The organism is Micromonospora sp. NPDC047557 (assembly GCF_043205095.1).
Classification (GTDB): Bacteria; Actinomycetota; Actinomycetes; order Mycobacteriales; family Micromonosporaceae; genus Micromonospora.
In genome coordinates this window covers 110804-168063 of the sequence record NZ_JBIDDK010000015.1, presented here as the reverse complement: position 1 = coordinate 168063, position 57260 = coordinate 110804, and the positions used below count along the sequence as shown (strand labels likewise).

The 57260-nt window shown below is 71.8% G+C and carries 51 protein-coding genes and 1 tRNA gene (2 of these 52 running past the window's edge); 14 read left to right on the top strand and 38 right to left on the bottom strand.

Features of this window, described 5'->3' with window-relative positions; translation table 11 throughout:
• Window positions 1–977 carry the beginning of a protein meaA gene (locus tag ACGGAQ_RS27810; protein ID WP_393054173.1) on the bottom strand. It extends 1030 nt beyond the left edge of the window, so 977 of the gene's 2007 nt are visible here — the first part of the coding sequence; its start codon is at window positions 975–977; its stop codon lies off the left edge, out of view.
• A gap of 151 nt (window positions 978–1128) precedes the next feature.
• Between ACGGAQ_RS27810 and ACGGAQ_RS27805 the strand changes: the two genes are divergently transcribed.
• Together ACGGAQ_RS27805 and ACGGAQ_RS27800 are read left to right on the top strand one after the other, a co-directional pair.
• On the top strand, window positions 1129–1980 hold the full coding sequence (locus tag ACGGAQ_RS27805; protein WP_393054170.1) for an ABC transporter ATP-binding protein: 852 nt from the start codon (window positions 1129–1131) through the stop codon (window positions 1978–1980).
• Window positions 1977–2822: an ABC transporter permease gene (locus tag ACGGAQ_RS27800; RefSeq protein WP_393054167.1), complete on the top strand. Its 846-nt coding sequence runs from the start codon at window positions 1977–1979 to the stop codon at window positions 2820–2822. The genes ACGGAQ_RS27805 and ACGGAQ_RS27800 overlap by 4 nt, the downstream gene beginning before the upstream one ends.
• 40 nt (window positions 2823–2862) lie before the next feature.
• Here ACGGAQ_RS27800 and ACGGAQ_RS27795 read toward each other — a convergent pair whose 3' ends face one another.
• Window positions 2863–3711, bottom strand: coding sequence for a 3-hydroxyacyl-CoA dehydrogenase family protein (locus tag ACGGAQ_RS27795; protein WP_363940602.1), 849 nt, complete (start codon window positions 3709–3711; stop codon window positions 2863–2865).
• Between the two features lie 241 nt (window positions 3712–3952).
• Here ACGGAQ_RS27795 and ACGGAQ_RS27790 point away from each other — a divergent pair, with 241 nt between their 5' ends.
• Entirely contained in the window at window positions 3953–4555 is a 603-nt protein-coding gene (locus ACGGAQ_RS27790; protein ID WP_393054164.1) for a hypothetical protein, read from the top strand.
• Here the strand turns inward: ACGGAQ_RS27790 and ACGGAQ_RS27785 are convergent.
• Window positions 4546–5991 (bottom strand): serine/threonine-protein kinase, encoded by a 1446-nt coding sequence (locus tag ACGGAQ_RS27785; RefSeq protein WP_393054161.1) that lies wholly within the window; start codon window positions 5989–5991, stop codon window positions 4546–4548. The genes ACGGAQ_RS27790 and ACGGAQ_RS27785 overlap by 10 nt on opposite strands.
• 44 nt (window positions 5992–6035) lie before the next feature.
• Between ACGGAQ_RS27785 and ACGGAQ_RS27780 the strand changes: the two genes are divergently transcribed.
• Entirely contained in the window at window positions 6036–6584 is a 549-nt protein-coding gene (locus ACGGAQ_RS27780) for an RNA polymerase sigma factor (protein ID WP_393054158.1), read from the top strand.
• Between the two features lie 62 nt (window positions 6585–6646).
• Here ACGGAQ_RS27780 and murA read toward each other — a convergent pair whose 3' ends face one another.
• On the bottom strand, window positions 6647–8089 hold the full coding sequence (gene murA, locus ACGGAQ_RS27775; protein ID WP_393054155.1) for a UDP-N-acetylglucosamine 1-carboxyvinyltransferase: 1443 nt from the start codon (window positions 8087–8089) through the stop codon (window positions 6647–6649).
• On the opposite strand from murA, the gene ACGGAQ_RS27770 reads away from it, so the two are divergent.
• Window positions 8088–8660, top strand: a complete 573-nt coding sequence (locus tag ACGGAQ_RS27770; protein ID WP_393054153.1) for a cob(I)yrinic acid a,c-diamide adenosyltransferase — start codon at window positions 8088–8090, stop codon at window positions 8658–8660. The two genes, murA and ACGGAQ_RS27770, sit on opposite strands and share 2 nt — an antisense overlap.
• Window positions 8661–8767: 107 nt before the next feature.
• Here ACGGAQ_RS27770 and ACGGAQ_RS27765 read toward each other — a convergent pair whose 3' ends face one another.
• From ACGGAQ_RS27765 to ACGGAQ_RS27755, 3 genes are all read right to left on the bottom strand, one after another.
• The gene (locus tag ACGGAQ_RS27765) at window positions 8768–9493 is read right to left on the bottom strand and encodes a DedA family protein (protein WP_393054150.1); all 726 of its coding nucleotides are present in this window, start codon (window positions 9491–9493) and stop codon (window positions 8768–8770) included.
• A 313-nt stretch (window positions 9494–9806) separates the two neighbouring features.
• Window positions 9807–10505, bottom strand: a complete 699-nt coding sequence (locus ACGGAQ_RS27760; RefSeq protein ID WP_393054147.1) for a response regulator — start codon at window positions 10503–10505, stop codon at window positions 9807–9809.
• Window positions 10502–11680, bottom strand: a complete 1179-nt coding sequence (locus tag ACGGAQ_RS27755; RefSeq protein ID WP_393054144.1) for a sensor histidine kinase — start codon at window positions 11678–11680, stop codon at window positions 10502–10504. The genes ACGGAQ_RS27760 and ACGGAQ_RS27755 overlap by 4 nt, the downstream gene beginning before the upstream one ends.
• Window positions 11681–11810: 130 nt before the next feature.
• Here ACGGAQ_RS27755 and ACGGAQ_RS27750 point away from each other — a divergent pair, with 130 nt between their 5' ends.
• Entirely contained in the window at window positions 11811–12407 is a 597-nt protein-coding gene (locus ACGGAQ_RS27750) for a class I SAM-dependent methyltransferase (RefSeq protein WP_393054141.1), read from the top strand.
• 88 nt (window positions 12408–12495) lie between these two features.
• Here ACGGAQ_RS27750 and ACGGAQ_RS27745 read toward each other — a convergent pair whose 3' ends face one another.
• The 13 genes from ACGGAQ_RS27745 to glyA form a co-directional block, all read right to left on the bottom strand.
• On the bottom strand, window positions 12496–12951 hold the full coding sequence (locus tag ACGGAQ_RS27745) for a DUF2550 domain-containing protein (RefSeq protein ID WP_393054139.1): 456 nt from the start codon (window positions 12949–12951) through the stop codon (window positions 12496–12498).
• A gap of 12 nt (window positions 12952–12963) precedes the next feature.
• Window positions 12964–13245, bottom strand: coding sequence for a F0F1 ATP synthase subunit epsilon (locus ACGGAQ_RS27740; protein WP_393054136.1), 282 nt, complete (start codon window positions 13243–13245; stop codon window positions 12964–12966).
• Window positions 13246–13334: 89 nt separating this feature from the next.
• Window positions 13335–14477: an LCP family protein gene (locus ACGGAQ_RS27735; protein ID WP_393054133.1), complete on the bottom strand. Its 1143-nt coding sequence runs from the start codon at window positions 14475–14477 to the stop codon at window positions 13335–13337.
• A 223-nt stretch (window positions 14478–14700) separates the two neighbouring features.
• Entirely contained in the window at window positions 14701–16137 is a 1437-nt protein-coding gene (atpD, locus tag ACGGAQ_RS27730) for a F0F1 ATP synthase subunit beta (protein WP_393054130.1), read from the bottom strand.
• Window positions 16137–17066, bottom strand: coding sequence for a F0F1 ATP synthase subunit gamma (locus tag ACGGAQ_RS27725; protein WP_393054127.1), 930 nt, complete (start codon window positions 17064–17066; stop codon window positions 16137–16139). Before ACGGAQ_RS27725 ends, atpD begins: the two co-directional genes overlap by 1 nt.
• 4 nt (window positions 17067–17070) lie before the next feature.
• Window positions 17071–18723 carry a F0F1 ATP synthase subunit alpha gene (gene atpA / locus ACGGAQ_RS27720; protein WP_393054124.1) on the bottom strand — a complete coding sequence of 551 codons (1653 nt, stop codon included), beginning with the start codon at window positions 18721–18723 and terminating at the stop codon, window positions 17071–17073.
• Between the two features lie 118 nt (window positions 18724–18841).
• Complete coding sequence (locus tag ACGGAQ_RS27715) at window positions 18842–19663, bottom strand: F0F1 ATP synthase subunit delta (RefSeq protein ID WP_393054122.1); 822 nt, start codon at window positions 19661–19663, stop codon at window positions 18842–18844.
• Window positions 19663–20202 (bottom strand): F0F1 ATP synthase subunit B, encoded by a 540-nt coding sequence (locus tag ACGGAQ_RS27710; protein ID WP_393054120.1) that lies wholly within the window; start codon window positions 20200–20202, stop codon window positions 19663–19665. Before ACGGAQ_RS27710 ends, ACGGAQ_RS27715 begins: the two co-directional genes overlap by 1 nt.
• 28 nt (window positions 20203–20230) lie before the next feature.
• The gene (locus tag ACGGAQ_RS27705; RefSeq protein WP_007464523.1) at window positions 20231–20458 is read right to left on the bottom strand and encodes an ATP synthase F0 subunit C; all 228 of its coding nucleotides are present in this window, start codon (window positions 20456–20458) and stop codon (window positions 20231–20233) included.
• Window positions 20459–20521: 63 nt separating this feature from the next.
• Entirely contained in the window at window positions 20522–21319 is a 798-nt protein-coding gene (gene atpB, locus ACGGAQ_RS27700) for a F0F1 ATP synthase subunit A (protein ID WP_393054117.1), read from the bottom strand.
• Between the two features lie 11 nt (window positions 21320–21330).
• Window positions 21331–21567 carry an AtpZ/AtpI family protein gene (locus ACGGAQ_RS27695; protein ID WP_266245732.1) on the bottom strand — a complete coding sequence of 79 codons (237 nt, stop codon included), beginning with the start codon at window positions 21565–21567 and terminating at the stop codon, window positions 21331–21333.
• 193 nt (window positions 21568–21760) lie between these two features.
• Entirely contained in the window at window positions 21761–22186 is a 426-nt protein-coding gene (locus ACGGAQ_RS27690) for a hypothetical protein (protein ID WP_393054113.1), read from the bottom strand.
• The gene (gene glyA / locus ACGGAQ_RS27685; RefSeq protein WP_393054110.1) at window positions 22179–23468 is read right to left on the bottom strand and encodes a serine hydroxymethyltransferase; all 1290 of its coding nucleotides are present in this window, start codon (window positions 23466–23468) and stop codon (window positions 22179–22181) included. The genes ACGGAQ_RS27690 and glyA overlap by 8 nt, the downstream gene beginning before the upstream one ends.
• Before the next feature lie 200 nt (window positions 23469–23668).
• Here glyA and ACGGAQ_RS27680 point away from each other — a divergent pair, with 200 nt between their 5' ends.
• The gene (locus ACGGAQ_RS27680; protein ID WP_393054107.1) at window positions 23669–25132 is read left to right on the top strand and encodes an SDR family oxidoreductase; all 1464 of its coding nucleotides are present in this window, start codon (window positions 23669–23671) and stop codon (window positions 25130–25132) included.
• 19 nt (window positions 25133–25151) lie between these two features.
• On the opposite strand, the gene ACGGAQ_RS27675 is transcribed toward ACGGAQ_RS27680, so the two are convergent.
• The 4 genes from ACGGAQ_RS27675 to prmC all read right to left on the bottom strand — a co-directional run bounded on the left by ACGGAQ_RS27675 (window position 25152) and on the right by prmC (window position 29579).
• Window positions 25152–27266 carry a transglycosylase domain-containing protein gene (locus tag ACGGAQ_RS27675; protein ID WP_393054104.1) on the bottom strand — a complete coding sequence of 705 codons (2115 nt, stop codon included), beginning with the start codon at window positions 27264–27266 and terminating at the stop codon, window positions 25152–25154.
• Window positions 27267–27372: 106 nt separating this feature from the next.
• Window positions 27373–27984, bottom strand: a complete 612-nt coding sequence (locus ACGGAQ_RS27670) for a phosphotyrosine protein phosphatase (RefSeq protein WP_354861489.1) — start codon at window positions 27982–27984, stop codon at window positions 27373–27375.
• Complete coding sequence (locus tag ACGGAQ_RS27665) at window positions 27985–28632, bottom strand: L-threonylcarbamoyladenylate synthase (RefSeq protein ID WP_234588740.1); 648 nt, start codon at window positions 28630–28632, stop codon at window positions 27985–27987.
• Window positions 28632–29579, bottom strand: a complete 948-nt coding sequence (gene prmC / locus ACGGAQ_RS27660; protein WP_393054101.1) for a peptide chain release factor N(5)-glutamine methyltransferase — start codon at window positions 29577–29579, stop codon at window positions 28632–28634. The genes ACGGAQ_RS27665 and prmC overlap by 1 nt, the downstream gene beginning before the upstream one ends.
• 72 nt (window positions 29580–29651) lie before the next feature.
• Here prmC and ACGGAQ_RS27655 point away from each other — a divergent pair, with 72 nt between their 5' ends.
• Window positions 29652–31199, top strand: coding sequence for a diguanylate cyclase domain-containing protein (locus ACGGAQ_RS27655; protein ID WP_393054098.1), 1548 nt, complete (start codon window positions 29652–29654; stop codon window positions 31197–31199).
• Between the two features lie 65 nt (window positions 31200–31264).
• On the opposite strand, the gene prfA is transcribed toward ACGGAQ_RS27655, so the two are convergent.
• Together prfA and rpmE are read right to left on the bottom strand one after the other, a co-directional pair.
• Window positions 31265–32353 (bottom strand): peptide chain release factor 1, encoded by a 1089-nt coding sequence (gene prfA, locus ACGGAQ_RS27650; RefSeq protein ID WP_393054095.1) that lies wholly within the window; start codon window positions 32351–32353, stop codon window positions 31265–31267.
• A 126-nt stretch (window positions 32354–32479) separates the two neighbouring features.
• Window positions 32480–32704, bottom strand: coding sequence for a 50S ribosomal protein L31 (gene rpmE / locus ACGGAQ_RS27645; RefSeq protein WP_007464546.1), 225 nt, complete (start codon window positions 32702–32704; stop codon window positions 32480–32482).
• 278 nt (window positions 32705–32982) lie between these two features.
• Here rpmE and ACGGAQ_RS27640 point away from each other — a divergent pair, with 278 nt between their 5' ends.
• Window positions 32983–33879: an AAA family ATPase gene (locus ACGGAQ_RS27640; protein ID WP_393054092.1), complete on the top strand. Its 897-nt coding sequence runs from the start codon at window positions 32983–32985 to the stop codon at window positions 33877–33879.
• Window positions 33880–33922: 43 nt separating this feature from the next.
• Here the strand turns inward: ACGGAQ_RS27640 and ACGGAQ_RS27635 are convergent, their stop codons facing one another.
• The 10 genes from ACGGAQ_RS27635 to argS form a co-directional block, all read right to left on the bottom strand.
• Window positions 33923–37426 (bottom strand): phosphodiester glycosidase family protein, encoded by a 3504-nt coding sequence (locus ACGGAQ_RS27635; RefSeq protein ID WP_393054089.1) that lies wholly within the window; start codon window positions 37424–37426, stop codon window positions 33923–33925.
• Window positions 37427–37745: 319 nt separating this feature from the next.
• On the bottom strand, window positions 37746–39908 hold the full coding sequence (gene rho / locus ACGGAQ_RS27630) for a transcription termination factor Rho (protein ID WP_393054086.1): 2163 nt from the start codon (window positions 39906–39908) through the stop codon (window positions 37746–37748).
• A gap of 295 nt (window positions 39909–40203) precedes the next feature.
• On the bottom strand, window positions 40204–41148 hold the full coding sequence (gene thrB, locus ACGGAQ_RS27625) for a homoserine kinase (RefSeq protein WP_393054084.1): 945 nt from the start codon (window positions 41146–41148) through the stop codon (window positions 40204–40206).
• 232 nt (window positions 41149–41380) lie between these two features.
• Window positions 41381–42625 (bottom strand): MFS transporter, encoded by a 1245-nt coding sequence (locus tag ACGGAQ_RS27620; protein WP_393054081.1) that lies wholly within the window; start codon window positions 42623–42625, stop codon window positions 41381–41383.
• Between the two features lie 11 nt (window positions 42626–42636).
• Window positions 42637–43452: a polysaccharide deacetylase family protein gene (locus ACGGAQ_RS27615; protein WP_393054078.1), complete on the bottom strand. Its 816-nt coding sequence runs from the start codon at window positions 43450–43452 to the stop codon at window positions 42637–42639.
• A 159-nt stretch (window positions 43453–43611) separates the two neighbouring features.
• Entirely contained in the window at window positions 43612–46911 is a 3300-nt protein-coding gene (locus ACGGAQ_RS27610) for an efflux RND transporter permease subunit (RefSeq protein WP_393054075.1), read from the bottom strand.
• 117 nt (window positions 46912–47028) lie between these two features.
• Window positions 47029–48078, bottom strand: a complete 1050-nt coding sequence (thrC, locus tag ACGGAQ_RS27605; RefSeq protein ID WP_393054072.1) for a threonine synthase — start codon at window positions 48076–48078, stop codon at window positions 47029–47031.
• A gap of 135 nt (window positions 48079–48213) precedes the next feature.
• The gene (locus tag ACGGAQ_RS27600; RefSeq protein ID WP_393054199.1) at window positions 48214–49524 is read right to left on the bottom strand and encodes a homoserine dehydrogenase; all 1311 of its coding nucleotides are present in this window, start codon (window positions 49522–49524) and stop codon (window positions 48214–48216) included.
• A gap of 8 nt (window positions 49525–49532) precedes the next feature.
• Complete coding sequence (gene lysA, locus ACGGAQ_RS27595; protein ID WP_393054069.1) at window positions 49533–50918, bottom strand: diaminopimelate decarboxylase; 1386 nt, start codon at window positions 50916–50918, stop codon at window positions 49533–49535.
• A 4-nt stretch (window positions 50919–50922) separates the two neighbouring features.
• Entirely contained in the window at window positions 50923–52587 is a 1665-nt protein-coding gene (gene argS / locus ACGGAQ_RS27590) for an arginine--tRNA ligase (protein WP_393054067.1), read from the bottom strand.
• A 97-nt stretch (window positions 52588–52684) separates the two neighbouring features.
• Between argS and ACGGAQ_RS27585 the strand changes: the two genes are divergently transcribed.
• The 5 genes from ACGGAQ_RS27585 (at window position 52685) to ACGGAQ_RS27565 (ending at window position 56312) form a co-directional block, all read left to right on the top strand.
• Window positions 52685–53482, top strand: a complete 798-nt coding sequence (locus tag ACGGAQ_RS27585; protein ID WP_393054064.1) for a DUF3105 domain-containing protein — start codon at window positions 52685–52687, stop codon at window positions 53480–53482.
• Window positions 53483–53490: 8 nt separating this feature from the next.
• Window positions 53491–54156: a DUF305 domain-containing protein gene (locus ACGGAQ_RS27580; protein WP_393054061.1), complete on the top strand. Its 666-nt coding sequence runs from the start codon at window positions 53491–53493 to the stop codon at window positions 54154–54156.
• 485 nt (window positions 54157–54641) lie between these two features.
• On the top strand, window positions 54642–55334 hold the full coding sequence (locus tag ACGGAQ_RS27575) for a winged helix-turn-helix domain-containing protein (protein WP_266245768.1): 693 nt from the start codon (window positions 54642–54644) through the stop codon (window positions 55332–55334).
• Between the two features lie 92 nt (window positions 55335–55426).
• Window positions 55427–55498: transfer RNA gene (locus ACGGAQ_RS27570), tRNA-Arg, on the top strand.
• Window positions 55499–55601: 103 nt separating this feature from the next.
• Window positions 55602–56312: a helix-turn-helix domain-containing protein gene (locus ACGGAQ_RS27565; protein WP_393054058.1), complete on the top strand. Its 711-nt coding sequence runs from the start codon at window positions 55602–55604 to the stop codon at window positions 56310–56312.
• Here the strand turns inward: ACGGAQ_RS27565 and ACGGAQ_RS27560 are convergent.
• The gene (locus tag ACGGAQ_RS27560; protein WP_393054055.1) at window positions 56294–56872 is read right to left on the bottom strand and encodes a dihydrofolate reductase family protein; all 579 of its coding nucleotides are present in this window, start codon (window positions 56870–56872) and stop codon (window positions 56294–56296) included. The genes ACGGAQ_RS27565 and ACGGAQ_RS27560 overlap by 19 nt on opposite strands.
• Window positions 56873–56982: 110 nt before the next feature.
• A protein-coding gene (locus tag ACGGAQ_RS27555; protein ID WP_393054052.1) for an ATP-binding cassette domain-containing protein crosses the window boundary here: on the bottom strand, window positions 56983–57260 show its final stretch. 2104 nt of this gene lie beyond the right edge of the window; only the last 278 of its 2382 coding nucleotides appear in the window; its start codon lies off the right edge, out of view; its stop codon occupies window positions 56983–56985.

Genomic DNA, 57260 nt, shown 5'->3' with positions numbered 1-57260 from the left:
CGCAGCGACCACTGCTGGTCCCAGGGGCGGGGCAGGCCGAGCGCCTCGTTCCAGGCGGGCAGTTGCACGGCGCGGGCGCGGGCGTCGCGGGACATCGTCACGCCGAGCATCTCCAGCACGATGCGCTGGATGTTGTTCTCCGGCTGCGCCTCGGTGAGGCCGAGCGAGTTGACCTGCACCCCGTAGCGGAACCGTCGCTGCCGGGCCTCGGTCACCCCGTACCGGTCCCGGGTGATCTCGTCCCAGAGCACGCCGAACGCGCGCATCTTGGCGATCTCCTCGACGAAGCGCACCCCGGCGTTGACGAAGAACGAGATCCGCTGGACCACGTCACCCATCCGCTCGGCGGGCACCTGACCGGAGTCGCGGACCGCGTCGAGGACCGCGACGGCGGTGGCCAGGGCGAAACCAACCTCCTGTACGGGCGTGGCGCCGGCTTCCTGGAGGTGGTACGAGCAGATGTTGACCGGGTTCCACCGGGGCATCTCCCGCAGCGTGTACGCCACCACGTCGGCGGTGAGCCGCAGGGAGGCCGCCGGCGGGAAGATGTACGTCCCCCGGGACAGGTACTCCTTGATGATGTCGTTCTGGGTGGTGCCGGCGCAGCGGGCCAGCTCCGCGTCCTGTTCGAGGCCGACGGTGCCGTAGAGGGCCAGCAGCCACATCGCCGGGGCGTTGATGGTCATCGAAGTGTTCATCTCGGCGAGCGGGATGCCGTCGAAGAGCGCCCGCATGTCCCCGAGGTGGGCCACCGGCACGCCGACCCGGCCGACCTCACCGGTGGCGAGTTCGTGGTCCGGGTCGTACCCCGTCTGGGTGGGCAGGTCGAAGGCGACCGACAGGCCGGTCTGCCCTTTGGCGAGGTTGCGGCGGAAGAGCGCGTTGGTGGCGGCGGCCGAGGAGTGGCCGGCGTACGTGCGCATCACCCACGGGCGGTCCCGCTCGGGCAACCGGCTCGCAGATGGGGTCTCATCCATGGCCGGAGTCTAAGTTACCGTTCAGTAAAACGGGTTGTGGAAAACCACACAGGTCCATGTCGCGGACGACCGGGTCCGAAGCGCTCGCGGTGGCGCTGACCGCCACACCCCGGGCAGCAGGCCGGACGGGTCAGGACGCACACTGGACAGCATGGATGACGAGCTGGCCATCTCCGTCCGAGGGCTGCGCAAGGCGTACGGCGACAACGTGGCGGTGGCGGGCGTGGATCTCGACGTCCACCGCGGTGAGGTGTTCGCGTTGCTCGGCCCGAACGGCGCCGGCAAGACCACCACGGTCGAGATCCTGGAGGGCTACCGCCGGCGCGATGCCGGCGAGGTGGCCGTGCTCGGCGCGGACCCTGCCCATCCCGACGCCGGCTGGCGCTCCCGGGTCGGCATCGTGCTGCAGGGCACCGGCGAGTTCGACGAGCTGACCGTGGCCGAGGTGGTCCGACACTTCTCCGGCTTCTATCCGGACGCGGACGACCCGGACAAGGTCATCGAGCGGGTCGGGCTGGCCGGGAAGGCGAAGGCTCGTACGCACACCCTCTCCGGCGGGCAGAAGCGCCGCCTGGATGTGGCGCTGGGCATCATCGGCCGCCCCGAACTGCTCTTTCTCGACGAGCCGACCACCGGTTTCGACCCGGAGGCCCGCCGCGAGTTCTGGGAGCTGATCCGCGACCTCGCCGCGGCCGGCACCACGATCGTGCTCACCACCCACTATCTGGACGAGGCGGAGGCGCTCGCCGACCGGGTCGGTGTGATCGCTGGCGGCCAACTGGTCGAGGTGGCCGCCCCGAACCGGCTGGGCAACCGGCAGGAGGCTCTGGTCACGGTCTCCTGGCGTACCCCGGAAGGGACGGTGGAGCTTGCGCAGACCGCGACGCCGACGGCCCTCGTGGCCGACCTGGCCGCGCGCTACGGCGGTGAGGTTCCCGGGCTCACGGTGACCCGGCCGACCCTGGAGGACGTCTACCTCACGATGATCGGACACTCGCGATGACGACTACGACGAAGCCAGCCACGCCGGTCGCCGCGACCAAGGGCCGCCGGCTGGGCGCGGGCGCGCTGGCCCTGCGCCAGGGCCGGCTGGAGATCACGCAGTTCCTGCGCAGTCGGGAGTCCGTGGTCTTCACGATGGGCTTCCCCATCATCATGATCCTGATCTTCGCGTCGATCTTCCACGGGACGATCGGTGGCGGGGTCAAGTTCACCCAGTACTTCATCACCGGCATGATCGCGACCGGCCTGATGACGGTGAGCTTCCAGAACCTCGGCATCTGGATCCCGATCGAGCGGGACCGGGGGGTGCTCAAGCGCTACCGGGGCACGCCGATGCCGAAGTGGGTCTGGTTCGCCGGCAAGGTAATCATGGTGGTGGCGATCGGCATCGCCGAGACGGCGCTGCTGCTGGCGGTCGCGGTGGCGCTGTTCGACCTCAATCTGCCCGGCACCGCCGGCAGGTGGTTCACCTTCGGCTGGGTCTCCGTGCTCGGCGTCACCGCCTGCACCCTGTGCGGTATCGCCATCTCGTCGCTGGCCCGCACGGCCCGCAGCGGCTCGGCGGTGGTCACCCCGGTCGCCCTGGTGCTCCAGTTCATCTCCGGGGTGTTCTTCGTCTTCACCGACCTGCCCACCTGGATGCAGCAGGTGGCGGCGCTGTTCCCGCTCAAGTGGATGTGCCAGGGGCTGCGCGCGGTCTTCCTGCCCGAGAGCTTCGGCGCCCAGGAGCCGGGCGGGTCGTTCGAGCTGGGCCGGGTGGCACTGGTGCTCGCCCTGTGGTGCGTGATCGGCCTGGTGCTCTGCCTGACCACCTTCCGCTGGACCACCAAGCGCGACGGCTGAGCGGTCGACCGGGGCGGGCAACCGCCCCGGTCGTCGCGACTCAGTACGTGTAGAAACCCTTGCCGGTCTTGCGGCCCAGGTCGCCGGCGGTGACCATGCGCTGGAGCAGCTCCGGCGGGAAGAACTTCTCGTCCGCCGTGTCGGTGTAGATGTTCTTCGAGGCGTGCAGCAGCACGTCCACGCCGGTCAGGTCGGTGGTGGCCAGCGGGCCCATGGCGTGCCCGAAGCCCAACCGGCAGGCGGTGTCCAGATCCTCCGCCGACACCACGCCGGACTCGACCAGCTTGACCGCCTCCACCACCAGGGCGGAGATCAGCCGCGTGGTGACGAAGCCGGCGATGTCCCGGTTGACCACCACCACCGTCTTGCCGATCTCCTCGGCGAAGGCCCGCACGGTGGCCAGCGTCTCGTCGCTGGTCTTGTAGCCGCGCACCAGCTCACAGAGCTGCATCATCGGCACCGGCGAGAAGAAGTGGGTGCCGACGACGGCCTCGGGCCGCTCGGTGACCGCGGCGATCTGGGTGACCGGAATGGCCGACGTGTTGGTGGCGAGCACCGCGTCGGACTTGCAGATCTTGTCCAGCGCGCGGAACACCTCGTGCTTGATCTCCAGCCGCTCGAAGACCGCCTCGACCACGATGTCCGCGTCCGCCGCCGCCTCCAGGTCGGTGGTCGGCGTGATCCGCGCCAGCGTCGCCTCGACGTCCGACGCCTCGATCTTGCCCTTCTCGGCGAACTTCTCCAGCGACTTCCGGATGCCGCCGAGCCCCCGGGTGGTAGCCGCGTCGTCCAGGTCGCGCAGCGTCACCTGCCAGCCCGCCTGCGCCGCCACCTGGGCGATGCCGGAGCCCATCAGCCCGGCCCCGACGACCGCGAGTCGACCCGCCATCTGCTTCTCCCTCGCTGCGATTGAGTGCCTGCCTGCACCCTAGTCTGCGAGCCTGAACGATGACTAAGGGCTCCGGAGGAGCGGTGTCGGGGCGCCAGCCGCTCATGTGACGGATGCACGACTCGCCAGAGCGAACAAACTCCCGAGTGGGTGCATCGAACCCTACGACAACCCAACAGACGGAAACAGCCAGGAGCTCATGATGCGCGCGACGTCCATTGTCGGAACCCTCACCTGCCTCATGCTCGTAGCGGCGTGCTCGTCACCCGCACACCAGAGCGGCAACGCCGCCCCGGCCGGCTCGCCCGAGTCGACGGCCAGCGCGGCCCGCACCGGCACTCCCACGCCCACCCCCTCCCCGTCGTCCACGCAGTCCGCGCCGCCCACGCCGTCCGCGCGACCGTCCGACGGCCCGACCCGCACCGCGTCGCTCGTCCTGGGTCCGGAGGGCATCGGCGCCCTGAAGCTCGGCATGACCCGCCAGCAGGCCACCAGGACGGGACAGCTGCGGGCCTTCACGAGCAACGGGGGCGGCTGCACGCCGGCGCGTCTGCGGGCCGCCCCGAGCGAGGAGGGGACCGTCCTTCTCTCGCCGACGCTGGGAATCGCCACCATCGACGCGTACGAGGGAATCAGGACGCCCGAAGGAGCACGCATCGGCATGTCGAGCGCCGACATGCTGCGGATCTACCCGGACTGGACGAGGGCCGACGGAGACGCGACGAACGGTCGCGGTTTCGCGAAGACCCCCGGCAACAGCAAGGCCGTCTACCGCATCGCCTCAAGAAACGGCAAGGTCACCCAGCTGACTCTCCAGTACGCGAACCAGGACTGCTACGAGTAGACGGACCCGAAACGGCCGGCCTGCGGCGCCAGCGCGCTGGACAACCGCAGGCCGGCCAGGATCTCGTCGGTCAGGTCCTCATCGCCGACCTGCTTGATCTGCAGGTAGACGCCACAGCCGCGCTGCGGCACGGCCAACACCACCTCGCTGAACGACACCGAAGCGCCACACGATGTCCACCGTCGTACCAACGCGCTGTCGCCCCCCACGTTCACGGTCCGGTCGGGCTGCCGGACGCAGGAGGGGTGGCTGGGTAACGCCGGTTCCGGGTCGCCGGCGAGCAGGGCCCTGCTCGCGCCGACGAACACACCGGGCATCCCACTCGCGGGATCCGGCCAGACAGCGAGATTCGGGGCGACCACGAGACCTGGCGCCTGGCCGGCGGGAAGTCGCAGTAGGGAAGGATCCCAGCCGGCGTCCTTCACCTGGCCAGCCCAGCTCGCCGGCACCGCGACCGAAAGAGCACCGTAGGCATCGTCCACGCGGACCCACCCGGACCGTGCCGGCAGCGTGGAACTGGAACCCGTGGTAGCCAGCAGCGCGGTCAGTGCGACCCCGACGCCGACGACCCGCCCCACCTGCCGCACGAACCGGCCACGGCCCGCGTCCCGCTCCAACGACGCGATGACCCGGTGCAGCTCCTCGAGCATCACGGCAGCGGACGCCCAGCGTTGCCGCGGGTCGGGATGCAGCGCGCGGCGCACCAGGTCGTCCACTTCGGAGGGAATTCCGGGCCGAAGCTCAGATGGCCGGAGCAGGGCGCGCCCGGCCCGGCCCGAACGGCTAACGGTGGATCGTGCCGGCTCGGGCGGGCGGCCGGTCACCATGTGGTAGGTCGTCGCGCCGATCGCGTACACGTCGGCGCGGACGTCCAGACCACCACCGGCGGTGGCCTGCTCAGGTGGCATGTAGCCGGGTGTGCCAGCCGCGATGGTGAAGCCGGACGCGTTGGCGAGCGCCTTGGCCAGACCGAGGTCGGCGACGAGCACCCGATCCCGTTCCGCAGCCGGCTGGAACAACACATTGGACGGTTTGAGATCCCGGTGCAGCACGCCGGCCTCGTGCAGCACCGTGACGGCGCTGGCGATGTCGGCCGCGATGAGCAGGGCCTCCCGTACCGGCAGCGGCCCCGAGACGAGCCGATCGGCGAGGGTGCCGCCAGCCGCGTACGGCATCACCAGGTACGGCCGTCCATCCGGCAGCTCGCCGACGTCGAGCACACGCACGAGCAGACTGGAATCCGTCCGCCGCATGATCCGCGCTTCCTGCTCGAACCGCTCCCGCAGGTCAGCGTGGTACGACCAGTTGTCCGCCAGCACCTTGATCGCTACGGAAGCGTCCAGAGCATCGTCGGCGCCGAGCCACACGGTGGCGAACGCTCCGGAACCGATACGCCGTACAACGCGGTATCGGCCGATCTTGCCGGGTACTGACACGCCCGTATTATGGCCGACAAAATGCTGAGGAACGGGGCCTGAGCTTGTCAGACGATCTTGTTATCGAGGATCTCGCCGGTCGTGCCGCCAAGGGCGACGCCGCCGCGCTGGACATGTTGCTGGCCAGGATCGGCCCGCAGGTCATGCGGCAGTGCCTGCGCCTCCTCCCCTGCCGGCAGGATGCCGAAGAGGCGTGCCAGGATGCCCTCCTCCAGGTCGCCCGCAAGATCGACAGCTTCGCGGGCCGATCGAAGTTCTCCACCTGGCTGCACATCGTCACGGCCAACTGCGCCCGTCAGACGTACCGCAGCCTCAAGCGCCGGGCCGACGAGCAGTCCACGCCGCAGCTTCCGCTCGACGCCGCCGACCCGCGCACCACAAGCGTGATCGCGGGCTCCCGACTCGACCTGCTCGACGCGCTGGAACGACTGGAGGCGCACCGACCCGAACTGGTCGCTCCGCTGGTGCTGCGTGACCTTTGCCAGTTGACCTACGACCAGATCGCCGAGCATCTCGCCATTCCGGTCGGCACCCTGAAGTCACGTATCCACGACGCACGACGGCACGTGCGTGCCTCGCTGCAGGCCACCTGACACTGCGAGACCCACAGCGTTCGCGGGTGCCGATCCGATGGAGTGGGATGCCGGCCAGGGCGTCAGATCTCCAGCGACGGCTCGTCCGGCGCGGTGCCCCGCTCCACCGCCACACCGAGCGCGCGCAGGTCGGCCACGAAATCCGGGTACCCCCGGTCGACGTGGTGCACGTGGGAGACCTCCGTGGGCCCGTCCGCGCAGAGGCCGGCGATGATCAGCCCGGCGCCGGCGCGGATGTCGGTGGCCCGTACCGGCGCTCCGGACAGCCGCTCCCGCCCCCGGACCACCGCGTGGTGCCCGTCGGTCTTGATGTCCGCGCCGAGCCGCATCATCTCGTTGGCGAACATGAACCGGCCGTCGAAGATGTTCTCCGTGATCAGGGAGGCGCCGTCGCTGACCGCGGCCAGCCCGATCGCCATGGGCAGCAGGTCGGTGGCGAAGCCGGGGTACGGCAGCGTCACCACGTCCACCGCCCGGGGGCGGTCGTCCATGCGTACCCGGAAGCCGTCACCGTGCGTCTCGACCAGGCCGCCGGCCGCGACGACCTTGTCCAGCGCGACCTCCAGGTAGGCCGGGTCCAGCCCGGTCACCGTCAAGTCGCCGCGCGTCATCGCGGCGCCGAAGGCCCAGGTGCCGGCGACGATCCGGTCCCCCACTGTGGCGTGCCGCACCGGACGCAGGCCGGCCACGCCGGTGATCCGCAGGGTGGACGTGCCGGCGCCGGAGATCCGCGCGCCCATCTGGTTGAGCATCGTGCAGATGTCGACGATCTCCGGCTCCCGGGCCGCGTTGTCGATCGTCGTGGTGCCCTGGGCCAGCACGGCCGCCATCACCAGGTTCTCGGTCGCGCCCACGCTGGGGAAGTCCAGCACGATGTCCGCGCCGCGCAGCCCGTGCGGGGCCTCGGCGATCACGAAGCCGTGCTCGCCGGAGATCTCCGCGCCCATCCGGGTCAGCCCGGAGATGTGCATGTCCAGGCCGCGCGAACCGATCGCGTCGCCGCCGGGGTGGGCCACCCGCACGTACCCCCGACGGGCCAGCAGGGGGCCCAGCACGCAGATCGACGCGCGCAGCCGTCGGACCAGGTCGTAGTCGGCCTCCGCGCCGGGCTGCGCGGGTACGTCGATGGTCACCGAGCGGGACCGGGCGACCCCGCCGCGGGCCACCATGGGGTCGACCGGGTCGTCCGCGTCGAACCGGACGTCGCAGCCCAGCCGCCGCAGCACCTCCCCCATGATCGCGATGTCGGTGATCCGGGGAACATTGGTGATCACACTGCGGCCGGGGGCGAGCAGCGCGGCGGCCATCAACTTCAGGGCCGAGTTCTTGGCGCCGACGACGTGCACGGTGCCCGCCAGCCGGGCGGCACCGCAGACCCGGATGACGTCGACGTCGTTGACCGCCGGATCGCCGGCGTCGCCGGGACCCACCACCGCGGGCCAGCCGGCTGTCGCGTCCGGCCGTGCGGGGATCGTCAGGTCCGGTATCCGTAGGCTGTGCGTCATGGCCGTCCACCTCACGCGCATCTACACCAAGGCCGGCGACGCCGGCATGACCAGGCTGAGCAACAACGAGCAGGTCCCGAAGACCGATCCACGCATCGCCGCGTACGCGGATGTCGACGAGTGCAACGCGGCGATCGGTGTCGCGCTCGCTCTCGGCCATCTCGACGAGGAACTGCGGGGCGTGCTGGCCTCGGTGCAGAACGACCTGTTCGACGTCGGCGCCGACCTGTCCACCCCGGCCGAGCCGGAACCGAAGTACCCGCCACTGCGGGTGACCGAGGAGTACGTCGAGCGCCTGGAAGGCTGGTGCGACGAGTACAACGCACGCCTGAGCAAGCTCGACTCCTTCATCCTCCCCGGCGGCACCGCGGGCGCGGCGCTGCTGCACGTGGCGCGGACCATCGCCCGGCGTGCCGAGCGGGCGGCGTGGGCGCTGGTCAGCCACGATCCGGACCGGACCAGCCCGCTCCCGGCAAAGTATCTCAACCGGCTCTCCGATCTGCTCTTTATCCTGTCAAGAACGGCAAATCCGGCGGGAGATGTGCTATGGGTGCCGGGCGGCAAGCGCTGAACGTCGACGCTGTCCAGGTGTGGGTTCCCGCTCTCGCCGCCGTCACGCGTCGTCGGGGCTGACTCCTCGGCGGGGTGGGCTGGCCGGCCGAGGTGGGGCATGACCGGTCAGGAGCGGTCCAGGGCGCCACGCCGGGTGGGTGCGGTACGACCGGCCCCGGGCCGACGGGAGGCGGGAGCGGGCCGGCCAGGCCGCCGGCCGCCGGGCACCGGGCCCCGGCAGGACCGTCGGGCGGCCCGACCACGCCGGGCGCGCGCCCGGCACCCCACCACCGCCACGGCGGCCGCGACCAGCAACAGGCCGCCGATCACCGGCAACCCGACCGGCAGCGCGCCGAACGCCCACCCGGCCAGCACCGTGCCGGGCACCCACACCACCACGGCTGCCGCGTCGAAGAGCAGGAACCGGCCGTACGGCAGTCCGGCCATCGCCGCCACCCGGGGCACCAGCGTCCGGGCGAAAGCGGTCCACCGCCCCAGCAGCACCGCATGCCCACCCCGGCGCTCGATCAACGCCTCCGCCCGCCGCCAGCGCTCCTCGCCGACCCAGCGACCCAGCCGACCGGCACGCAGCCGCGGCCCGAGCAGCCGCCCCTCCAGGTAACCGAGCTGGTCTCCGACGAGGGCCGCCAGGGTGGTGACGGCCAGCGCGGTCGACAGGTCCAGTCGACCGGCCCGGGCCAGCAACCCGACGGTCAGCATGGCGGTCGCCGCCGGCAGCACCACGCCGACCAGCAGGCCCACCTCGGCGGCGAGGATCGCCGCGGCGGCCAGCAGCAGATATCCGGGCGGCAGGGTGCCGAGCCGATCCGGCAGGGAGTTCAGGAAGGTCACCCCGCAAGCGTGCTGCGCCGGACCGGCCCTGCCGCCCTCCCGACGGCCGCGGCCGATCCTCCCACTGGCCGCTCGACCCCCTAGACGAGTAATTCCTAACCCTTGCTGGGGCGGTGCGCGCAGCCGGCGCACGGGGGTGACCCTTGGTCACCCCCGTGAGGGCGGACGCGGTCGTAGGCGGTATACCTCAGAGTCATATTCATACCTCTGAGGTATACCGCTCAACAGCACGTCGAGATGGCGGGCAACCAAAGTGGATGACCGGCGCCCTTCGCCCCAGCCCCAGCCCCGTCAGGAGTTAGGACTTACTCGTCTAGGGCGCCGGGAGATCGGCTACGGGGTTGAAGTCGTCGTCCACCAGGCCGAGCCGGTGTGCCACCACGGCCGCCTGCACCCGGTTGCGCAGCTCCAGCTTCTCCATCACCGCCGACACGTGGGTCTTGACCGTGGTGACCCCCAGGTGCAGCAGGGCACCGATCTCCGCGTTGGACAGCCCGGCACCCACCAGTGCCAGCACCTCGCGCTCCCGGGTACTGAGCAGGCGCAGCGCCGGCTGCGGATCGCCGGTCCCGGCGCGCGCCTCCCGGTCGTGCGCGCTGATCGCCCGCTGCACGATCCGGGCGAGCACCCGGGGGGCCACCAGCGACTCCCCCCGCACGGCCCGGCGGACCGCGTCCAGCAGGTCCTCCGGCGCTCCGTCCTTGACCAGGTAGCCGATGGCCCCCGCGCCGAGTGCCCCGTAGACGTCGGCGTCGTCGGCGAAGGTGGTCAGCACCAGCACCCGGACGCCGGGCTGACGCGCCAGGATCCGTCGGGTCGCCTCGATGCCGTCCAGCCGGGGCATCCGCAGGTCCATCAGGACCACGTCCGGGTGTAGCCGCTCGCTGAGGCGTACCGCGTCGAGGCCGTCCCCCGCTTCGCCGACCACCTCGAAGTCGCCGGCCGTACGCAGCAGCAGGCCCACGCCGGCGCGTACCAGCGCCTGGTCGTCGACCACCAGCACCCGGATCACGACACCTCCCGTATTGGCAGTCGGGCCTGCAACCGCCAGCCGCCGCCGGCGGTCGGGCCGGCCGTCAGCGTGCCGCCCAGCAGGCCGACCCGTTCCCGCATGCCAACCAGTCCGAGCTTCGACGCGGGCAGCGACGGCGCGGGCCGGGGCCGCTGCGGGCCGCTGTCGAGCACTTCGACGAACAACCCGGGCGGCTCCGCCCGCACCACCACCGTGGCGATCGCGCCCGGACCGGCGTGCTTGAGGCTGTTGGTCAGCCCCTCCTGGATGACCCGGGCGGCGGTGGTACGCACCACCAGGGATGCCCGCGCCGCCCGGTGGTCCACGCTCACCTGCACGGCGAGCCCTGCCGCCCGGACCAGGCGCTGCGCCTCGTCGATGATCTGTTCCGGCTCGACCATCGGGGAGCCGTCCTCGATGGCCTCCGGGTCACGCAGCACCTCCAGCAGCTCGCGCAGCTCGTCCAGCACCCGACCGGCCGTCGACCGCAGCTCGCCGAAGGCGGCCACCGCCTCGTCCACCCGGCCGGTCTGCCGGATGGCGTACTGCGACGCCCCGGCCTGCAGGGCGATCGCCGCGACGTGGTGCGCGACGATGTCGTGCAGGTCGCGGGCGATGCCCGCCCGCTCGGCCAGCCGCGCGGCCCGGGTCTGCATCGCCTGCCGGGCCTCCGCCTCCCGGGCCCGCTCCTCGGCCACCTCGGCGGCCTTACGCAGGCCACGCAGGTAGCGGCCGGAGGCGACCGGCGTGGCCGACGTCCCGGCCAGGGTGATCAGCCGCAGCAGCCCCGCCCCGCCGGTCAGCACGCCGGGCGGGGATCCGACGAGCACCGTGTAGACCGTCGCGGAGAGGAACAGCGCGAAGGCCGCGCCGGTGGAGCGCCAGCCGGACCGGTACGCGACGAAGCCCAGGGCCAGCGCGGCGCAGAGCAGCGGGGTGCCGGTGCCGAACGGGGTCAGGTGCACCGTGACAAGCATCAGCGCGGTCTCCACCGCCAGCACCGGCCAGGGCCACCGGCGTACCGCCACCAGCGCCAGACCGGCGATGACGGCGAGCGTGGCGTGGCGTACCCGGTCGGGGAGCGGGAGCACGGTGTTCACGGTGGTGGCCAGGCCCAGCAGGGCCGCGATCAGCCCGAGCAGCAGCTCTGGCCAGCGCACCCGTCGACCCGTCACCCGGCCAACCCTACGGAAGCCGCACCGCCGGGCCGTCCTCCCACCGGCCGGGCGCCCTCCTCCGGGTGGCCGGTGCAGGGGCCACCGGAGCGATCCCGCCCGGTGGGTGGCGTCCCTAGCGTCGGTCGACGTGACCGACTCGTCGACCTTCCTCAGGCAGTTCGTCCGGCACCCGCTCACCGTCGGGGCAGTGACACCCAGCGGCGCGGGACTGGCCGCCGACATCACCGCGGCGGTGCCCGGCAGTGGCGAACCGGTGGTGGTGGAGCTCGGCCCGGGCACCGGCGCGTTCACCGGTGCGGTGCAGCGCCGGCTCGCCGGCCGGGGCCACCACCTGGCGCTGGAGATCAACCCCCGGTTCGCGGCGCGGGTGGCGCGCCGGTATCCGGAGGTGGAGGTGGTGCTGGCCGACGCCGCGGTGCTCGGTGACCTGCTGGTGGCGCGCTCCCTGCCGTACGCCGACGTGGTGGTCAGCGGCCTGCCCTGGGCGGCGTTCAGCGGGCAGCGGCAGCGCGCGGTGCTGGACGCGGTGACCGGCGTGCTCGGCCCGGGTGGCGTGTTCACCACTTTCGCCTATCGGCACGCGCTGTGCAGCCCTCCGGCGCGGCGTTTCCGCCGGTTGCTCGACCGGACGTTCGAGGAGGTGACGGTGGGCCGGACGGTGTGGGCGAACCTGCCGCCGGCGCTGGTCTACCACTGCCGGCGTCCGCTTGGGCAGGGCCGCTGACGGCGGCTTGCGACGGTGCCAGCCGGGGTTCTCGTGCGCACGGCGGCACCCGGTGGGCGGCCGGAACCGGGCGCCGTAGCGCGCCGGGTCAGGCGGCTGGCCAGTCCTGGGAGGCCAGACGCGGCGAGACCGCCCCCGGAGGGGCGGCCTCGAGCCAGGAGAGGAAACCGGTCACTGTCGACCGCGCCATGGCGATCTCCACCGGTGCGTGGTGACTCGTACAGCGGAGGATCACCCAGTCGGCTGGCATGGAGAGCCGTTCCTGCCCTTCGGGCAATCGACGGCGCTCGACCGCGAGATCCTTGCGGAAGAGGACCCGCTTCGGACGAAGCGCGAAGCTGAACATTCGATACCAGCGCAGCTCGTCACCGGCGAACCGACCGAAGCCGGGTGACCAGCCACGCCCGTCGAGCACGGTGGTGACCCGGACGCTGAGCCGGATGATGCCACCGCTGCGGGTCACGACGGCCCGCCGGACGAAGAGCACGAGAAGCGCGACGAGGATGACGGCGACGCCGATCCCGATGCCTTCGACGATCTCCATCCGCGGGGTGACTCAGCGGCTCTGCGCGGAAACCGGGGTCGCGCTCTCGGCCAGCACGGTGACGCCCTCGGCGCTCACCGAGAGGAAGCCACCGGCCACGTCGTAGGAGACCTGCTCACCGCCGGCCAGCTTGATGCGGACCTGGCCAGGCTCGGCGAGCTGGCCGAGCAGCGGCGCGTGCCCCGGCAGGACACCGAGCTCACCCTCGGTGGTCCGGGCGACGACCATCTCGGCCTCACCGGACCAGACCTTCTCCTCGACGGCGACGAGCTCGACGTGAAGCTGCTGTGCCACGCTGTCTCCTTGCTGCGGCGACGGATTGCCGAAAGTCTAGTCGTGACGCCGAGCCACCCCCAACGCGGGTGGGGAGAGCTGCGCCACGCCTACTTGGTCTTGTTCTGGAATTCGGGGTGCTCGAGCAGGAACGGGTCCAGTTGTTCATTGTGCAGGGCGGTGAAGAAGTCCGGGACGCCTGCCTGGAACTGCTCACCCTTGTAGGTCTTGCCCTCGTAGACCGGACCGCCGGGGAGCTTGATCATCTGGATGGTGTTCGGGCGGATGTTCTTCAGGGCCAGCCCGAAGTCGACCACGCTGTTGCCCCGACCGTTGAAGATCAGCGACTGACCGGCGGCGCGAAGCACCTTGTCGAGCTTGATCGGGTTGGCGACCACGTCGGCGCTGAACGCCTGGCCGACCATCGCCTTGACGAACTGCTGCTGGTGGCGCTGCCGGCCGTAGTCGGCGTCCGGCACACCGTTCTTCGGGTAGCGCTGCCGGACGTAGTCCAGGGCCTGCCACCCGCTGAGGTGGTGGTTGCCCTTCTTGTAGATCGCCTGCGGGCCGACGTAGCCCTCGCCGCGCGTGTTGCCGGGCCGGGGCTTGCCGTCCGGCTGCTTGTGCTCGGACTTCACGTCCCGCTCGACGTACATGTCGACGCCGCCCATCGCATCGACGATCTTCTGGAAGCCGGTGAAGTTGATGATCGCCCCGGCGTCGAACCGCTTGATGCCGGTCACGTTTTGCACGGTGGTGGCCAGCAACTCGAAGCCGCGCGCCGCGTCGGGATTGCCGTCGGGCACCCGGCTGCCGAACGACATCGCCGCGTTGATCTTCGTCGTCTCGCCGGGGAAGTTCGCCTTCTTGAACGCCGGAATGTCGACGTAGAGGTCACGCGGCAGCGAGAAGAGGTAGGCCCGGTCCATCGACGCGGGCACGTGCAGCACCATGATCGAGTCGGCCAGCGGCGCCGCCGTCGGCGTACGCGGGTCGATGCCGACCAGCAGGAGGTTGAGCGGACCCTTGATCTCGCTCTTCTTCTCCTTGGCGCCGGCCGCCTGGTCACCGAAGAGGTCGGCCTTGCCGACGGCGCCCTCGTAGCGGGCCATCAGCACCTCGGTGCCGACCAGCACCCCGCCGCTGAGCATGGTCAGCACCAGGCCGAACACGGTGCACACCTTGGCCCAGCGCGGCACGCCCCGCCAGATGGACGACTTGCGGCCACTCTTGCCGGCCTTACCCACGCGCATCTCCGTTCGTTACGCCCACGAAGAGGAGACGGGCGCACGTCGTCGAAAGGTTGCAGAAGTCAGCGCTCGTTCAGGTGAACGCGCGGACCGACCGTATCTCGCGCGCCGCCGGAGCGACGACCACGAGTAACGGACCGCGACGATGGTAAGGCGTGAAGATGAACAAAAGACTGCCCCGACATTGCCGGGGCAGTCTTTTGCGGTACGGATTCGACGGAGGCCGTCAGGCCTTCATCAGCTCCTCAGCCTTCTTCTCGAGGTCCTCGAGACCGCCGCACATGAAGAACGCCTGCTCGGGGAAGTGGTCGTACTCACCCTCGCTGATCTTGCGGAACGCCTCGATGGTCTCCTTGATCGGGACCGTCGAGCCCGGCACGCCGGTGAACTGCTCCGCCGCGTAGGTGTTCTGCGAGAGGAAGCGCTCGATCCGCCGGGCCCTGGCCACGGTGATCTTGTCTTCCTCGGAGAGCTCCTCGATACCGAGGATGGCGATGATGTCCTGCAGGTCGCGGTAGCGCTGCAGGATCCGCTTCACCTCGGTGGCGACCTGGAAGTGGTCCTGGCCGACGAACTCCGGGGCGAGGATCCGGGACGAGGACGCCAGCGGGTCCACGGCCGGGTAGATGCCCTTGTCGGAGATCGACCGCTCCAGGTTGGTGGTCGCGTCCAGGTGGGCGAACGTGGTGGCCGGAGCGGGGTCGGTGTAGTCGTCCGCCGGCACGTAGATCGCCTGCATGGAGGTGATGGCCTGACCCCGGACGGAGGTGATCCGCTCCTGGAGCTCGCCCATCTCGTCGGCAAGGGTCGGCTGGTAACCCACGGCGCTCGGCATACGGCCGAGCAGGGTGGACACCTCGGAACCGGCCTGCGTGAAGCGGAAGATGTTGTCGATGAAGAGCAGCACCTCCTGCTTCTTCACGTCCCGGAAGTACTCGGCCATGGTCAGCGCGGAGAGCGCCACCCGCAGCCGGGTGCCCGGCGGCTCGTCCATCTGGCCGTAGACCAGCGCGGTCTTGTCGATGACGCCGGACTCGGTCATCTCGGCGATGAGGTCGTTGCCCTCACGGGTGCGCTCACCCACGCCGGCGAAGACCGAGGTACCACCGAAGTTGCGGGCGACACGGGTGATCATCTCCTGGATGAGCACCGTCTTGCCCACGCCCGCGCCGCCGAACAGGCCGATCTTGCCGCCCTTGACGTACGGAGCGAGCAGGTCGATGACCTTGATGCCGGTCTCCAGCATCTCGGTCTTCGGCTCCAGGTCCGCGAAGGCCGGGGCCTTGCGGTGGATACCCCAGTGGTCGTCCGGGGTCAGGGTCTCGCCCTCTTTGAGGTTGAGCACCTCACCGATCGCGTTGAACACGTGGCCCTTGACCGCGTCGCCCACCGGAACGGTGATCGGCTCGCCGCGGTCGCGAACCTCCGCGCCGCGAACCAGACCGTCCGTCGGCTGCATCGAGATCGCGCGGACCAGATTGTCACCCAGGTGCTGGGCGACCTCCAGGGTCAGCGTCTTCTCACCGCCGGACAGGTCCACGGTGACGTTCAGGGCGTTGAACAGGGCCGGCATGGCGTCGCGCGGGAACTCGGCGTCGACGACCGGGCCGATGACCCGGACCACGCGACCCGTGGCCGTCTTGGTCTCTACTGGTGCAGTCATCACACTTCACTTCCCGACGCGGCCAGCGCGTTCGCGCCGCCGACGATCTCGCTGATCTCCTGGGTGATCCCGGCCTGGCGGGCCGAGTTCATCTCACGCGTGTACTTGTCGATCATGTCTTCGGCGTTGTCGGTGGCGCTCTTCATCGCCCGCCGCCGTGCCGCCGACTCGCTCGCCGCCGACTCGATCAACGCCGCGTAGATCCGCGTGTTGATGTACCTCGGCAGGAGCGCGTCGAGCAGCGCCTCCGCCTCCGGCTCGAACTCGTACGCCGGCAGCAGCCCCTCGGAGCGCGGCCGGTCCTCGACCTGCATCGGCCCGAGGATCTTGGCGACCGGGGTCTGCGTCATCAGCGAGTGGAACTCGGTGTAGACGATGTGCAGCTCGTCGACGCCGAGCACCCCGTCCGTCCCGGCGTGGCCGTCCGCGTCGTCCGCACCGGCGGTGAACGCCTTGATCAGCGTCTCACCCACCGTACGGGCGTCCTCGAACGACGGCTGCTCGCTGAAGCCGGTCCAGTTCGCCTCGATCGGACGGTCGCGGAACCGGTAGAACCCGACGCCCTTACGCCCGATGACGTAGAGCACCGGCTCCTTGCCGTCCGCCCGGAGCCGCGCGATAAGCGACTCCGCCGTCTTGATCGCGTTGGAGCTGTAGCCGCCGGCCAGGCCACGGTCGCTGGTGACCAGCAGGACGCCCGCCCGCCGCACCCGCTCACGCGGGGTGAGCAGCGGGTGGTCGATCCGTGCGTTGGACGCCAGCGCCGTGAGCACACCGGTGATGGCCTGGGCGTACGGCAGGGACGCCTGCACCCGGGCCTGGGCCTTGGCGATTCGGCTCGTCGCCACGAGCTCCATCGCCTTGGTGATCTTCTTCATCGACTTCGCCGAGCGGATTCGTTGACGAAGAACGCGTACCTGGGCCGCCATCGGATCAGCTCTCGGCCGGGCGGTCGGTCGCGCCGTCGCGGAAGCGGGTCACCGTCTCGCGGTTCTCGTCGCCCTCCAGCGGCGCGGCCGGCGCGTCGTTGACCTTGCGCTCGTCGGCCTTACCGAGGAAGACCTGCTTGAACTCGGTGATCGCGGCGTCCAGCGAGCCGATGATGTCGTCGCCCCACTGGTTGTCGGCGATCCCGGCCAGCACACCCGCGTGCTTGTGCCGCAGGTACTGGAGGAACTCCGACTCGAAGCGCCGGATGTCGCCCACCGGGATGTCGTCCAGCTTGCCCTCGGTGCCGGCCCAGACCGAGACGACCTCTTCCTCCACCGGGTACGGCGAGTAGTTCGGCTGCTTGAGCAGCTCGACCAGCCGGACACCGCGGTCCAGCTGGGCCCGGGAGGCCTTGTCCAGGTCGGAAGCGAAGGCGGCGAACGCCTCCAGCTCGCGGTACTGGGCCAGGTTGAGGCGCAGCGAACCGGCAACCTTGCGCATCGGCTTCACCTGCGCGGCGCCACCGACCCGGGAGACCGAGGTACCGACGTTGATCGCCGGACGGACGCCCTGGTTGAACAGGTCGGTCTCCAGGAAGATCTGGCCGTCGGTGATCGAGATGACGTTGGTCGGGATGAAGGCCGAGATGTCGTTGGCCTTCGTCTCGATGATCGGCAGACCGGTCATCGAGCCGCCACCCAGCTCGTCGGAGAGCTTCGCGCAGCGCTCCAGCAGGCGGGAGTGCAGGTAGAAGACGTCACCCGGGTACGCCTCGCGGCCCGGCGGGCGACGCAGCAGCAACGACACGGCCCGGTACGCCTCGGCCTGCTTGCTCAGGTCGTCGAAGACGATCAGGACGTGCTTGCCGCCGTACATCCAGTGCTGCCCGATGGACGAGCCGGTGTACGGGGCGATGTACTTGAAGCCGGCCGGGTCGGACGCCGGGGACGCCACGATGGTGGTGTACTCCATCGCGCCCGCCTCCTCCAGCTGCCCCTTGATCGAGGCGATGGTGGAGGCCTTCTGGCCGATGGCGACGTAGATGCAGCGGACCTGCTTCTTCGGGTCGCCGGTGCGCCAGTTGTCCCGCTGGTTGAGGATGGCGTCCAGCGCGACGGTGGTCTTGCCGGTCTTGCGGTCACCGATGATCAGCTGACGCTGACCCCGACCGATCGGGGTCATCGCGTCGATGGCCTTGATGCCGGTCTGCAGCGGCTCGAACACCGACTGCCGGGACATCACGTTCGGAGCCTGCAGCTCCAGCTCGCGGTAGCCCTCGTCGGCGATGTCACCGAGACCGTCGATCGGCTGGCCGAGCGCGTTGACCACGCGGCCGAGGAACGCGTCGCCAACCGGAACCGAGAGCACCCGGTCGGTGCGCTTGACGCGCTGCCCCTCCTCCAGCTTGGCGGAGTCACCGAGGACGACGACGCCGATCTCCCGGACGTCGAGGTTCAACGCCACGCCGAGCGTGCCGTCCTCGAATTCCAGCAGCTCGTTGGTCTTGGTCGAGGGAAGGCCCTCGACGTGGGCGATGCCGTCGCCGGTGTCGGCGACGGTGCCGACCTCCTCGCGGGAGACGTCGGACGAGTAGGAGGAGACGTAGCGCTCCAGGGCGCCGCGGATCTCCTCCGTCGAGATGGTCAGCTCGGCCATCCTCTGCTTCCTTAAAATTCAGGGGCCCGGGATACCTAGTACCAACCGGTCCGAATGGCGTCTGTCAATCCGGGTGCTGAGCGGCGTAGCCGCCGCACACGCTGGACGGCGGAGCCGCTCAGCGCTTCGCGAGCGCGTTGCGGGTCTCGTTGAGGCGGCGCAGGATCGTGCCGTCGTACAGGTCGGAGCCGACCCGGACGCTCACGCCACCGAGGACGGCGGGGTCGACCGTCTGCTTGACGGACACCTCTCGACCGTATATCGCGGTGAGGCTCGCACCCAGCCGACGCTCGTCGGAGTCACTCAACGGGGCCGCGACGGTCACGTACGCCACCTGCCGGTCACGCCGGTCGGCGGCCAGTTCGACCAGCCGGGTGAGCGCCCCGATGAAGGAGCGTCCCCCGAACCCGCTCAGCGCCACCTCGACGAGGCGGACGGTGACCGGGTGGGCCTTGTCGGCGAGCAGCTCACGGGCCAGGGTGGCCCGCCGCTCGACCGGGGCGGCCGGGTCGGCCAACGCGTTGCTCAGCGCCGACTGACCCGTCACGACCTGACCGAAGCGGAACAGCTCGTCCTCGACCTCGCCCAGCTCGCCGGCGGAGTCGGCGCTGGCCAGCAGCGCCTCCACCCCCAGGCGCTCGGTGCCGTCGAGCAGCTCCGACGGTGCCGACCAGCGGCCGGACACCAGCACCACGAGCAGGTCGAGCGCGTCCGCGCCGATCCGCCCACCCAGCATGTCGCCGAGCAGAGCGCCGCGGTCCGCGCCGGAACGAGCCGGCTCGGACAGCGCGCGGCGCAGCCGCGGCTCACGCCGCAGCAGGGTCGCCACGGAGAGGATGGCGTCGGCGGTGGAGGCCACCGCCGACGGCTCCGCGCCGCGGACGTACGCGTCGAGGCGCTCGGCCGCGACCTTGTACGACTCCCGGCTGGCGGCCTGCATCAGCGGGCCCCCGTGCTCTCGAGGCCGCTCAGGAACCGATCGACGGTGCCCTTGCGTCGCGCCTCGTCGGCCAGCGACTCACCGACGATCTTGCTGGCCAGGTCCACCGCGATGGTGCCGACCTCGGCCCGCAGCTCACGCACGATGGTGGCCCGCTCGGCGGCGAGCGCATCCTTGCCGGCCTGGATGACCCGGTCGGACTCTTCCCGCGCCTTGGCGAGGATGTCCTGCCGGATCCCCTCGGCGTCGGCCCGCGCGTCGTCACGGATCTTCGCGGCGTCGGTGCGGGCCTCAGCGAGCTGGGCCCGGTACTGCTCGAGCAGCTGGTTCGCCTCGGCCTGGGCGGCCTCGGCGCGCTTGATGCCGCCCTCGATCGCGTCGACCCGGGCCTGGAACGTCTGCTCCATGCGGGGGAAGACGAACTTCATCAGCACGAAGCAGAGCACGGCGAAGGCGATCGTGCCGACCACGATCTCCTGCCCGATCGGAATGATCGGGTTGTGGCCTGACTCACCACCCTCAGCGGCAAGGTTGAACATGGGTGACCTCCCGGTCGAGGGGCGGGTACTACTTGGCCCAGATGAAGCCGAAGGCGATGCCGAACAGCGCGAGCGCCTCGATGACGGCGAAGCCGATCCAGACGTACGGCAGGGTCATCCGGGACGACTCCGGCTGCCGGGCGGTCGACTGGATGTAGGCGGCGAAGACCAGGCCGACGCCGATGCCCGGGCCGATGGCCGCGAGACCGTAGCCGATGGCGGCGGTGCTGCCATTTACCGCGGCGAGAACGTCCATTAGTGGTTCCTCCTGGTTATCACGCGTGACTCTCACGCGGGACGACAACGGTTGGTGCGTGGATCAGTGCTCTTCGGCGAGCGCGCCCTGGATGTAGCTGGCGCTCAGCACCGTGAAGACGTAGGCCTGCAGGACGATGACCAGTGCCTCGAGCAGGGTCAGCGCCACGGTCATCACCCAGGAGACCACCGAGACCGGTGCCAGCCAGGCGTTGGCGTTGAGCATCGCGAAGCCGCCGAGCGTGAAGACCAGCAAGAGCATGTGGCCGGCGAACATGTTCGCGAAGAGACGGACGGCCAGCGAGAACGGCCGGATGATGAAGGTCGAGAACGCCTCGATCGGAATCAGCAGCGGCAGGATGTACCAGGGTGCCGGCGGGATCAGGGCGTGCTTGAAGTATTTGCCGAACCCGTGGTGCCGGATGCCGATGTAGTTGAACAGCACGTAGCTGATCACCGCGAGGATCGCCGGGAAGGCGATGTGCGAGTTCGGTGAGATCTGGAACAACGGGATGATCGCGAACGCGTTCGTCACCAGCACGAAGCAGAACAGCGTGGTGAAGTACGGAGCGAACCGCACACCCTGGTGACCGATCATGTCGACCGAGATGTTGTTGCGCACGAAGCCGTAGATGGACTCGGCGAACCACTGCTTCTTGGTCGGGACCAGCTTCGGGTTCCGGTAGGTAGCCAGGAAGAAGATGATCAGCACACCGACCGCGATCCAGATCATCAAGGTGAACTTGGTGATCCAGTACGAGTCGTGTGCACCCCAGGGCAGGATGCTGGGCAGGTAGAAGTCCTCCACACTGGGTGGGAATTCCGCCTGGCCCGCTGCCAGGACGTTCGCCTGTCCGAACACCGCGTCCCTTCCTAAGTAGGCGTGCCGAGTCGGCGGATGACCAGGATGACTCCCCCAGCCATGCCGAGCACGAAGCCGATCCCGGTGGCGACGCCACCGGTGTCGAGCCACTGGTCGACCAGCCAGCCGATGAAACCCCACACGAGCATGCCTCCGACGAGGTAGCTGAGCGCGGTCCAACCCTGACCGGCGCCGGACGGATAGTCGTCCGGTTCACCGGCGGGGCGGGGGGTTTGGTCATCAGCCATGACGGGGCGAACGATATCAGCCGGGAAGACGAGGCTGTGCCTCACCCCCCGCACAACCATCGTTGTGTGGGCATCTCGTGGGCGCCGTCGTCTGTGGGCACGCTACTCCCCTTCCGCCCGTCGGAAAATGACCGGAGGCCGACACATTGCGGCGCGTCCGCTGGTTGGGACGGCGGGCCGGCCGATCGCCGGGTCAGTCCCGTGGCCGGCGGGCGTACACCCTGGTCAGCCACCAGAGGTGCACTGCTGTCCACACTGCCACCCCGGCGACGATGCCGAGGCAAAGAGGAATCAACCCGGGCCAGCCGGTCGAGGCCACCGCCACCAGCACGACACCCAACAGGGTGAACTTCAGCACGTACAGACCCACGCCGAGCGGCAGCAGCAGCTGCGGGTTGACCTGGTCGGCCCGGGCCAGCACCACCGTGGTCAGCGTGTAGCTGAGCACCGTGACGCCCACCCCGACCGCCGCGCCGAACGCCGCCGTCGCGCCGCCGGTCACCGCACCGACGACTGCCGTGACCACGGCCAGCGCCAGCGACGCGCCCAGCAGCACCGGCAGGTGCCGCAACCGCCACCGCCGGTCGGCGGCGGGCTCGAGCACCCCGGGCTCAGCCACGGGGGTACGCCGGGAAGGCCGCGGCCAGCTCGGCCACCTCGGCGCCGAGCCGGGTCAGCGCGTCGGCGCCACCCGGTGCGCCCGGGTCCGTGCGCACCGCGCGGGCGATCAGGGCGGCCACCTGCCGCAGCTCCCCCTCGCGCATGCCCTGGGTGGTGACGCTCGGCGTGCCCACCCGGATGCCGGAGGCCACCAGCGGCGGCTGCGGGTCGTACGGGATGGCGTTCTTGTTGAGCGTGATCGCGGCGGCGTCGCACCGGGCCTCGGCCTCCGCGCCGGTCACCCCCAGCTCCCGCAGGTCGATCAGGGCCAGGTGGGTGTCGGTGCCGCCGGACACCGGCCGCATCCCTTCGTCGGCCAGCCCGGCCGCGAGGGCCTGGGCGTTGCTGACCACCTGGCGGGCGTACGTCTGGAACTCCGGCTGGGCGGCCTCGCGCAGCGCGACCGCCTTGGCCGCCACCGCGTGCATGAGCGGGCCGCCCTGGGTGAACGGGAAGACCGCCTTGTCGATCCGCTGGGCCAGCGACTCGCGGCAGAGGATCATGCCGCCGCGCGGGCCCCGGAGCACCTTGTGGGTGGTGGCGCAGACGACGTCGGCGTACGGCACCGGGGACGGAATGGCCCGGCCGGCGACCAGGCCGATGAAGTGCGCGGCGTCCACCATCAGGTACGCCCCGACCTCGTCGGCGATCTCCCGGAACCGGGCGAAGTCGATCAGCCGGGGGTACGCCGTCGCGCCACAGATGATCAGCTTGGGCCGGTGCGCCCGGGCCAGGTCGCGCACCTCGTCGTAGTCGATCAGCTCGGTATCGGGGCGGACCGGGTAACCGACCGGGTGGAACCACTTGCCGGAGAAGTTCACCCGGCTGCCGTGGGTGAGGTGCCCGCCGTGCGGCAGGTCCATCGCCAGCACCGTGTCCCCCGGCTGCACCAGCGCGGCGTACGCGGCCAGGTTGGCGCTCGCCCCCGAGTGCGGCTGGAGGTTGGCGTGCTCGGCGCCGAACAGCTCCTTGGCGCGGGCGATGCCGATCTCCTCGGCCCGGTCCACCTCGGCGCAGCCGCCGTAGTAGCGCCGGCCCGGGTAGCCCTCGGCGTACTTGTTGGTCAGCGTCGAGCCGAGCGCGGCGAGCACCGCCGGCGAGGTCAGGTTCTCGCTGGCGATGAGCTGCAGGCCGCCGCGCAGCCGATCCAGCTCGCCGAGGACCACCCCGGCGATCTCCGGATCAGTGGCCTTGAGCTGCGCGAAATCCGGCCCCCAGAAGGTGCTCGTCTCGGTCTCCACAGCAAACGAGTCTAGGGCCTGTTGCACAAGGGCGGCCGAGCCGAGGCGGAGTCCGGGCGGCGATCCGGCAAGGCGCGGTCACGTCCGGATACCGGTGTTGTATCCGGACGTGACCGCAACGCCGCCGGGCGTCGTCCGGGCCCGCCGCAGGCCGGCCAGTTCTTGTGCAACAGGCCCTCGGGGGCCGCAGACTGGGAGCCGTGAGATGCCTCGTCACCGGAGCCACCGGATACATCGGCGGGCGGTTGACGCCGCTGCTGCTCGCCGACGGGCACACCGTGCGCTGCCTCGCGCGCAAGGCGGTGCGGCTGCGCGACGTGCCCTGGGCCGCGGCGGCCGAGATCGTCGAGGGCGACCTGAGCCGCCCGGAGACGCTGCCCGCCGCGTTCGCCGACGTCGACGTCGCGTACTTCCTGGTGCACTCGCTGGGCCGAGCGGACTTCGAGGCCGCCGACCGGGAGGCGGCGACCAACTTCGCGACGGCCGCCCGCGCGGCAGGCGTACGCCGGATCGTGTATCTGGGCGGCCCGGAGCCGGCGGCCGACGCCGAGGTCCCCTCCCCGCACCTGCGGTCCCGGGCCGAGGTGGGTCGGATCCTGCTGGCCAGCGGGGTGCCCACGGCGGTGCTCCGCGCCGCGGTGATCATCGGGTCCGGGTCGGCGTCGTTCGAGATGCTGCGCTACCTGACCGAGCGGCTGCCCGCCATGGTCACCCCCCGGTGGGTCCGCAACCGGATCCAGCCGATCGCGGTCCGCGACGTGCTGCGCTACCTGGCCGGCTGCACCACGCTGCCGCCCGAGGTCAGTCGCGGCTTCGACATCGGCGGGCCGGACGTGCTCACCTTCCGCGACATGATGCAGCGCTACGCCCGGGTGGCCGGCCTGCGCCGGCGGATCATCGTGCCGGTCCGCCCGCTCACCCCGTCGCTGTCCTCGCACTGGGTCGGGCTGATCACCCCGGTGCCGAACACGATCGCCCGCCCACTGGTGGAGAGCCTGATCCACGAGGCCGTGGCGCACGAACACGACATCGCCCGGTACGTGCCCGACCCACCGGACGGCCTCACCGGCTTCGACGACGCGGTGGCGTTGGCACTGGCCAAGGTGCGCGACGCCCAGGTGGAGACCCGCTGGTCCACCGCGAGCGGTCCGGACGCGCCGGCCGAGCCGCTGCCCACCGACCCGGACTGGTCCGGTGGCACCGCGTACACCGACGTCCGGGAGCGCACGGTGGACGCGTCACCGGCGGCGCTCTGGCGGGTCATCGAGGGCGTCGGCGGCGAGCACGGCTGGTACTCGTTCCCCCTCGCCTGGTCGGTACGCGGCTGGCTGGACCGGCTGGTCGGCGGGGTGGGGCTGCGGCGGGGCCGGCGTGACCCGCACCGCCTCCAGGTCGGCGAGGCGCTGGACTTCTGGCGGGTGGAGGAGATCGTCCCGGGCGAGTTGCTGCGGCTGCGCGCGGAGATGCGACTGCCCGGCCGCGCCTGGCTGGAGATGCGGGCGCTGCCCGTCGACAACGGACGCAGCCGCTACCAGCAGCGCGCGGTCTTCCTGCCCCGCGGGCTGGCCGGACACGCCTACTGGGGGTCGGTGGCCCCGTTCCACGCCGTGGTCTTCGGCGGCATGGCCCGCAACATCGCCCGCAACGCCGAACAGGCTCCCTGACCACCCCACCTCGGACGGGTCAGTTGCCGGTGCGGGCTCCGGTGACCTGGAACGCGGCGCGCTCGCTGGGCGGGACGAAGTCGCGTACCGGCTGGTCGCGGAGGGCGGCGCCGAGCACCTCCCCCACCGCGGTCGCCATTCGGGCCTGCACCGCCTGACCGACCGCGTCCCGTGGGTCGTCGGGGTTGGCCGCCATCGAGGCGACCGCCAACTGCGGGGTGAAGGCCACCACCGTCTCCGTCTCGTACCGGTCGGAGCTGCCGGTCTTGCCGGCCACCGGGCGGCCCAGATGGGAACGCAGGTCGGGCGCGGTGCCGCCGTCGCACCGCCCGTACATCGACTGGTCGCCCACGGGGCAGCGGGCCGCGTCCGCCGCCGCCCGCGCCACGTCGGTGTCGAGCACCTGTCGACAGTCCGGCTTGGCGGCGTCCACCGGCCGGCCGGTGGAGTCGCTGATCGAGACCACCGGCAGCGGCGCGCACCAGGTCCCCTCGGCCGCCACCGTGGCGTACGCCGTCGCCAGGTCCAGCGGGGTCGTCGCGGCCACGCCCAAAGTGAACGGGCCCCAGTCCTTCGCGCCATAGCGGGCCAGCCGCTCGTCGGAGTCGGCCCGCAGCACGATGCCCAGCCGCTCGGCCATCTCCACCACCCGGTCGGCGCCGACCCGCTCGGTCAGCCACGCGAAGTAGGTGTTCACCGAGCGGCCGAACGCGGTCCACATGGTGTGGGGGCCGTCCATCGACGAGGGACTGGCGTTCGACGGGCACCAGCGGCCGTCGCAGCTTCCCGCCCCCGTCACCGGGAACCGGGTGAGCAGTTGGGTCGGCGCCGTGAACTTGGTCGACAGCGGCAGGCCGGACTCCAGCGCGGCCAGCATGGCGAAGAGCTTGAACGTCGAGCCACCCTGGTAGCCCTCGATGGCCCCGCCGCCGGCGACGAGCTGGTTGACCGTGTTCGGATGGTTCTTCTGCCCGACCGGGTTGGCCGCGGTGCTGTAGGTGCGGTTCACCGACATCGCCAGCACCCGGCCGGTGCCGGGCTGCACCACGGCGGTGGGCACCGCCCGCGCCTCGGTCGAGCGGTAGATCTTCAGCACCTGCTCGGTGGTGGCCCGCTGCACCGCCGGGTCCAGGGACGAGACGATGGAGAAGCCGCCCCGACGCAACGTGCGTCGCCGCTCGTCGGCACTCGACCCGAACGCCGACTGGCTGCTCCACCAGCGGGTGAACCAGTCGCAGAAGAAGCCCCAGTCGTTGTGCCCGTCGGGCACCCCCGTGCAGTCGTTCGGCGTTTCGCTGGGTCGCAGTTGCAACGGCTCGGCCTGCGCCGCCGCCGCCGCGTCGGCCGGCACCTGACCGGTCTCGACCAGCCGCTCGAGCACGTACGTCCGTCGGCCCAGGGCGCTGTCGGCGTCCCCGTTTATCGGGTCGTCGCTGTCCGGCGAGCGGACCAGCCCGGCCAGCAGCGCGGCCTGGGCCAGGGTCAACTCGGCCGGCGAGCGGGAGAAGTAGCGCTTGCTGGCCGCCCCGATCCCGTACGCCCCGGCCCCGAAGTAGGCGATGTTGAGATAGCGGGTGAGGATGTCCTCCTTGCTCAGCTCCCGCTCCAGCGCCAGCGCGTACCGCATCTCCTGGAGCTTGCGGGCGGTGGTGACCTCGGTGGCCGCCTGGCGCTGCCGCTCGGTCAGCCGGGGGTCGCTGCTGAGCACGTTGCGGACGTACTGCATGGTCAGGGTGGAGGCGCCCTGCCGGGTCTTGCCGTCACGCTTGTTCACCGTGAAGGCGCGCACCACACCGCGCAGGTCCACCCCGCTGTGCTGGTAGAACCGGACGTCCTCGGCGGCCACGATGGCCTGCCGCATCACCGGGGCGACCTCACGCAGCGGAACGTCCACCCGGTCCTCCTGGTAGAAGGAGGTGATCAGGGTGGTGCCGTCGTTGGCGTAGAGGTTGGAGCGCTGGGCGGTGGGCGGCGTGCGCAGCGTGCTGGGCAGCTCCGAGTAGGGCGTGGACAGGGCGCTGAAGCCGATTCCGAAGACCAGGGCCGCGGGTAGGGCGGCTCCGGCCAGCACCAGTCCGGCCAGCACGCCGGCGATCACCACGGTCAGCAGTTTGTCGAGTCGGGCCCGGATCATCAGCTCTCCCCGCAGGAGCCGGTCACGCTAGGACCCGTTCAGAATGACCCGGAACGCCCCTTTCGCCCCTGGTTTTCCCCAAACCCGGAGGAAACTCGCAGGTCGCTCAGGGCAGCAGCGCGGCGGCCAGCGGGTGGACCGTCTCCTCGATCTCGTCCGCGACCCGGGTGAAGCACTGGTCGCCGCGACCCCAGGGATCGTCGAGATCGTCGGTGGGCAGCGCCGAGGCGCCCAGCCGGTTGTCGTGCGCCGCCGCCACCAGGGCCACGCCCCGGGCGTACACCGCCTCCGGGGTCGCTTCGGCGGCCGGCAACGCGGCGGCGTCCACCGCGGCGAGCAGCCGGCCGAACTCACCCAGCACGAAGGTGCGGGCCGCCGCGTCCGGACGGAGCGCGACCACGTACTCCTGCTGGTCGGCCGTGGCCGTCAGGACCAGGTCGGCGGCGTCGATGTGGTCCGAGCGCAGCTTGCGCGCCGCGAATCCCTCGACGGCGCCGCCACGGTCGATGACCTGTCGCGCCGCCGGCGGGTTCATCTCCTCGCCCGCGTGCCAGCCGCCGGTGCCGGCGCTGTGGCTGTGCACCAGCTCCTCGGCGGCGGCCGGGTCCTGTGCACGCCGGGCCAACCGCTCCCGCACCGCGAGGGCGAGCAGTCGCTCGGCCATCGGCGAACGACAGATGTTGCCCATGCAGACGTGCAGGACGGTGAACGGGGGCACTCAGGCCCCCTGGACGTCGAGAAGATCCGGGACGACGTCGCGCAGCTTCTCCAGCGGGATCGCGCCGGCCCGCAGCAACTGCGGCACCTCGCCGGTCAGGTCCACGATCGTGCTCGGCACCGGATCCGGGCAGGGCCCGGCCTCCAGGTACGCGCGCACCGAGTAGCTGAGCTGGTCACGCGCCTCCTCGGCGGTCACCGCCGCCGGCTGGCCCGTCTTGTTGGCCGAGGAGACCGCCATCGGGCCGGTCTCCCGCAGCACCTCCAGGGCCACCGGGTGCAGCGGCATCCGCACCGCCACCGTGCCCGTCTTGTCGCCCAGGTCCCACTGGAGGCTCGGCGAGTGCTCGACCACGATGGTCAGCGCACCCGGCCAGAACGCCTCCACCAGGTCCCGTGCTGCCGTGGGCAGCGAGAAGACCAACCCGTCCAGGGTGTGGCGCGAACCGATCAACACCGGCGGCGGCATCTGCCGGCCCCGGCCCTTCGCGTCCAGCAGCGCCTTGACCGCGTAGGGCGTGAACGCGTCCGCGCCGATCCCGTAGACGGTGTCCGTCGGGAGGACGACCAGCTCGCCGTTCTTGACCGCCTCGATGGCCGCAGCGATGCCGCGGTCCCGATCGGCGGGCGATCGGCAGTCGTAGAGCATCACGAGGAGTCAGTCTGCCACGCCGGGCCGGGCGCGGTGTGCTGGCCGTCCGCCCGTCGGGACGCGGTGGCGTAGCGAGGGCGGCCGGTGAGGTCCAGATGCTCCGTGACGGCCGCGAACCGGCCGTCGGAGGCGAACAACGCCGGGACCGCCACGTCGTGCGTGTCGTCGTGCTCGACCCCGATGACGCCGCCGGGGCGCAGCAGCGCCGCCGCCCGGGTGATCACCGGTCGGATCACCGCCAGACCGTCCATGCCGCCGAAGACCGCCTCCGCCGGATCGTGCGCGGCCACCTCCGGCGGCACCACCACCTCCACCGGCACGTACGGCGGGTTGCAGAGCAGCACGTCCACACGTCCCACCAGGTGCGCCAGCAGGTCCGGCGCCGTCACGTCGGCCTCGACCACCTCGATCGGCCGGTCGCCCGCGGCGGCCCGCTCGGCCGCGTTGCGGCGCAGCCACGCCAGCGCCGCCGCGGACCGCTCGACCGCGATCACCCGCGCCCCGGGCAGCTCCTGCGCCACCGCCAGGGCGATCGCGCCGGTGCCGCTGCACAGGTCCACGACCAGCGGCTCGGGTCTGCCCCGGCCCTGCTCGACACCCCAGCCCGCCAGCAGCTCCGTCTCCGGGCGGGGCACGAAGACGCCCGGACCGACCGCCAGCTCCAGATGCCGGAATCCGGCCCGACCGGTCAGATGCTGCAACGGCTCCCGGCCGGCGCGACGGCCGACCAGCTCGTCGAGCCGGGCCAGCTGGGCGTCGTCCAGGTCGTCGGCGAGCGCCAGCCGACCCCGGGGCACCCCCAGCACGTACGCCGCCAGCAGTTCGGCCTCCACGCGCGCCGGGCCCACCCCGGCGGCGGCGAGCGCCCGCGCCGCGCGGGCGACCGCGGCGGACGGACGGGTACGGCCTGTCCCTTCGGGGGGGTGTTGCGGCAGAGTGGTCACGCGACAATCATGAGGCGTCACGGACGACGCGACGAACGGGTGCGTCAAGACGCACACGGCAGGAGGTTGTGGGTGGGCTGGCTCGACCGGGTCGATGACCAGGTTGACACCCTCACGCAGGCGCGGGCTTTGCAAGAAGCAAGTCGCTCGGCGGAGTCGTACGCGTTGCTGGAGCGGGTGATCCGCACCACCACCGACCCGGCCGCCCGTGCGGACGCCCTGGTGCAGCGCCTCTCCGCGCTGATCAATCTCGGTCGGACGGCGGAGTTCACCCGGGCCATCGAGGAGGCGTCGGCGGCCGTTCGCGATCTCGCCGAGCCCTACCTGCACGGGCACCTCAACGCGCTGGCCGCGCTCGCCGCGCACCATCAGGGCGCGCTGGACCGCTGCGTCACCCACCTCGTCAAGGCCGCCCGGGCGCTCGGCGCCGTGGAGGACCCGGACCGGGACACCGCGTGGGGCTGGCACGACCTCGCGATGGCCTACAGCTACCTCAGCTTCCACGGCTACGCCCTGGGCGCGATCGAACGCGCGCGGCAGCTCGGGTTGACCGCCGGCATCCCGGAGGAGACGTTCGCCGCACCGGGCATCCGGCTGCGCAACGCGGTGGCACTGGACCACAACGGGGACAGTGACGGCTGCCTGCGGGTGCTGCGGGACGTCGCGGCCGATCTGGCCCGGTTCGTCCGCAGCGGGCGGGCCGGCCGACTGCGCCCGAGCAGCCTCGCCGCGTACGGATACTCGGCGGCACGTCAGGCCGCGCTCGGCGACCCGCTGGAGCCGACCGGCGAGACCCAGCCGTCCCACCTGCTCAGCCACGGCGGGGACAGCGCCCGGGCGCGGGACTTGCGACAGCTCGGCATGGTCTGCCTGGCCGTCGCGGACGGTCGGCCCATCGAGGCGGTCGCCCGACTGGACACCATTCGGGTGTCCACCGAGACGCTCGGCGCGGCCGAGCCGGCCCGGCTGCGCAGCATCGCGCTGGCCCGCGCTGGCGACCACCCGGCGGCGCACCGGGCGGACCGGCTGGCGTTCCGGCTCGCCGCGCAACGCAACGACCGGCTGCGCGACGTCTACATCGACGGCATCGCCGCCCGGATCGACCACGAGGAGATGCGTCGGGAGGCGGCCCGGTACGAGGGCGAGGCGCTTACCGACCCGCTCACCGGGCTGCCCAACCGGCGCAGGCTGGAGCGGTACATCACCGCTGTGGTCACCCGGGGCGAGCGGGTGGTCATCGGCGTCTGCGATCTGGACGGCTTCAAGGCGGTCAACACCCGCCACGGGCACCACTCCGGCGACCTGGTGCTGCAACGGATCGCCGGGGTGATCAACCGGGTGATGCGCCGGGGTGACTTCGTGGCCCGCTACGGCGGGGACGAGTTCGTGGTGGTGCTCCCGGAGACCGGCATGACCGAGGCCGCCGAGGTGGCTCGCCGGATCGAGGCGGCGGTGCGCAACGAGGACTGGGAGTCCCTGGTGCCGGGCACCCCGGTCGGAGTGAGCATCGGCTTCGCGGAGGTCTCCGGCGGAGGCGGGCTGCGCGACGCGCTCAGCGTCGCCTTCGAGCAGGCCGACCGGGAGATGCTGCGCGCGAAGTCACGCCCCCGCGCGAGCTGACCGACGCGGGCGACAGCGTCCGCGGTCGGCTCGGCGCCGGGCCGCCAGACGGGCCGGCGGTACGGTCAGCGGCGCGTCAGTTCGGTGTCGCCAGCCAGCCGGGCGGCGCGGTCGGCCTCGGCCAGGGCGTCCAGCACCCCGTCCAGGTCGCCGGCGAGCGCCAGATCCAGGTTGTACGCGGTGTAGCCGATCCGATGGTCGGTGATCCGGTTCTGCGGAAAGTTGTACGTGCGGATCCGTTCCGAGCGGTCCACGGTGCGCACCTGCGCCTTGCGGGCGTCCGAGGCGGCGGCGTCGGCCTGCTCCTGCGCGGCGGCGAGCAGCCGGGCCCGCAGGATCCGCATCGCCTGCTCCCGGTTCTGCAACTGTGACTTCTCGTTCTGGCAGGAGACGACGATCCCGGTCGGCAGGTGGGTGATCCGTACCGCCGAGTCGGTGGTGTTCACCGACTGGCCACCCGGCCCGGACGACCGGAACACGTCGATGCGCAGCTCGTTGGCGTCGATGGTGACGTCGACGTCCTCGGCCTCGGGGAGCACGAGCACCCCGGCCGCGCTGGTGTGGATCCGGCCCTGGGACTCGGTGACCGGGACGCGCTGCACCCGGTGCACGCCTCCCTCCCACTTGAGCCGCGACCAGACGCCGTTCCCACCCTCGGGCACGCCCTTCGTCTTGATCGACAGCGACACGTCCTTGACGCCGCCGAGATCCGAGTCCTGCGCGTCGATCACCTCGGTGATCCAGCCGTGCCGCTCGGCGTACCGGGTGTACATCCGCAGCAGGTCGCCGGCGAACAGCGCCGACTCCTCACCGCCCTCACCGGCCTTGATCTCGACGATCACGTCCTTGGCGTCGTGCGGGTCGCGCGGGATGAGCAGCTCGGCGAGGCGCTCCTCCAGCGCCGGCAGGGACGTCGCGATCGCCTCGGTCTCGGCCGCGAACGAGGGATCCTCGGCGGCCAACTCGCGGGCCGCGGCCAGGTCGGCGCGCGCCTGCTCCAGCTCACCGGCGGCCTTGTGCAGCGGCACCAGCTCGGCGTACCGGCGGCCCACCCGGCGCGCGGTCGCCTGGTCGGCGTGGATGGCCGGGTCGGCCAGCCGCTTCTCCAGCTCCGCGTACTCGTCCAGGAGGCCGGCCAGACGCTCGCTGCTCATGCTGCGGATGCTCCTTCGACGGTGCGACACCGGGCCGGCCCGAGAGCCGACGGCGCGTGGAAACAGGCGAAACGCGGACGGCGCCCGCGTCCGGCAGAAAACCGGACGCGGGCGCCGAACGGGGAGTTACTTGGCCTTCTTGGCCTGAACCTTGGCGTACTTCTGCTGGAACTTCGCGACCCGGCCGGCGGTGTCGAGAACGCGCTGCTTACCGGTGTAGAACGGGTGGCAGGCGCTGCAGGTCTCGACGTGGATCGCCCCGCCCTTGGCGGTGCTGCGGGTCGTGAACGTGTTGCCACAGGAGCAGCTGACCTCGGTGGTCACGTACTCCGGGTGGATGTTTGCCTTCATCTCGCCTCGGTCCTCTCGTTGGTGGTCGCCGGGTCGCCGTCATCGCTCGTCGCGCCGTACACGACGGGCTCGGGCGTGAACCGGAACCGGTGGCCGATTGACCAGTGTGCCATGGGCCGGAGCCGACCCGGCAATCGGGCCGCACACCTCGTCCGGCATCGTCAACACGTGCCTCCCCGTCCGCATTCCCACCGCCCGACAGGGCATTCGCCCACCCGGCGGACCACCGCCGGGTACCCCGCCGGGGGTACGCACGCCGAGCCGAAGGTGCGCCGCCGATGACCCGCCTGATCGCCACCCGGGGACTGCCCGCCTCGGGCAAGACGACGTTCGCCCGCACGCTTCAGCCGTCCGTCGTCCGGGTCAACCGCGACGACCTGCGCCGGATGCTGCACGGCGAGCGGCTCTTCACCCAGTGGGCCGAGGCCCAGGTGACCGTCGTCCAGCGGGCCCAGGTCGAGGCGCTGCTGCGGGCCCGGGCGGACGTCTGCGTGGACGACACCAACCTGCGCTCGCGGACGCTGCGCGACTGGGCCGAGCTGGCCGCCCGCCACGGCGCGGATTTCGAGGTGCACGACTTCACCGACGTGCCGCTGACCGAATGCCTGCGCCGCGACGCCGCTCGCCCGGCTGCCGAACAGGTCGGGGCCGAGGCCATCCGTCGGCTGCACGAGCGGTACCTGGAAGGGCGCACCCTGCCGTTGCCGGTGCCGCAGGCCCGCACCGGGCGCCCCGCCGTCGTGCACCCGCCGTCGACCGAGCCACCCGAGATCGTCCTGGTGGACATCGACGGCACCGTCGCGCTGGCCGTGTCCCGCAGCCCGTACGACATGACCCGGGTGGGCGAGGACGAGCCGAACACAGCGGTGATCGCGGCGGTCCGGGCGATGCACGCGGCCGGGTACGGGGTGGTCTTCTGCTCTGGGAGGGACGCCTCCGCCCGCGCGGCCACCGAGGCGTGGCTGGCCCGGCACGTCCGGGTCCCCTACCTCGGCCTGCACCTGCGTGCCGTCGGCGACTCGCGGAAGGACTCGATCGTGAAGCGGGAGATCTACGACCGGGAGATCCGGGACCGTTACCGGGTGGCCGGCGTGTTCGACGACCGTGTCCAGGTGGTCCAGATGTGGCGAGCCCTCGGCCTCACCGTCTTCCAGGTGGCCGACGGCGACTTCTGAACGCGAGCAGGGCCCTTCGGCGGGGAAGGGCCCTGCTGGGCGCTCACCGGGTGAGCGAGATGGTGGCGTCGGCGCGGACGCCGTTGACGGTGACGCCGAGGCGTACGGGTGCGCCGGGGCGCAGTGCGGTCAACGTGCCGGTGGCCGGGTCGAAGCGGGCGGTGTGCCACGGGCGCACGCCTGCCGCCGAGCCGATGTGCAGGTTCGGCGAGGCGGTCCAGTCGGCGCTGACGGGAGCGGCCACCGGGACCGTACGGCCGCCGGGCTGGGTGAGCGTGGCGGTGACCGCCGCCGGGGCGCCGACCGCGACGCGGGCCGGTGCGACGAGCGTGAGCCGGTCGGTGTGCGCGTGGAACTCCGCGTCCACCCAGTGGGGCCCCTCGGCGAGCGGGTCGCGACGGGCCCGGTCGGCCTCGGCCGGGGTGACCGGGTCGACACCGAACTCCGTCCAGCCGGTGAAGCCGCCCTGGTCGGCGGGGGTCGACGGCGTCTTGCCCGAGTTGCCGTTGATCACGTAGGGCACCCCGTCGACCCGGTCGGCGTGGAAGGTGCCGACGTGCCCGCCCACGAACAGGGCGCCCTTGCCGGTGCGGTGCTGGAAGTCGGCCAGCCACTGTTCCAGCAGCGCCGCCTCCTTGCGGTCGCCGAGCTGGCTGGCCTGCGCCGGGCTCGGGTCGCGCGCCGGGTGGTGGTGCAGGACGACTACCGAGCCGACGCGCGGGTCGGTGGCCGCCGCGTCCAGCGTCTCGCGCAGCATCCGCACCTGGTCGAAGCCGCCACCACGCAGCGTCCCGGTGGACGAGTTCAGCGTGACGAACCGGGTGCCGGCGTGGTCGAACACCCGCGAGGTGGCACCGAACGCGGCCTCGAAGTTGCTGATCGGGGCACCCATGATCTCGTGGTTGCCGGGGACGTAGTACCAGGGCAGGGCGTCGCCCAGCTCCTCGTCGAGGATCCGCCGGGCCAACGCGAAGTCGGCCGGATAGGCCGTGTCCACGAAGTCACCGTTGATCAGTAGGAAGTCCGGTCGGGCCGCCTTCACCTCGCGCAGCGTCCGCCGGGCCTGGGCGACCAGGTCGCTGTCCGGGTCGGCGGCGACGAACTGGGCGTCGGAGAGCACCGCGAACCGCCAGGGCGCGCCGTCCACCGTGCCGTCGCGGACCACCACCCGGTCGGTGCGCGGGGCCGCTGCCGGCACGTCGATCGTCGGCGGCACCTTCGCCACCAGGTCATCGATGATCACTTCGCTGGTGTACTGCGCGGCGGCGTTGGTCTCGGCCACGTAGAAGCGGCGCACCCGTACCGGGTACTGCACCCCGGCCGGCACCGCGAACTCCACGTACCGCCAGCCGGTCCAGGTGATCAGCGGGCCGCGCAGCACGTGCTGGGTGTCCTGCGCGTCGTGCAGGTGCAGGCTCGGCCACTCCCCGGTGCCGTTGCCGTGGATCCACATGCCGAAGGCCTGCGGCTGGCCGGGCACCTCGATCCAGGCCGGCGGGTCGGCGTACGCGGCCCGGGTGCCGGTGGACTGGCTGAAGTCGTACGACATCTTCAGGCCGGTGCCGGTGTGACCCGGCGCCGGCGCGACCGAGCCGCTGGCGCGGGCCTGGCTGAACCGCCAGGACGCCGCGTCGTCGAAGCCGGCGACCGGCACGTCGGTCAGCCCGACCGTGACCGGCAGGACGGTGCTCGTTTGTCCGACGCGGACGGTCACCAGGGTGGAGCCGGTGTCGCGCAGCGCGGTGACGGTGAGGTTGCCGTCCCGGCTCGGGGCGATCCGCAGCAGGTCGTGGTCGTAGTCGAGGGTGAGGTCCGCCGGCTCGATCGGCGCGCTGTTGCCCTCGGCGTCGTAGCCGACCACCCCGACCAGGGCGTTGCCGTCCCGGCCGGTCAGCCCGATCCGTGGCACCGTGGCGCCGAGCCGGGTCAGCGGGCCCAGGACGGTGAGGCTCAGCGAGCCGGTCGCCCGACCCCGCGCGGCGGTGACCGTGCTGGCCCCCGGCGTGCCGGCGTGGAAGACCCCGTCACGGTCGATGCGGCCCCGGGCCGCCGGGGTGGCCCGCCAGGTGGGCGCACCCGCGGCCGGGCCGTACGTCTCGTCGTAGCCGGCCGCGGTGAGGGTGCGGGTCAGCCCGGGGAAGACCCGGTCGGGCCGGCCACCGCGCACCGGCGAGACGCCCGGGGCTGCGGTGGGATCGCTGGCCGTCTCGACCCAGTAGCCGGTGAGCCGGCCGCTGCCCTTCGGCGCGTAGATGGCCAGGCCGTTGGGCACCGCCCGTTCGCTGCCGTCGGAGGGGCCGTTCTCCACCTGCACGGCCGACGCGCCCGGCTCCCGGGCCAGCAGCGTGGACGATCCGCCACCGTCGAGGTTGAGCGCGTCCCGGGCGCCCAACTCGGCCATCATCCGGCCCATCTCGGTCTGCGTCACGCCGCGGCTGTCGACCTGCCGACCGTCCACCGTCAGCATGATCATCTTCTGGCCGTCGGCGCTGAACCCGACCGCCGTACGCGGGGCGAGAGTCGCATCGGCGATGCTCTGCACGACGCCGTCGCGGACCAGGACGTTGCCGCCTCCGACCGCCGCCTGCAGGGCGCTCCCGTCGGACGACTTCGGTCGCCAGGTCACCGAGACCGGGTCACCCACGTGCAGCCCGGCCAACGCGTCCGCCCCGGCGTCGCGGCCGAGCAGCACCGTGCTGCCGGCGACGACCGGGCCGCTGCCGGCCACGCCGGCCACCGCGGCCACCCGGCCGCCGGTCACCGTCACCTCGACCACCCGGGCCGCGCCCTCCACGGCTCGCTGCCGGGAGTACGTCCCCCACAGCTCGGTGAACGCGCCGATGCCGTCGGCCTGCACCATGTTGTTGAACTGGGTCAGCGCCACCGGCCCGGTGGGCAGGGTGGCGCTGCCGTCGAAGTTCACCTCGACCACGCGACCGATCCCGGTGGCGGTGACCGCCACGGCGTTGCGGTGACCGCCGACCGCCGACTGGATCAGCTCGCCGTCGCGGATGCCGACGCCCTGCGCGGCCCCGGAGTTGTTGATGTCGAAGAAGTCGCCGTTGACCGCGGCGACCGCCCGCGAGTCGTCCACCGCCTTGCGCAGCGGCTCGGCCCGGCTGACCGCGCCGGAGTTGACGTAGTCGACCGTGGACCCGCCGGCCAGGTCGGTGGTGAGCGCGTCGGCGCGCAGCCAGCCATCGGCGTCGTACCTGTCGAAGGAGGTGAGCTGCACGCCCGGCGCGACCGGACGGGTGGCCTTCGTGGTCTCCAGGCCGCCGGCCGGCTCCAGCCCGCCAGCGGCGGCGGTAGGGGCGGTCGCGGCGGTCGGGTCGGCGGCGAGGCTGACCGAGTCGGCCGGGTGGGACGACGCGGCCGGTGCGTCCTCGGCGGCGGTGGCCGGGAGCGCGGGCGGCGACGCCACGGGCCGGTCGGCCACCGACGGTGCCGGCGGCGCGGCGGTGGCCGGCGGCGACACGGCCAGGGCGAGCAGCGGCGTCAGCAGCAGGACACCGGTGCGACGGGCGGATCGTCTGCGGGTACGCATGGACGACAGTCAACCCGGCAATGAATAGAAGTTTCAAGACCTGTCGACTGAACCGAAGGAAAATTCCGCCAACCCCGGCTCCTGGCTCCCCGCCGAACCCCTCTGATGGCGTGCGAGCAGGGCCGGCCGCCCCCTCTCGGTCCCCTTTGCTCTGCTTCAACGGACGCAACACAAAGCGCCCCGAAGTGTTGCGCCGGTTGAAGCAGAGCAAAGGACGATGGGCGGACACGACGAAGGGGCACGGCCGAGACGGGCGGACACGACGAAGGGGCACGGCCGCGATGGCCGTGCCCCTTCGTCGTCGGTCAACCGGGAATGGTTACTCCCCCGGCGTCGACTTCGCGATCTGCATCAGGAACTCGATGTTGGTGCGGGACTGCTTGAGCCGGTCCAGCAGGAGATCCATCGCCGCCTGCGAGTCCAGCGAGTGCAGCACCTTGCGGAGCTTGTGGATGATGGCCAGCTCCTCGGGCGCGAGCAGGACCTCTTCCTTCCGGGTGCCGGACGGGTTGATGTCGATGGCCGGGAAGGTGCGCTTGTCGGCGATCTTCCGGTCCAGCTTCAACTCGGCGTTGCCGGTGCCCTTGAACTCCTCGAAGATGACCGTGTCCGCCATGGACCCGGTCTCCACCAGCGCCGTGGCGATGATGGTCAGCGACCCGCCGTTCTCGATGTTGCGGGCCGCGCCGAGGAAGCGCTTCGGCGGGTAGAGCGCGGTGGAGTCGATACCACCCGACATGATCCGGCCGCTGGCCGGCGCCGCCAGGTTGTACGACCGACCGAGCCGGGTCACCGAGTCGAGCAGCACGACGACGTCGTGACCCAGCTCGACCAGGCGCTTGGCCCGCTCGATGGCCAGCTCCGCCACCGTCGTGTGGTCCTGCGGCGGACGGTCGAACGTGGCCGCGATGACCTCGCCCTTGATCGACCGCTGCATGTCGGTGACCTCTTCGGGCCGCTCGTCGACCAGCACCACCATGAGGTGGCACTCCGGGTTGTTCCGGGTGATCGCGTTCGCGATCGCCTGGAGCACCATCGTCTTACCCGCCTTCGGCGGCGACTGGATGAGCGCCCGCTGGCCCTTGCCGATCGGCATGACCAGGTCGATGACCCGGGTGGTCAGGATGTGCGGCTCGGTCTCCAGCCGCAGGCGCTCCTGCGGGTAGAGCGGCGTGAGCTTGTAGAACTCCGGCCGCCGCCGCGCCTCGTCCGGCTCCATGCCGTTGATCGTGTCCAGCCGCATCAGCGGGTTGTACTTGTCCCGCCGCTGGTCACCGGTGTTGCCGCCCTCGCGGGCCGCACGCACCGCGCCGGTGATCGCGTCACCGCGGCGCAGACCGTACTTCTTGATCTGGGACATCGAGACGTACACGTCGTTCGGGCCGGCCAGGTAACCGGTCGTCCGCACGAAGGCGTAGTTGTCGAGCACGTCGATGATGCCGGCCACGGGGACGAGCACGTCGTCCTCGCCGACCTGCGGCTCACGGCCACCGGTGTCACCACCGGTCTCCGCCCGCTCGCCACGGCCGCGCCGACGGTCCCGGAAGCGGCTGCGCCGGCCACGCCGACCGCCGCCCTCACCGTCGTCGTCGTCGTTGTCCCGCTCGACACGCTGACCGCGGTCGTTGCGGTCGGCGCGCTCCGAACGGTCGTTGCGCTCGGCGCGCTCGCCCCGGTCGTTGCGGTCGTTACGGTCGCCCCGCTCGGCGCGGTCGCCCCGGTCGTTGCGCTCGGCCCGCTCGCCACGGTCGGCACGCTCGCCGCGATCGTTGCGCTCGGCCCGCTCGCCGCGATCGTTGCGCTCGCCGCGATCGTTGCGCTCGCCGCGATCGTTGCGGTCGCCCCGGTCGTTGCGCTCGGCCCGCTCACCACGGTCGGCACGCTCGCCCCGATCGTTGCGCTCGGCCCGCTCACCGCGGTCGGAGCGGTCGGAGCGCTCGGCACGGTCGCGGCGGTTCTCGCCACGGTCGGACCGCTCGCCGGCCTCCACCTCGTCGGTGCGGGCCTCAGAGGAACGGACCTCGGAGGAACGCGCCTCCGCGGCGCGCGGCTCGGAGGTGCCGGCCTCGGCGGTACGGGACTCGGCCGGGGCGGTCCGGCTGCGCCGGGTACGGCCACGGCCCTCGGTCGCGGTAGCCGGCTCGGCCGGCGTCTGGTCGGTGCTGCGGCTCTCGGCCCCCGGGCGATCCACGGTCTCCCGCACCTCCTCACGGGCCGGAGCGGCCGCAGCCGCGACCTCGGCTCGCGGTCGAGGGGTCCCGGCGGCGTTGCCGCCCTGCCGCTCGGAGATCGCGGCGATCAGCTCACCCTTGCGCATGCGAGCCGTGCCGGAGATGCCGAGCGACGCAGCCAGGCTCTGCAGCTCTGGCAGCAGCATCGCCGACAGACCGGTGCCGCTGCGCCGACGACGGGCGGGAGCGGCAGCGGTGGCATCGCCAGCGACGTTGGAAACATCCGACGTCACGTCGGTGGTGTCGCTCAATGGATTCCTTCCCTCGATAAGGCCGGGACTGCCCGGAGTCGGAGCTCAGGTGGCCGGGCGGCCTCGGTGCACCCGCCTCGCAAGGACGCGTCGCGGGAGTCTGTGACACAGCAGCCGGTGGTTTCCCGACCCACCAAACGTCGGTGAGCAGGTCTCGCCGTCTGCGGCGACCTGTGGAAACTGCGGTGCGGCGTGGGCCTTGGCAGGGGTGACGGGCTGACCGCCGAGAGCTTCGGGGGTGCGCCGCCCCGCAGGAGATCGCGTGCTTCGCGGCTGTGCTAGGTCTAGAGCGTAATCAACTCTTCCGACCTGCGGCAACAGGGTCCCGCTCGGCGTGTCCCAGTCTACCCCGGGCGACCCGGGCGCCGCTGACGTCTATCGGTAACTGCCAGATCTGCCAGTCTGTTCCCACCTCGAGGCTCGGCGGAGGCGGGCTGAGCGCCAGCACGCTCGGCCCGGCCCCACTGACCACAGCCGCCACACCTGCCGCTCGCAACTCGCTGACCAGGGCCGACGTGCCCGGCATCCCGGGTGCCCGGTAATCCTGGTGGAGGCGGTCGACGGTGGCCGGCAGCAACAGCGCCGGGTCGGTGGTGAGCGCGTGCACCAGCAGCGCCGCCCGCCCCGCGGTCAACGCGGCGTCGGCGTGGGGCACGGTGGCCGGCAGCGCCGCCCGCGCGGTCGCGGTCAGGCCGCGCTCGGCCGGCACGAAGACCGTGGGTCGTACGCCGGCCGCGACCGGCAGGGACACCGCGCGAGCGCCGCCCGGCTCGGACCAGGCCACCGTGAAACCGCCGAGCAGACACGGAGCGACGTTGTCCGGGTGGCCCTCGATGTCGGCGGCCAGCCGGAGCACGCCGGGTTCGTCCAGCCGGTGCTCGCCGTCGGCGACCAGGGCACGGGCCAGCAGCACCCCGGCGACGATGGCGGCCGAAGACGAGCCCAGGCCGCGCGCCTGCGGAATCCGATTGACGCACTCGACGCTCAGGCCCGCGGGCTGCGCGCCAAGAACGTCGAAGGTGGCACGCATGGCCCGCACCACCAGGTGCCGGTCGTCGTCCGGCAGCTCACCGGCGCCCTGGCCGGCGACCGTCACCCGGACGCCGGCGGACGAGACCTCGGCGGCCAGGTCGTCGTAGAGCCCGAGGGCGAGCCCCAGCGCGTCGAAGCCCGGACCGAGGTTGGCACTGGTCGCGGGGACCCGGACCCGGACCGGCCCGGCGGTGAAGTTCGTCGGCACGCGCTCATGCTAGGGCGTGTGTCAAAGTCCTCGGTCGAGCCGAGGCGGAGTCCAGGCGGCGGTCCGGCAAGGCGGAGATTGGCTCGGATACCGGTGTTGTATCCGGGCCGATCTCCAACGCGGCCGGCCGTCGGCTGGGCCCGCCGCAGGCCGGCCAGGGGCTTTGACACGCGCCCTGGGGGCGTGTCACCGACGATCCGGTCTGTCGCCCGCACCATGGGACCGCCGGGTCTCAGCCGGCCGGGTCGCCGACCGGCTCGGCGACCGGGTTCGTCAGCGACAGCCGGCGGGTGGCGATCCGCCAGCCGACCGCGTACACGAGGGTGACCAGTCCGCAGCCGGCCAGCACCACCCGTTCGTCCACCACGTCCACCACCAGGGCCACCGCCAGTTGGCTCACCGAGATGGCCAGCGTCGCGAGCATCATGTCGGTGGCGAAGACACGCCCGCGCAGCCGGTCCGGCACCTCACCCTGCAGGGCGAAGTTCGACATCACCCAGTTGCTGCCGCCCGCGAAGTGCGCCACGAAGACCAGCAGCAGCACCAGCGGGAACCAGCGCACCACCGACGTACCCAGGTAGGCCAGGCCGTAGAGCGACATGGACAGCGCGAGCCCGGGCAGCAACCAGGACCGGTTGGTCAACACCCGCCGCATCAGGATCGGCCCGACCAGCGCGCCGGCTCCACGGACCGCGAAGAGCAGGCCGGCGCCCAGCGAACCGACCCCGTAGACGCCGGCGAGCAGCGGAAACACGGTCAGCACGCCGTTGCCCAGGCCAACCGCCGACTTGACCGTGACCAGCGCCAGCACCCGCGGCCGGTGCCCGATGTAGCCGAGCGCCTCGCGGACCGCCGACCAGGTCCGCTGCGCCGGCAGCTCCGGGTCGCGGGCCGCCTGCAACGGCCGGCGGATCCGGGTGGCGAGGCTCGCGGCCAGCGCCAGGCCGACCGCCGCCACCCAGAAGCAGGCGTACGGGCCGGCAGCCGAGCTGAGCACACCACCCAGCGAGGCGCCCACCACCGTCATGGTGCCCCAGGCCGAGCCGGCCACGGCGTTACCGGCGGCCAGCTCGTGCGGCTCCAGCACGTTGGGGAGCGCGGCCTGGGCGGCCGGCGAGTAGAACGCCTTGGCGACGGCGACGGCACCGATCGCCACCAGCGCCAGCCACGCCGTACCGCGGTCGCGCACGCCGAGCAGCAGTAGCACGCCGGCCAGCGCGGCCACGTTCGCGGCGATCATGATCTTCCGCCGGTCGAAGCGGTCGGCGATCGTGCCGGTGTACGGCAGCAGCAGCGCCACGATGCCGGTGTCCACCGCCAGCACCAGGGCACCCCAGACCCCGCTGCCGGTCAGCTGGGGCAGCAGCACCAGCAGCGGCACCATGACGAACCAGTCAGCGCCGAAGACCACCAGCTCGGCGAGGAAGAGATTGCGAAAGCTCCGATTGCCGGTAAGGACCGCGAGGGTGGACGCCACGGAGCGGGACCCTACCCGCTCGGTGTGGGGGCTACACCGGGTCCCAGCAGCGCCGAGACGGTGACGAAGGTGTAGCCACGCGCCCGCAGCCCGGCGATCATGTCGGGAAGGCCGTGCAGCGCGACCAGACGTCTCCGGTCACCGACGTCGTGCCCGAGCACGATCGTCCCCGGCCGGACGGTGGCCACGATCCGCCGGGCGTGGCCGGCCGGGTCGTCGGGGAACTCCCGCTCCACCATCTGCAACGACCAGAGCACCAACCGGTAGTTCAACCGGGATGCCGCGTGCAGCACCGCACCACCCAGGTGGCCGTACGGCGGGCGGAACAGCCGCGGCGGCCGGCCGGTCACCTCGGCGATCGCGTCGTGGCTGCGGTGCAGGTCGTCGTACGCGGCGGCGGCGTCCAGCCGGGCGAGGTCCCGGTGCGCCCAGCTGTGGTTGCCCACCTCGTGCTCGCCGAGCCTGTCGCGCACGAGGTCGGCGTGCTTTTTGGCCTGAGCGCCGACCAGGAAGAACGTCGCGGGCACCCGGTGCTGGGCGAGGGTGTCCAGCACCATCGGCGTCCACTGTGGCGCCGGCCCGTCGTCGAAGGTGAGCGCGACCAGCCGCTGCGTGGTCGGCCCCGACCAGATGACCGGCACCGAGCCGGAGCCGACGTCCTGCGGCCCGTTGCCGACCGTGGCGCTGGCCGGGCCGCCGGCGAGCGGCAGCCGTCGATGGGTGAGCCAGGCGTCGGTGGCGCCCGCCCCGGCGGCCGCCCCGGTCACCACCAGAGCCCCCCGGCGCAGCAGATCGCGCCGGGACCACCCGTGCGCGCTCTCGGTCATCCACCCGCCCCGCTCGCCGACACCTCGCCATGCCTACCTGGAGTATGCAAGATGTGACGCAAAGTGCAGCGTCCGTCGGCCGATCGGAGTGTCCGCGGCCAGCACAGCCGAACGCCCCCGGCAGGCGAGCCTGCCGGGGGCGTTCCGGGTGTCGTCCGACTACTCGGTCGGCTCGGTGGGCTCGGACGGTGGCAGCGGCGAGGTGCGGCTGCGGGGCAGCCGCAGCACCTCGAACTGGTCCGTGCCGTCCACCAGCGCGCCCGACGGGGCGGGGCGTGCCGCCGCCGGCTGCGTTCCGTCGGCCGACGTCGTCGCCGGTGCGCCCGTCGGCACGGCCACCTGGTTCGGGCCGTCCGGCTCGACGCCCTCCGACCCGGTCGGCCCGGTCACCGCCGGGTCACCGGATCGCCGCCGACGACGACGCTCCCGCAGCGACTCCTTGGTGCGCTCCACCATCGTGTAGAGCGTCGGCACCAGGATCAGCGTCAACAGCGTCGAGCTGAGCAGGCCACCGATCACCACGACCGCCAGGGGCTGCGAGATGAAGCCGCCCTCGCCGGTCAACCCGAGGGCCATCGGCAGCAACGCGAAGATCGTCGCGACCGCGGTCATCAGGATCGGGCGCAGCCGACGCCGACCACCCTCGACCACCGCCTCCCGGATCCCCATGCCCTGCGCCCGGTACTGGTTGATCAGATCGAGCAGCACGATCGCGTTGGTCACCACGATGCCGACGAGCATCAGCACACCGATCAGCGCCGGCACCCCGAGGGGCGTCCCGGTGGCCAGCAGCAGACCGATCGCGCCGGTCGACGCGAACGGGATGGAGATCAGCAGGATCAACGCCTGGGTGAGGCTCCGGAACGTGGCCACCATGATCAGGAATACGATCGCGATGGCGGCCAGCACCGCCAGGCCCAGGTCGCCGAAGGCATCCGCCTGATCGGCGCTGACCCCTCCGACGGTGAAGCTCGCCCCCGGCACGTCGATGCCGTCGAGCCGCTTCTGCAACTCCTTGGTGGTCGCACCCAGGTTCGAACCGGTCGCGGCGCCGGTCACCGAGACGCTGCGCTCACCGTCGATCCGGGTGACCTGCTGCGGCCCCTCGGCCTGGGTGACGTCCGCGATGTCGTCCAGCTTCACCGGACCGACCGGAAGGGCCCGCAACTGCTCCAGCGACACCGGGGCGGTCGCGCTCAGCCGCAGCACCACGTCCTGCTGGCGGCCGTCGAGCGCCACCTGCCCCAGCGGAGCGCCACGGAACGCCTGCGACACGAGCTGACCCACGGCGGCCTCGGTGAGGCCGACCCGGCCGGCGGCGACCCGGTCGACGGTCACGTCGACCCTCGGCACCCGCTCGGCGAGGCTCGTGGCGACGTCCTCGACGTCCGGGACACCGGCCATGGCCGTCCGGGCCGCCTCGGCGGCGCGGGTCAGCACCTCCGGGTCACTGGCCTGGACGACCACCTCCAGCTGGCTGGTCGACGCGTCCTGGCCACCGCCGAAGCTGACCTCACCCAGGCTGGTGCCGATCTTGTCGAACTCCCGGCGCAGCTCCTCACGTACCTGCTTGGCGTCGGTGTCTCCGTCGAGCGCCAACGACCAGCTCGCGACGTTGTTGCCCCCGCCGCCCGCCCACGGGGTGTCGCTGCCTCCGGCGGTCACCTGGTAGGTCTCGACCCCGCCGACCCGCTCGAGGACCGCCTCGACCTGCTTCGCCGCCGCGTCGGTGGCGGCCAGGCCGCTGCCCGCCGGCAGCTCCTGCCGGAAGCTGAGCGTGTCCTGACCGGAGTCGTCCAGGAAGTTCGTCTCCAGCTTCTGCGCCAACCCGAAGGTGCCGAAGAGCACCAGCAGGCCGAGCCCGACGGTGATCCAGCGGGTCGACCGCTTGCGGGTGGCGAACCCGATCACCGGCAGGTACGCCCGCTGCAACGGGTTGCGCAGCTCCTTCTCCTCGGCCTCGCGGCGCACCGCCTCGTCGTCGACGGTGCCGCCGCGCGGCTTGAGGAACCAGTACGCCAGCACCGGGATCACCGTCAGCGAGACGAGCAGCGAGGCGAGCAGCGCCACCGTCACCGTGATCGCGAACGGCGCGAAGAGCTGCCCGACGAACCCGCCGACCAGTGCGATCGGCGCGAACACCGCCACCGTCGTGAGGGTGGACGCGGTCACCGCGCCGGCCACCTCGCGGACGCCGGTGATGATCGCCTGGCGCTTCTCCTCGCCGTACTCCAGGTGTCGTTTGATGTTCTCCAACACCACGATCGAGTCGTCCACCACCCGGCCCACCGCGATGGTCAACGCGCCGAGGGTGAGCAGGTTGAGCGAGTAGTCGCCGATCCACAGGGCGAGCAGCGCCACCAGCACGGAGAGCGGGATGGAGACCGCGGTGACCACGGTCGAGCGCACCGACAGCAGGAAGACCAGGATGACGATGACCGCCATCACGAGGCCCAGCAGGCCCTCGGTGGTCAACGACTCGATCGACTTCTCCACGAACGGCGCCTGGTCGAAGACCACCGTCAGCTCCGCGCCGGAGGCGTCCTTCAGGTCGGCCAGCCGGTCCCGGATCTCGTGGGAGATCTCCACCGCGTTGCCGTCCGGGGCCGCGGTGACGGCGACGCCGAGGCTGTCCTTGCCGTTGGTCCGGGTGATCGCGGTCGCCGGGGCGAGCTGCTGCTCGACAGTCGCCACGTCACCGAGACGGACCGGGGCCGCGCCGGGCGCGATGATGATGCCGCGCAGGTCGTCCAGGGTCGCGACCGGCGTCCCGACCTGCACCGGAAGCGCGAGGCCGCCGTCGGTCACCGCACCGGCCGGCACCGACACGCCGTTGGTCTTCAACGCGGCGCCGATCGCGGTCGGCTGGACCTTCGCGGCGGCCAGCTTCGCCGGATCCGGGGTGACCACCACGACGTCGTCGCGGGTCCCGGTCACCTCGACCGTGCGGACTCCCTCGATGCCCTCCAGCTCCGGCACCACCGTCGCGCGCAGCTTCTCGGCGAGCGCCCGCTCGTCGGCGCCGCCGGCCGCGGCCAGCACCACCGCCGGCAGGTCGTCGGTGCTCCCCGCGATGACCTGCGGGTCGACGCTCTCCGGCAGCTGGGCGTCGATCCGGCTCAGCGCGGTCTGCATCTTGTTGACCACGTCGTCCAGGTCGGTGCCGAACTCGTACTGCACCTGGATCGTGGCCGACCCCTCGCGGGACGTGGAGGTGACCTTGTCCAGCCCGGGAAGGCCCTGCAGGGCGTTCTCGATCGGCTCGGTCACCTGCGACTCGACGATCTCGGGACCGGCACCGGGGTAGGGCGCCACGATGAACGCGGCCGGGAACTCGAGCGACGGCAGCAGTTGCTGCTTCAGCGACGGCACGGCGAACGCTCCGAACGCCGTAATCACCACCGCGATGAGGGCGACCAGCCCTCGGTTGGCGAGGCTGAATCTGGCGAGCAGCGACATCGGCCTGGCTCACTCCTGAAAGAGAATGCGGGCGGGGATAGGTGAAAGTGTGCCGGACTCGATCACCTGGACCCCCGCCGCCCCCGGGGCGGCCCACCGCCGTGGGCTGTGCCGCTCTCAGGCCAGGTCGAGGGCGCGGGCCGCGGCCAGCGGATCGTTGCCGATGGTCACCGGGGCGGGCGCGGTGGAGATCGCCCACTCCGGGTCCTTCAACCCGTGACCGGTCACCGTGCAGACCACCGTCGAGCCGGCCGGAACCGCCCCCGCCGCGGCCTGCTGGAGCAGGCCGGCCACGCTGGCCGCGCTGCCCAGCTCGACGAAGACCCCGACCTCGCGGGCGAGCAGCCGGTACGCGGAGAGGATCTCCCGGTCGGTCACCGCCGCGATCAGGCCACCGGAGGCGTCCCGGGCGTCGAGCGCCTTGGTCCAGCTCGCCGGGTTGCCGATCCGGATGGCGGTGGCGATGGTCGACGGCTCCGGCACCACCTGGCCGGTCACGATCGGCGCCGCACCGGACGCCTGGAAGCCGTACATCTTCGGCGCCCGCGTGGTGGCGCCGGCGGCGTGCTCCTCCGAATATCCCATCCAGTACGCGGAGATGTTGCCGGCGTTACCGACGGGCAGGCAGTGGATGTCGGGGGCGTCGCCGAGCGCCTCGACGATCTCGAAGGCGGCGGTCTTCTGGCCGTGCAGCCGGTCGATGTTGACCGAGTTGACAAGCGCGACCGGGTGATCCTGGGCCAGCTTGGCGGCGAGCGCGAGGCAGTCGTCGAAGTTGCCGCTGACCTGGAGCAGCTTCGCCCCGTGCACAAGCGCCTGGGCCAGCTTGCCCAGCGCGATCTTGCCCTGCGGCACCAGCACCGCGCAGGTCAGCCCGGCCCGGGCCGCGTACGCCGCGGCGGAGGCGCTGGTGTTGCCGGTGGACGCGCAGATGATCGCCTTGTTGCCGGCCTCGACCGCCTTGGAGACCGCGAGGGTCATCCCCCGGTCCTTGAAGGAGCCGGTCGGGTTGGCGCCCTCCACCTTCAGGTAGACGTCGCAGCCGATCCGGGCCGAGAGCACGGGCGCCGGCAGCAGCGGGGTGTTCCCCTCGTGCAACGTGACGACCGGCGTGGCCGCGGTGACCGGCAGCCGATCCCGGTACGCCTCGATCAGACCCCGCCACATGTCGCTCTCCTCGCCTCTACCTCTGCACCGACCCGAGCATCAGGCCACCCTGGACCACCCTGCCGCAGCCATCGATGGCACACCCCGGGTTACCCACCTGGCGGGACGGGCGAGCCGCCCCGATGGGTCAACGACTCAGGCGCCGCCCTCGACCCGCAGCACACTCGTCACCGACCGGACGATGTCCAGGCCCCGCAGCTCGGCCACTGTCGCGGCGAGCGCGGCGTCCGGCGCGACGTGGGTGACGATGACCAGCTCGGCGTCGCCGTCCCGGCCGGGCGCGCCACCCGCCGAGCCCTGTCGTACGGTCGCGATCGACACGTCGTGCCGGGCGAACACGCCCGCCACCGCGGCCAGCACACCCGGCCGGTCGGCCACGTCCAGGCTCACGTGGTAGCGGGTCAGCGCCTCGCCCATCGGCCGCACCGCCAGGGCCGCGTACGCGCTCTCGCTGGCCGCGCGCACCCCGGCGAGCCGGTTGCGGGACACCGCCACCACGTCGCCGAGCACGGCGCTGGCGGTCGGCGCGCCACCCGCGCCCCGGCCGTAGAACATCAGCTGCCCGGCCGCGTCCGCCTCGACGAAGACCGCGTTGAACGCGTCGCCGACGCTGGCCAGCGGGTGGCTGCGCGGAATCATCGCCGGGTGGACGCGGACACTTACCGTCTCCTGACCGGCGGCGTCGACGCCTCGCGCCGCGATGCAGAGCAGCTTGATCGTGCAGCCCATCGCCTGGGCGCTGGCCATGTCCGCGGCGGTCACGTCGGTGATGCCCTCGCGGTGCACGTCGGCGGCGCCGACCCGGGTGTGGAACGCCAGCGAGGCGAGGATGGCCGCCTTCGCCGCCGCGTCGAAGCCCTCGACGTCGGCGGTCGGGTCGGCCTCCGCGTACCCCAGGGCGGTGGCCTGCTCCAGGGCCTCCGCGAACCCGGCGCCGGTCGCGTCCATCGCGGAGAGGATGAAGTTGGTGGTGCCGTTGACGATGCCGGTGACCCGGTTGATCCGATCACCGTGCAGCGACTCGCGCAGCGGGCGCAGCAGCGGGATCGCGCCGGCGACCGACGCCTCGTAGTAGAGGTCGCCACCGCCCTCGGCCGCCGCCTCGTGCAGGGCCACCCCGTCCTCGGCGAGCAGCGCCTTGTTGGCGGTGACCACGCTCTTGCCGGCACGCAGCGCCTCGACCAGCCAGCTCCGGGCCGGCTCGATGCCGCCGACCACCTCGATCACCACGTCGACGTCGTCCCGTTTGATCAGGCCGAGCGCGTCGGTGGTGAACAGGGCCTCGTCGACCGGCAGGTCACCGCGGTTGCGGCCGAGCCGACGGACGGCGATGCCGGCGATCTCCAGCGGAGCGCCGATGCGGGCGGCCAGGTCGGCCGACTGCTCGTGCAGCAGCCGGACCACCTCCTGGCCGACCGTGCCGCAGCCGAGCAGTGCCAAGCGCACAGGTGACGTCATCCCACATCCAATGCCAGCAGATCGTCTTCGGTCTCCCGCCGGACGATCAGACGCGCCTGGCCGTCCCGCACCGCCACGACCGGCGGTCGGGGTACGTGGTTGTAGTTGCTGGCCATGCTCCGGCAGTAGGCGCCGGTGCCGGGCACTGCGACAAGATCTCCGGGCTGCACGTCGGCGGGCAGGAATTCATCCTTCACCACGATGTCCCCGGACTCACAGTGCTTTCCCACCACGCGGGCGAGCAACGGCTGAGCGTTCGACGCCCGGGAGGCCAGCGTCGCCGAGTAGGACGCGTCGTAGAGCGCGGTGCGGATGTTGTCGCTCATCCCGCCGTCGACGCTGACGTACGTGCGGATGCCGTCGAGGTCCTTGACCGTGCCGACCTCGTAGAGGGTGAACACGGCGGGCCCGACGATGGCCCGCCCGGGCTCGATCGACAGGTGCGGCACGGCCAGGTTCTCCGCCGCGCACTCCGAGTCGACGATCTTGCGCAGCCGCTTGGCCAGGTCCTGTGGGGTGGCCGGGTCGTCCTGGGTCGTATACGCGATGCCGAACCCACCGCCCAGGTCCAGCTCGGGCAGCTCCACCCCGCGCGCGTCGCGGATCTGCGCCTGCAGGGCGAGCACTCGGCGGGCCGAGACCTCGAAGCCGCTGGCGTCGAAGATCTGCGAGCCGATGTGCGAGTGCAGACCGCGCAGCTCCAGCACGTCCTCGTCGAGGATCTTGAAGGCGGCGTTGGCGGCGGCGCCGCCGGCCAGCGAGAAGCCGAACTTCTGGTCCTCGTGGGCGGTGGCGATGAACTCGTGGGTGTGCGCCTCGACGCCGACCGTGACCCGGACCAGCACCCGGGGCCGCACCCCACGCTCGCGGGCCAGCTCAGTGAGCCGGTCGATCTCGGTGAACGAGTCGACGATGATCCGCCCCACCCCGGCGTCCAGCGCCCGGGACAGCTCGGCCACCGACTTGTTGTTGCCGTGGAAGCCGATCCGCTCCGGCGGCATCCCCGCCGAGAGCGCGGTGGCCAGCTCGCCGCCGGTGCAGACGTCCAGGTGCAGGCCCTCCTCGGCGATCATCCGGACCACCGCGCGGCAGAGGAACGCCTTGCCGGCGTAGAAGACGTCCTCGGTCGGGAAGGCCGCCCGGAAGTCGCGGCAGCGCGAGCGCAGGTCGGCCTCGTCGAGGACGTACACCGGGGTGCCGAACTCGGCCGCGATGTCGCGGACGCTCAGGCCCGCGACGGCGACCGCGCCGTCCGCGCCACGCGTCACGCTGCGCGGCCACAGCGCCGGCACGAGGGCGTTGACGTCGGCCGGGGTACGCAGCCAGGCCGGCCCCTGGTTGCTGATGTCCGCGTGCAGCGCACCGGCCTCATGAGCGCGCATCGGACTACATCCTCTCCGGGGCGGAGACGCCGAGCAGGTGCAGCCCGTTGGCGATCACCGTGCGGGTGGCGTCGTTGAGCCAGAGCCGGGCCCGGTGCAGGTCGGTGGCCTTCTCATCACCGCGCGGCAGGACCCGGCAGTTGTCGTAGAACCGGTGGTACGCCCCGGCCAGCTCCTCCAGGTAGCGCGCCACCCGGTGCGGCCCCCGCAACTCGGCCGCCATGGCGACCACGTCGGGGAACTCGGCGAGCGCCTTGAGCAGCTCGTTCTCCTTCTCGTGGCCGAGCAGCTCGGCGCGGAAGGAGTCGGCGTCGCCCCGGGTGAGCCCGACCTCGGCCGCGTTGCGGGCCACGCTCGCCGTCCGGGCGGCCACGTACTGCACGTAGTAGACCGGGTTGTCGCGGGTGGCCCGCGTCCACAGCTCGATGTCGATGTCGATCGGCGAGTCGCTGGAGTAACGGGCCAGCGCGTACCGGGACGCGTCCACGCCGATCGCGTCGACCAGGTCCTCCAGGGTGATCACGGTGCCGGCCCGCTTGCTCATCCGCATCGGGGCGCCGTCGCGCAGCAGGTTGACCAGCTGGCCGATGAGGATCTCCAGGTTGCGCTCCGGGTCGTCGCCGAAGCACGCCGCCATCGCCTTCATCCGGCCGATGTAGCCGTGGTGGTCGGCGCCCAGCATGATCACGACCCGCTCGAAGCCGCGCTCGCGCTTGTCGAGGTAGTAGGCGCAGTCCGCGGCGAAGTACGTCCACTCGCCGTTGGACTTGCGCAGCACCCGGTCCTTGTCGTCACCGAAGTCGGTGGTGCGCAGCCAGGTGGCGCCCTCGGACTCGTAGACCCGGCCCTGCTCGCGCAGCCGGGCCAGCGCGAGGTCCAGCTCGCCCCGGTCGTGCAGGTCCTTCTCGTTGAAGTAGGTGTCGAACTCCACCCCGAAGTCGCGCAGCGACGAGCGGATCTCGTCGAACATCAGCGCGACGCCCTCGACCCGGAACACCTCCTGGGCGGCGGCGTCGTCCATGCCGAGCACCTCGGGCCGGCGGGCCTGCACCTCGGCGGCGATCTCGGCGATGTACGCGCCGCCGTAGCCGTCCTCCGGCGCGGGCTCACCCTTGGCGGCGGCGAGCAGCGAGCGGGCGAACCGGTCGATCTGGGAGCCGGCGTCGTTGAAGTAGTACTCCGTGCCCACCTCGGCGCCGGTGGCCCGCAGCAGCCGGCTCAGGGCGTCGCCGACGGCCGCCCAGCGGACCCCGCCGATGTGCACCGGGCCGGTCGGGTTGGCCGAGACGAACTCCAGGTTGATCTTCTCGCCGGCGAGCCGGTCGCTGCGGCCGTACTCCGCGCCGGCCTCGACGATCAGGCGGGCGAGCTGGCCGGCTGCGGCGGCGTCCAGCCGGATGTTCAGAAAGCCCGGCCCGGCGATCTCCACCGACTTGATCCCCGGCGCCCGGCCCAGCTCGTCGGCCAGGGCGGTGGCCAGCTCGCGCGGCGGGACGCCCACCTTCTTGCTCAACTGCAGAGCGAGCGTGGAGGCGTAGTCGCCGTGCTCGGGGTTGCGCGGTCGCTCCACCACCGTGCGCTCCGGCAGCGCGGCGTGATCCAGACCACGGTCGGTGAAGACGGCGTGGGCGGCGGTGAGGACGACCGAGGCGAGTTCTGCAGGAGTCACCCAACCATGTTATCGGGGGTAGACTCGGGCACTCGGCGGCAACCCTGCGCGTCATCCGGCCCGCCACTCCCCTGACCGACCGACCTGACGAGGCACGATGAGCATCAGCACCCCGGGCGGCCCTGAGCGCCGCCCGACCGTGGTCAGCACCGGCAAGAAGCCGGCCGCGGGCCGGCCGGCGTCCGGCGCCAAGGCCAGCACCGGCAAGCCGGCTGGCACGCCACGGGCAGGCGGCAAGGGCCCCCGCAAGCCGGTCACCCCGGTCAAGGTGAGCCAGGGCCGGGCCTGGGGCCCGATCGCGCTCTTCGTGGCCGTGGGCGTGCTGGCCGCCGGCATCATCGGCTACGGCGCGTGGGCGTCGTTCCAGGGCTCCAAGCCGTGGGACAAGCGGGCGAACGCCATCGACGGCATCGTCAACTACCGCAAGACCGATCCGGACAGTTTGAAGTACGAGGCGCACAAGTCCGGCCCGCTGACCTACAAGTACTCGCCGCCCGTGGGCGGGGTGCACAACGCGGCCTGGCAGAACTGCATGGGTGACGTCTACGACGCCCCGATCGCCAGCGAGAACGCGGTGCACAGCCTCGAGCACGGCGCGGTCTGGATCACCTACCGCCCGGGCCTGCCGCAGGACCAGATCGACAAGCTCGCCGGCAAGGTGCGCGGCGTCGAGAAGACGATGCTGAGCCCGTACGAGGGCCTGGACAAGCCGATCTCGCTCCAGGCGTGGGGCTACCAGCTCAAGGTCGACAACGCCGACGACAAGCGGATCGACGAGTTCATCAAGGACCTGCGGGTGAACGCCTCCGTCGAGGGCCCGACCGCGCTGTGCAACACGGGTATCACCGCCACCGGCACCACGCCGCGTGACCTCCAGCAGCAGCCGACCCAGTAAGGACGGCGATGACAGCCCCCGCCACCACCGACACCGAGCACGACGACGTGGCCGCCCCGGACGAGGGCGGCCGGGCACCGGCGCGGCGCTACGGCGTCGCAGCGCTCGCCATCATGGTGGTGGTGGGCCTGCTGCTCGGGTACGCCGGCGGCCTGCTCACCCCTCGCCTCACCCGACCCGGTGACTCCTCGGTCGAGGCGGGTTTCGCGCGGGACATGACGACCCACCACGCCCAGGCGGTCGAGATGAGCCTGATCGCGTACCGGTCGGCGACGCTGCCCGAGGTGCGGCAGATCGCCGTCGACATCGCCACCGGTCAGCAGGGCGAGATCGGCGCCATGCAGACCTGGCTGCGCGAGTGGCAGCTGAGCCCGACCGGGTCGCAGCCGCCGATGTCGTGGATGTCCGACGGGGCCGTGGTCAAGGACGGGCTGATGCCGGGCATGGCCACCCCGCAGCAGATGGCCTCGTTGCGCGACGCCAAGGGCATCGAGGTGGACCGGCAGTTCCTGGCCCTGATGTACGACCACCACCTCGGCGGGATCCACATGATCGACGCGGCGCTCGCGGAGACCGACAACGCCGAGGTGGTACGCATGGCCCAGACCATGAAGGCCACCCAGCAGTCCGAGCTGAACAACCTCCGGCAGCTCCAGGCGCAGGCCAAGGGCTGACCCTCCGCACGGGCACACCGGGCCCGCGTTCCCGCCATTCATCGGCGGGACGCGGGCCCGCGTCATGTCCGGCCGCTGTCCCGGGCCGCGGCGGCGCGGTCTGGCGGGGCGCGGTCTCGATGATCGACTCGGGTTCCTGCAAAGCGGGCTGTCGACGCGACCGGGACACCCCGACATCCAAGAACCCGAGTCGATCACGGCGCTCACGCCGCCGGGGCGCGCATGATCCACACGGGATCGGCGATGTGGCGGTGTCCAGGCGTGCGAATGCCGCCGCATCGGCGACCTGGCGGCGGACAGGTCGGCTCGACCCCGCTGGGCGCCTTTCCGCCGGGCCTGCCGGCGCCACCCGCAGGCCATTCTCGCCCGATAGGTGCCCGTTCGTCGCTTGGGGGCGTTTCGCGTCGTACAGGCGATTACATCGCTTAGAGAGTTTTCTCCGCACATATCGTGACCAGTTGTGATTCGGGCTCGTTGCCCAAGACGTGGGGGTTGCACTCAGAGACGCACGGCGCTCGGTCACCAGTTGGTGCCGACGCCACACCATCGGCGGTGACGGGGCGGTGGCAGCCGTCCGTCGCGGACAGCGGCAGGGCGAGCCGGGAACGCTCAGCCGCGAACAGGAACTCGAACTGATCGACACACTCCGGGGCGTCCACCCCGACGAGTTCGGCCTGGACGAGGAGCTGTGGACGCGGCAGAGCCTCACCACGCTCATCCAGCGCCGGTTCGACCTCCCGCTGGACGCGGGCGCGGTCGGGGCGTACCTGCGGGCCTGGGGGTTGGGTCCGCGGGAACCGCGCGAGCGGGCCTGCGGGCTCTGCGTCAGCGCGGTCGAGCGCTGGGTACGCAGCGAGTACCCGGCGATCACCCGGACGGCCCAGGAGCACCTGGCCGAGGTCTACTGGATCGGCCGGGTGCGGCTGCGGGGCACGATGCCGGCGGCCGACGTGATCTCCGCCGTGTCGTCCCGGGGCCGGGTGCGCTTCATGATCACCACACCGACTGTCGACCCGCCGCTCCCCCGCGACTTCGTGCTGCGACTCAGCGGCGAGGAGCAGCGGACGGTGCACCTGATCGTGGACGGGTCCTGGCCGCGCAACGAGTGGCCGCGTCGCCTGCCCCGACGGATCGTCCTGCACCCGCTGCCCAGTTGCGGGCGCGCGATCGCGGCCTGAGCACCGGGTGGGCCGGTCACCGACACGACCGGCTCACCCGATACCGATTCGGCGTACGCGGGGGAGGTTTGCTAGTCTTCTCCAGTCGCTGAGCCCCCGTAGCTCAGGGGATAGAGCACCGCCCTCCGGAGGCGGGGGCGCAGGTTCGAATCCTGCCGGGGGCACACTTTCAGAACCTCACCGAGTGGTTGTCCACTCCGCCACCTCCGTGCCGCGCTGAGCAGCGGCCAACCCCGCCGCCACGCCCGCTGCGGCTATCCTTCGCCCGTGGGTCTGCAGTTCACGACACGTCGGTCCGACTCCCCGTGGGTCGACACGGTGTGGACGTGCACGAGCGAGCAGACCACATCGATGACGTCCGTCGCAGGGGCGCGTTGGGGCCTGGTGTTCTGGGAGCAGGCCGGCCGCACGTACTCGGGCATCACCGGCCCCGAGACCCGGACCGGCACGGCACCGGTGCCGCAGGGCGCGACCTTTACCGGCATCGAGTTCGCCGTGGGCACCTCATTGCGGGCCGTGCCCGCGCCCACACTCGTCGACGGCGGCATCGGGCTCCCCGACACCACCCATCGGACGTTCCGGCTGGACGGCGCACGCTGGGAGACGCCAGGCCCCGACGACGTCGAGGCCCTGGTCGACAGGCTCGTCCGGGCCGGGACCGTGGTCCGGGACCTGCTCGTCGTCGACGTGCTGCGTGGTCACCGCCCGGCCGCCTCGGAGCGCACGGTCGAACGCCGGTTCCGCGCCGCGACCGGGCTGTCGCGGGGCGCGGTCCGGCAGATCGAACGCGCCCGTACGGCGGCCGAGCTGCTGGCCGCCGGCGACCCGACCGCGCACGTCGTCGCCAAGCTCGACTACTACGACGAGCCGCACCTGGCGAGGGCACTCCGCGCCTACGTCGGACGGACCGTCGGGCAGTTGCGCGCGGGCGTCGGCGGCCCGATCGCCCTCGACCTCGATCAGCGCCTGACGTCGTAGACCAGTTTCAGGATGCCGTTCGAGTAGCTCTCCGACTCCCGCAGCGTCAGCATGTGCTTGTCCCGGTCGGCTCGGCCGAACAGGCTCTTGCCGGCACCGAGCAGCACGGGGAGGACCAACAGGTTGTACTGGTCGATCAGGCCCGCGTCGGACAGTCGCCGGGCCAGCTCCGCGCTGCCGTGGATGAAGATCGCGCCGCCCTCGCCCGCCTTGAGCGCCGCGACGTCCTCGGTCGACCGCAGGATCGTGGTCGGCCCCCACCCACCCACCAGGGCGTCGTCAGGCAGCGTGGCCGACACCACGTACTTGGGGAGGTCCTTGTAGGCGGCGTGGTCCTCCGAACCGGGCCAGACCGGCGCGAACGCCTCGTAGCTGCGGCGGCCGAACATCAGCGCCGTCGTGTCGGCGAGTTCCTCGCCCTTGAGCGACCAGGCTTCCGGGACGAACTCGAGATCCTTGAACACCCACCCGCCGCTGCGGTGCTCCTCCCCCGGCCCGCCGCCGGGGGAATCCACGACACCGTCGAGGGACATGAAACCGGTGTAGACCAGGTCACGCATTGTGCCGTCTCCTCCTGCTCGGGCGGGCTGCCGGGTCCACGCTAGATCGCGGCCCCGGCGGTCGTCTTGGACGAAAACGACAACAGGCCCGTCCGCGCCTTCGTCGAGGCTCAGCCGCCGACGTACGCCGCCAGGTGCTCGCCGGTGAGGGTGGAGCGGGCGGCGACGAGATCGGCCGGGGTGCCTTCGAAGACGATCCGGCCGCCGTCGTGGCCGGCGCCCGGACCGAGGTCGATGATCCAGTCGGCGTGCGCCATGACCGCCTGGTGATGCTCGACGACGATCACCGACTTGCCGGAGTCGACCAGTCGGTCCAGCAGGCCGAGCAGCTGCTCGACGTCGGCGAGGTGCAGGCCGGTGGTCGGCTCGTCGAGGACGTACACGCCGC

Bases quoted from the DNA above. Each gene is read 5' to 3' on its own strand.
- ACGGAQ_RS27805 (WP_393054170.1), top strand. From the start codon at position 1,129: ATGGATGACGAGCTGGCCATCTCCGTCCGAGGGCTGCGCAAGGCGTAC.
- ACGGAQ_RS27800 (WP_393054167.1), top strand. From the start codon at position 1,977: ATGACGACTACGACGAAGCCAGCCACGCCGGTCGCCGCGACCAAGGGC.
- ACGGAQ_RS27795 (WP_363940602.1), bottom strand. From the start codon at position 3,711: ATGGCGGGTCGACTCGCGGTCGTCGGGGCCGGGCTGATGGGCTCCGGC.
- ACGGAQ_RS27790 (WP_393054164.1), top strand. From the start codon at position 3,953: ATGCTCGTAGCGGCGTGCTCGTCACCCGCACACCAGAGCGGCAACGCC.
- ACGGAQ_RS27770 (WP_393054153.1), top strand. From the start codon at position 8,088: ATGGCCGTCCACCTCACGCGCATCTACACCAAGGCCGGCGACGCCGGC.
- murA (WP_393054155.1), bottom strand. From the start codon at position 8,089: ATGACGCACAGCCTACGGATACCGGACCTGACGATCCCCGCACGGCCG.
- ACGGAQ_RS27745 (WP_393054139.1), bottom strand. From the start codon at position 12,951: ATGGAGATCGTCGAAGGCATCGGGATCGGCGTCGCCGTCATCCTCGTC.
- ACGGAQ_RS27735 (WP_393054133.1), bottom strand. From the start codon at position 14,477: ATGCGCGTGGGTAAGGCCGGCAAGAGTGGCCGCAAGTCGTCCATCTGG.
- atpD (WP_393054130.1), bottom strand. From the start codon at position 16,137: ATGACTGCACCAGTAGAGACCAAGACGGCCACGGGTCGCGTGGTCCGG.
- ACGGAQ_RS27725 (WP_393054127.1), bottom strand. From the start codon at position 17,066: ATGGCGGCCCAGGTACGCGTTCTTCGTCAACGAATCCGCTCGGCGAAG.
- atpA (WP_393054124.1), bottom strand. From the start codon at position 18,723: ATGGCCGAGCTGACCATCTCGACGGAGGAGATCCGCGGCGCCCTGGAG.
- ACGGAQ_RS27715 (WP_393054122.1), bottom strand. From the start codon at position 19,663: ATGCAGGCCGCCAGCCGGGAGTCGTACAAGGTCGCGGCCGAGCGCCTC.
- ACGGAQ_RS27710 (WP_393054120.1), bottom strand. From the start codon at position 20,202: ATGTTCAACCTTGCCGCTGAGGGTGGTGAGTCAGGCCACAACCCGATC.
- ACGGAQ_RS27705 (WP_007464523.1), bottom strand. From the start codon at position 20,458: ATGGACGTTCTCGCCGCGGTAAATGGCAGCACCGCCGCCATCGGCTAC.
- ACGGAQ_RS27695 (WP_266245732.1), bottom strand. From the start codon at position 21,567: ATGGCTGATGACCAAACCCCCCGCCCCGCCGGTGAACCGGACGACTAT.
- ACGGAQ_RS27675 (WP_393054104.1), bottom strand. From the start codon at position 27,266: ATGATCCGGGCCCGACTCGACAAACTGCTGACCGTGGTGATCGCCGGC.
- ACGGAQ_RS27665 (WP_234588740.1), bottom strand. From the start codon at position 28,632: ATGCTCTACGACTGCCGATCGCCCGCCGATCGGGACCGCGGCATCGCT.
- prfA (WP_393054095.1), bottom strand. From the start codon at position 32,353: ATGAGCAGCGAGCGTCTGGCCGGCCTCCTGGACGAGTACGCGGAGCTG.
- rpmE (WP_007464546.1), bottom strand. From the start codon at position 32,704: ATGAAGGCAAACATCCACCCGGAGTACGTGACCACCGAGGTCAGCTGC.
- ACGGAQ_RS27640 (WP_393054092.1), top strand. From the start codon at position 32,983: ATGACCCGCCTGATCGCCACCCGGGGACTGCCCGCCTCGGGCAAGACG.
- ACGGAQ_RS27635 (WP_393054089.1), bottom strand. From the start codon at position 37,426: ATGCGTACCCGCAGACGATCCGCCCGTCGCACCGGTGTCCTGCTGCTG.
- ACGGAQ_RS27615 (WP_393054078.1), bottom strand. From the start codon at position 43,452: ATGACCGAGAGCGCGCACGGGTGGTCCCGGCGCGATCTGCTGCGCCGG.
- ACGGAQ_RS27610 (WP_393054075.1), bottom strand. From the start codon at position 46,911: ATGTCGCTGCTCGCCAGATTCAGCCTCGCCAACCGAGGGCTGGTCGCC.
- thrC (WP_393054072.1), bottom strand. From the start codon at position 48,078: ATGTGGCGGGGTCTGATCGAGGCGTACCGGGATCGGCTGCCGGTCACC.
- lysA (WP_393054069.1), bottom strand. From the start codon at position 50,918: ATGCGCGCTCATGAGGCCGGTGCGCTGCACGCGGACATCAGCAACCAG.
- ACGGAQ_RS27585 (WP_393054064.1), top strand. From the start codon at position 52,685: ATGAGCATCAGCACCCCGGGCGGCCCTGAGCGCCGCCCGACCGTGGTC.
- ACGGAQ_RS27580 (WP_393054061.1), top strand. From the start codon at position 53,491: ATGACAGCCCCCGCCACCACCGACACCGAGCACGACGACGTGGCCGCC.
- ACGGAQ_RS27560 (WP_393054055.1), bottom strand. From the start codon at position 56,872: ATGCGTGACCTGGTCTACACCGGTTTCATGTCCCTCGACGGTGTCGTG.